This is a genomic window from Azospirillum doebereinerae (assembly GCF_003989665.1).
In the GTDB taxonomy this organism is placed as follows: Bacteria; Pseudomonadota; Alphaproteobacteria; order Azospirillales; family Azospirillaceae; genus Azospirillum; species Azospirillum doebereinerae.
This window is the reverse complement of record NZ_RZIJ01000003.1, coordinates 1-57671: the sequence shown is the minus strand read 5'-3', so window position 1 is coordinate 57671 and position 57671 is coordinate 1. Positions and strand designations below refer to the sequence as shown.

The window sequence follows — 57671 nt, the reverse complement described above, 5'->3', positions numbered from 1 at the left end:
ACGTGCGCCCGACGCCGCTCAGCAGCAGCGTCAGCAGCCCCTCGCCCACCACCTGCTCCTGCCCCTGCAGGGCGGTGGCGTGGCGCCAGGAGGTGAAGACGAACATGTGCTCGACGAAGTTCGCCACGGCGATGACGTTCTGTTCGTTGGGGCGCAGATCGAGCGCCAGCAGTCCCAGCGCCAACCCCAGCAGCACCGCCGCCGTCGCCGTCGCGGCGTGGGCGCGCGGCACCCGCCAGACCCAGGCGTGGACCGTCATGCCCAACAGCGCCCAGCCGGCGACCAGCCCCTGATAATGCCCGGACAGCCCACCGCCCACCGGCTTGTAGGGGTAGACCGCCCGGCCCCAGCCGGCGATGCCCTCGGCGATCAGCCCGGCCGCCGGGACCAGCGCCGCCAGCGCCAGCGCGCCCACCAGTACAGCCAGCGTCCAGGAGCCTGTGGAGTTGCCGGCCCCCTCGAAGCGCCGCCCGAACAGCAGCGCCACAACCGGGATGCCCAGCGCCAGGAACACCGCCTGCACCTTGGTGACCATCGCCAGCCCAACCAGAAGACCGGCCAGCCCGAGCAACAGCGCCGGCTTTCCCCCCGGCGGGCGCCGCACCGCGACCAGCACCAGCAGCAGCGCGGTGATGACGAAGCCGGCCGACAGCAGGTCGGTCCGCATCTGCCGCCCCTGCGCCGTCAGGCCGACGCCGAAGGCCACCAGGATTCCGGCGAGCAGAGCCACGCGCCGGTCGCCGACGAGGCTTTTCACCAGCGTGGCGTAGACAATGGCGAAGACGGCGGTCAGCAGGATCGACAGCGACCGACCGGCCTCGACCAAGCTCTGCCACGCCGCCGCCGTGGCCGCCGGATCGGCGGCGGGCGGCAAAGCGGACAGGGTCGCCACCGGCAGCAGCCCCAGCCCGTGCAACAGCCGGTACCAGCCGTCGATCACCAGGAAATAGCCGTAGCCGGGATGGTCGAAATACTCCTGCGGCAGCCCGTCGCCGAACAGCAGACCGTGATAGGCCAGCACCAGATCCTGGTCGGCGTGGACCCAATAGGGCAGCCGGAAGCCGACCAGCAGCACCGACAGCGCCATCGCCGCCGCGATGCCCAGGCACAGCGCCCACCAGGGCGCCCGCGACAGGCGTAGCAGGAGCGGCGCTTGGGTTGCGGGAACGGTCGTCGTGGGAAGGGGCATGGCGGAAGGGCTCGGTCCGGTCGTCATCGGCGCCGGGGTTGTGGCACGAGTCCGCCCCCCTTGGAAGCCGCGTCTTGGGAACCGTGTCCACAGGCGCGTTGTTGATAAGACGCCTGCCCGCCGGGGTGTCCGCCGGGTGGTAGCCCAAGGGAGCCCAGCCGACCCATGACCCTCTTTTCCGCGACCGATCCCGCAACGCCCGTGGCACGGGCGCTGGTCGTGACCCCGGTGTTCCACGGTGTGCCGGACGGCATGGCCGACGGCGACGCGCGGCTGGACGAGGCGGTCCGCCTGACGCGCGGCATCGGCGTGGCCGTGCCGCACGCGGAGACGGTCGCGCTGGCCGGAACCAAGGCCGATTCGCTGTTCGGCCGCCTGGGAGTCGAACGGCTGGGCGGCCTGATGGAGGCGTTCCACGCCGACCTCCTCGTCGTCGACCACCCCCTGACCCCGTTGCAGCAGCGCACGCTGGAGCGCGGCTGCCTCGGCAAGGTGGTGGACCGCTGCACCTTGATCCTGGAGGCGCTCGCCACCGAGGCCGCCGACACCGAAACCCGGATGCAGGCGGACCTCGCCGCCCTGCAGTTCCAGCGCGGGCGGTCGATCCGCTGCTGGAGCCATCTGGCGGACCGGCGCGAAGGGTTGGGCTTCCAGACCACGCTGGTCGGCATGCCGGGCGATACCCTGCTGGAAAGCCACCGCCGCCGCCTGACCGAGCGCATCGCCGGCCTCAAGCGCGCCTTGGCCGAGCTGCGCCGTGCCCGCACCCTCCAACGGGCGGACCGCAAGGCGGCCGGCATCCCGACCGTCGCCTTGGTCGGCTACGCCGGGGCCGGCGTCGCAAGCCTGCACGCCCGCCTGTCCAGCGGGATGGAAGCCCGCCTGCCGTCGGGCCGCATGATCGACCTCGCCGTCGGGCTGCCCGTCCTGGCCGACCTGCCGCACAGCGTGGTCACCGCCTTCGGCGTTACGCAGGACGCGGTGCGCGAGGCCGACCTCGTCCTGCACGTCCGGGATCTTTCGGACCCGAACGATGTGGCCCACACAATGGCGGTCGAGGCTTTGCTGGACCAACTCGGGATCGGTCCGGCCGATCCCCGGCGGCTGGAGGTCCGGACCAAGGCCGACCGCCTGGAGGCCACCGCTCGGGCTGCGGTGGCCCTGCGCATGGCCGACCGCGAGGACACGGCCGTTCTGGTCTCGGCGGAAACCGGCATGGGACTGGACGAGTTGGCCCAACGGATCGACCGGCACCTCCACTCTTGGCAGCCGGCCATGCCGTTGCGGGCGGACGGGCCGGCCTTGGCCTGACCTCTCGCCCGATCCCCCGTTCGGAGTGCCTCGCAGGAGTGGCTGTTCAACCTTGGCGCCAAGCTGTCAAAAAGCGATTCTGGTCGAGGAGCGAGAAACGATGAGCGACAAGGGCGATATTCAGGACCGCATCAGCCGCCGCGCCCACGAAATTTGGGAGCGCGAGGGCCATCCCCATGGCCGGCACGACGAGCATTGGGCGCAGGCCGAGGCGGAAATCCGCGCGGAGGACGGCGCCAAGCCCGCCGTCACCCCCCAGGGGCCGGCGACCGCGCGCAAGGCGGGCGCCAAGAGCACCCGCGCCGCCGCCGAGGATCTGTCGTCCGTCGAGTCCGCCGGCTCCACCCCCGCCGCGCCCAAGGCGACGGGCAAGGCGGCCTCCAAGCCGGGCAAGTCCGGTAGCGCCGCCAAACCCGCCGATGCGAAGCCGGCCGAGAAACAGGCCCGTGCCCGCAAAGACAACGGCAAGAGCGCCTCGACGCACTGACGCCGCCTCCCACTACTCCATTACCGCGGATTCATGCGCCGATCCGCCGGCCGCAGCCCCCGGCTTCGGACGGCGGAGCAGCAGCAGCATCGGGATCACCAGCAGCGCCACGTACATCATCAGCTTGAAATCGTCGAGGTAAGCGATCATCGCGGCCTGCCGCGTCACCTCGGCGTTGAGCATGCCCAACGCCTGCGGCGCGGCCTCCACCTGTTCGGTCAGCACCGACTTGAACGGGGTGAGATGCGCCGCGAGATTGGCGTGGTTGATCTGGGTGTTCTGCGACAGCAACGTCATCACCACCGAGATGCCGACACTGCTGCCCAGGTTGCGGACGAGGCTGAACAGGCTGGCCGCGTCGGTGCGCAGACGCGGCTCCAGCGTCGCGAAGGCGATGGTGCTGAGCGGCACGAAGACCAGACCCAGCCCAAGCCCCTGGACGATGCCACTGACGATGATCGGCGTGCGGTCCATGACGATGGTGAAACCGGTCATGTACCACAGCGACCAAGAGGTCAGCAGGATGCCGGCCAGGATCAGCAGCCGCGCGTCCACCGCCCGCACCAGCCGCCCGACCACCAGCATCGAGATCATCGTGCCGATCCCGCGCGGCGCCAGCACCAGCCCGGTCGTCACCGTTGGGTAGCCCAGCAGGTTCTGGAGCATCGGCGGCAGCAGCGCCATGGTCGCCAGCAGGATCACGCCGATGACGAAGATCAGGATCAGCCCGGTGACGAAGTTGCGGTCGCGCAGCAGATGCGGGTCGATGAAAGGCTCGCGCGCCGTGTTGCCGTGGGCGGTGGCGATGTGGACCGCGAACACCCAGAAGGCGCAGACGGCCAGCGCCGTCTCGACCAGGATCTCGGTGGACCCGAACCAGTCGAGTTGCTCGCCCCGGTCCAGCATCATCTGGAAGGCGCCGACCGCCAGCCCCAGCATGGCGAAGCCGAAGAGGTCGAAGCCGCGTGTCCGCCCCTTGGTCTCGTGCAGGAAGACCAGCATGCCGAAGAAGGCCAGAATTCCGACCGGCAGGTTGATGTAGAAGACCCAGCGCCAACTGAAGCTGTCGGTCAGCCAGCCGCCCAGCGTCGGCCCGGCGATGGGACCGACCATGATGCCGGCGCCCCACAGCGCCATCGCCTGCCCGTGGCGCTCCTTGGGGTTGATGTCGAGCAGCACCGATTGCGACAGCGGCACCAGCGCCGCGCCGAACACGCCCTGCACCAGCCGGAAAGCCACCATCTGGCTCAGGCTGCCGGCCAGCCCGCACAGCACCGAGGCGCTGGTGAAGCCGGCGACCGCGATGAGGAACAGCCGCTTGCGCCCGAACCGGTCGGCCAGCCAGCCGGTGGCCGGCGTCGCGATGGCCGCCGCCACGATGTAGGAGGTCAGGACCCAGGTGATGGTGTCCTGCGCCGCGCCCAGGCTTCCCTGCATGTTGGGCAGGGCGACGTTGGCGATGGTGGTGTCGAGCACCTGCATGACGGTGGCGAGCATGATCGACAGGGTGATCATGCCGCGATGCGGGGTCTCGTGGTGGTCGGCGGCCATGGCTGCGCTCGGTCTTGCGGAACGGGTTACGGAATCATCGCCAGCGCGCCGCGGATCGGGCCGGGAAGCGGCCGGGTGAAGTGGGTGTCGACGTCGACCTGGGCGCTGAGGCCGGTGCGCAGCGGCACCGCCGGCGCGTCGCGGTTGTCGGACGGGTCGATCCGCAGCCGCACCGGCACCCGCTGCACCACCTTCACCCAGTTTCCGGTGGCGTTCTGCGCCGGCAGCAGCGAGAACTCCGACCCCGTCCCGGCGCCGATGCTCTCGACCCGCGCGGTCAAGGTGCGGCCGGAATAGGCATCGATGACGACCGTCGCGGTCTGGCCGACCTCCATGTGGGTCAGGTCAGTCTCCTTGAAGTTGGCCTCGACCCAGCTCGACCCGTTCATCACGAGGCTGACCGCCGACAGCCCCACCGTCATGTATTGGCCGATCAGCAGCCGGTCGGTCTGGCTGACCACCCCGTCGGCCGGCGCCCGCACCACCGTGTGGTCGAGGTCACGCTGCGCCGTGGCGCGCTTGGCCATCGCCTCCAGCACCGAGGGGTGGCGGTCGGTCGGGATGGCCGGGTCGCCGCCCAGCGCCGCCCGCGCGCTGACGACCGCCTGCTGGGCGGTGTTCAACTCGCGCTCGGCGGCGGTCAGGTCGTGGCGCACGGAATCGTATTTGGCCCGCGCGGCGACGCCGGTGTTGAGAAGATCCTTCTGGCGCTGGAACTCGCCCTTCTGGAACTCGACGTTCTCGGCCGCCGTCGCTTGCTTGGCGATCTCCTCGCCCAGGTCGGCGCGCAGCTGCTCCACCTTCAGCCGGGCCGAGGCCAGCGCCGCGTCGGCCTGTTGCAGGGCCAGACGGTAGGGTTCGTCGTCGATGCGGAACAGGATCTGGCCGCGCGCCACCAGCTCGTTCTCGTGCACCGCCACCGCGACGACGCGGCCGGACACGTCCGGGCTGACCGTAACCTTGTCCTGCTGGATGTAGGCGTTGTCGGTGGAGACGTAGCGCTCGCCCACCACATACTCGTACCCTCCGCCGAGCGCGACGGCGACGGGCAGCGCGGCCATCAGGAGCCAGCGGCGCCAGCGTCGGCGGCGGACGGGCGTGGCGGAGGTGGATTTTTCGGCGGTGGGGGAATCGCGGTCGATCACGGCACTCATCGGAGTCAAGTCCCGGCAGGAAGGGATGGCGGTCTCAGGAAACGGTCGCGGACCGATCCGTGCCCTCGCTCTCGGCGGGGCGGCGGTCGGACAGATTGTTGCGCACCTGCGCCAGCAGCGCGCCCAGCTGCGCCTCGGCGTCCGGGGGCATGCCGGCCAGCGCCTCGGCGTAGACTTCGGCGGCAACGGCGCGGCCCTGCTCCAGGATGGCGTGGGCCTTCCCGGTCAGGCGCAGCAGACGGGCACGCCGGTCGTTCGGGTCGGGATGGCGCTCGACCCAGCCGGCCTCCTCCATCCGGTCGATCTGGCGGCACAGCGTAATCGGCTCGACCTCCAGCAGATCGGCGAGACCGGCTTGGTTGATCCCCTCGTTGCGGAACAACATGGCGATGACGTTCCACTGGGCACGGGTCAGGCCGAGATGGCGCGCGCGCTGGTCGAAGCGGCGACGCAACAGGCGAGCCGTGTCGTTCAGAAGCAGACCAAGAGTCGGAGCGGGAGATGGAGACGGGTGCGGCATGCGGGTGCAATCATAAGCTCGCTTATCACTCCATGGACAATGATAAGCTTGCTTATCATTGGCAACCGTTACGGCACGCATGGCAGGCCCACACCGGTGTCGCGGCTCTGGAATCGGCGACAGGAGATTGCTAAGGTGCCCTCCCGTTTCATCCATTCCTTTCGCCAATCCGCGAAACGCGCGACCAGTCGAGGAAACATCCATGCCGCACTACCGTTCCCGCACCTCCACCCACGGCCGCAACATGGCGGGCGCTCGCGGATTGTGGCGGGCCACCGGCATGAAGGACGGTGATTTCGGCAAGCCGATCATCGCCATTGCGAACTCCTTCACCCAGTTCGTCCCCGGCCACGTCCACCTGAAGGATCTGGGCCAGTTGGTCGCCCGCGAGATCGAGAAGGCCGGCGGCGTCGCCAAGGAGTTCAACACCATCGCGGTGGACGACGGCATCGCCATGGGCCACAGCGGCATGCTCTACAGCCTGCCGTCGCGCGAGCTGATCGCCGACGCCGTCGAATACATGGCGAACGCCCACTGCGCCGACGCGCTGGTCTGCATCTCCAACTGCGACAAGATCACGCCCGGCATGCTGATGGCCGCGATGCGCCTCAACATTCCGGCGATCTTCGTGTCCGGCGGTCCGATGGAAGCCGGCAAGGTCAACTGGCGCGGCAAGGTCAAGGCGGTCGACCTGATCGACGCCATGGTCGCCGCCGCCGACCCGACCGTGTCCGACGAGGAGGCGGCGGAGATGGAGCGCGGATCCTGCCCGACCTGCGGCTCGTGTTCCGGCATGTTCACCGCCAACTCGATGAACTGCCTGACCGAGGCGCTGGGCCTGTCGTTGCCCGGCAACGGCACCATCCTCGCCACCCACGCCGACCGCAAGGAGCTGTTCCTGGCCGCCGGCCGCATGGCGGTCGACCTCTGCCGCCGCTGGTACCAGGAGGAGGACGCCACGGCCCTGCCGCGCGGCATCGCCACCAAGGCGGCCTTCGAGAACGCGATGACGCTGGACATCGCCATGGGCGGCTCGACCAACACGGTGCTGCACATCCTGGCCGCCGCGCAGGAGGGCGAGGTCGACTTCACCATGGACGACATCGATCGGCTGTCGCGCCGCGTCCCCAACGTCTGCAAGGTGGCGCCCGCCGTCGCCAACGTCCACATCGAGGACGTGCACCGCGCCGGCGGCATCTTCGGCATCCTGGGCGAGCTGGACCGCGCCGGGCTGCTGAACCGCGCGGCGCCGACTGTCCACGCCCCGACGCTGGGCGACGCCATCGACCGCTGGGACGTGACCCGCACCCAGGACCCCGCCGTCCACACCCTCTACAAGGCGGCCCCCGGCGGCATCCCGACCGTGGTGCCCTTCAGCCAGGAGCGCCGCTGGCCGGAGCTGGACCTCGACCGCGAGGCCGGCGTCATCCGCAAGGCCGAGAAGGCGTTCAGCCAGGATGGCGGTCTGGCCGTGCTGGCCGGCAACATCGCCGAGAAGGGCTGCATCGTGAAGACGGCGGGGGTCGACGCCTCCAACCTCGTCTTCGCCGGCCCGGCCCGCGTGTTCGAAAGCCAGGACGACGCCGTCGCCGCCATCCTCGGCGACACGGTGAAGGCGGGCGACGTGGTCATCATCCGCTACGAGGGTCCGCGCGGCGGCCCCGGCATGCAGGAGATGCTGTACCCGACCAGCTACCTGAAGTCGAAGGGGCTGGGCAAGGCCTGCGCGCTGGTCACCGACGGGCGCTTTTCCGGCGGCACGTCCGGCCTGTCGATCGGCCACGTCTCGCCGGAAGCGGCGGGCGGCGGCGCCATCGGGCTGGTCGAGGAGGGCGACCGCATCGAGATCGACATCCCCAACCGCATCATCCGCCTCGCCGTCGCCGACGAGGAGTTGCAGCGCCGCCGAGACGCGATGAACGCCAAGGGAGCCGACGCCTGGAAGCCGGTCTCCCGCGACCGCGTCGTGTCACCGGCCCTACGCGCCTACGCCGCGCTGACCACCAGCGCCGACCGGGGCGCCGTGCGCGATGTGTCGCAGGTCGAAGGCATCGCCATCCGCCGGTAATGGCCGCGGTAAAAAAATTCTTGTAAGCCCCTGAGAAAGAAAGCGCCGCGTGCAGACACGGCGCTTTCTTTTTGAACGAAGCTCCGCATATTCCATTATGTATGGGTTAGCCAAACGCGAAAAAGAATCTCAAATGCGTCTCTTGGGTATCCACAAGCGACGAAATGCATGCTCTAATATGTCAACGCAACGACCGCCGGGGGGCGGCGAAGGCGGAGGCGGAGAGGATCATGGGAAGCATCGGGGGCGTTCCTCCTCCTGATTCCATGCGTCCGGCGCGTGCCAAGACGCCGGAACGCAAGGTGCTGACCATGATGTTCGTGGACATCGTGAGTTCGTCCGCGCTGGTCGCCGGCCGCGATCCCGAGGACGCCGACCAGATCCTGCTGCCCATTCTGCAAACCCTGGTCCAGGCGGTGCCGCGCTACGGCGGCATGGTCGCGCAACTTCTGGGCGACGGCTTCATGGCCGTGTTCGGCGCCCCCGACGCGAAGGAGGATCATGCCCTGCGCGCCTGTCTGGCCGCGCAGGACATTGTCCGGACCACCGTCGAGTCCGACCTTCCCGACTTCCAGATCCGCATCGGCATCAGTTCGGGCGAGGTCGTCGCCCATGTGGTGGAGAGTGGCTTCTGGGCCGATTACCGGATGGTCGGCGAATGCGTCCACGCCGCCGCGAAGCTCCAGCAGCGCGCCGACCCCAACACCGCACAGTTCAGCCGCGACACGCTCGACCTGATCCCGGTCGGGGTCGTCGCCCGCCCCGTCGGCAGCCTGACCCTCGCGAAGGGGGTCCCGCCGATCCCCGCCTTCACGCTGGAGGGCGCGCGCGCCGTGCGGCGAACCGCGACCGACCTGCTGCTGTCGGCCGACGCGCCCTTCGTCGGCCGCGTGGCGGAGGCCGCGACCTTGTTCGCCATGGCCGATCAGGCGGAAGCCGGCACGCCCTCGCTGCTGCTGCTGCGCGGCGAGGCCGGAATCGGCAAGTCGCGGCTGGTCGGCGAGTTCTTCCGCGACCCGCGCAGCCGGCGCTGGAACGTCCTGCCCTGGCCGCAGATGCCGATCCGCCGGCTGGGCGACCCCGACGATCTGGAGGCGGTGGCGCTCAGCCTCGCCGTCCAGCTGACCGGCTCGGCCGAGGGTGCCGGGCCGTCCCGGATCGCCGACGCGGCCGGGCGGCGGGCCGGCGCGCTGGCCGCCGACGCGGTGCGCGGCCTGTTCGGGCTGCCGGCTGTGGACCCGCTGTGGTCCGGCCTCGACCCGGCTCAGCGGCTCAGCCTGACCATCGACGGGCTGGTCGGCGCGGTGCTGGAGCTGGCCTCAAGCGGCGGCTTCGACGGGCGGCCCATGCTGGTCCTGGTGGAGGACGCCCATTGGGCGCGCCCCCTGATGGTCCGGCTGCTCGACGCGCTGGCCGCCGCCCTGCGCGGCAGCGGCGCGCGCCTTCTTCTGGTCGCCACCATGCGCCCCCCGGCGCTCCGCCTGGAATCGGCGCCGGAGGGGTGGAGCGGTCCCCAGGGCGCGCGCCGCATCGACCTCGACACGCTCGACACCGGGCAGGTCCAGAGCTTCCTGGATTACTGGCTGGGCTCCGACTGGTCGCTGGCCGAACTCAAGGCCCAGGTGACCGAGCGGAGCCAGGGCGTCCCGCTCTACCTCGAGGAGATCCTGCGCACCCTGGAGGGGAGCGGGGCCATCACCGGCGCGCCCGGCGCCTACCGCCTCGCCAACCCGGCGGCGCTGCCCCCTGTGCCGCGCTCACTGCACGGTCTGCTCGCCGCGCGCATCGACCTGCTGGAAGCCGAGCCGCGCCGGGTCCTGCTGCACGCCGCCGTGGTCGGGCCGACCTTCGACGTGGGGCTGCTGCGCGCTCTATCCTCCGCATCGGGCGACTCGCTGCCAGCGCAACTGGCCTATCTGGAGCGCGCCGGCTTCATCCTGCGCGCCCGCCTGCTGCCCAACCTGGAATACGGCTTTCACCACGCGCTGATCCGCGAGGTCGCCTACGCGACGCAGACCAAGGCCGACCGCAAGGGGCTGCACGGCCGGCTTCTGATGGCGCTGCGCCAGCGGCGCGACCATGATCTGCCGAACCGAATCGACCTGATGGCGCATCACGCCTTCATGGCCGAGAACTGGCCGGCGGCTTATGCCTGCGGGCGCAAAGCCGGCCGACGCGCCGAATCCCGCTCGAAGCTGGAAGACGCCACGCGCCACTACCGGAACTCCCTGCAATCGGTGCAGGCGACCGCCGCGTCCCGGCGGAACGCGTCGCGCCAAGTCGATCTTCTGATCGCGCTGCCCCGCACGCTGCTGCCGCGCGGCGGCACCGACGTGCATGATTTTCTCAATCTGGCGCGGAGCCTCGCCGAGGAATCCGGTGATTCCATCCGGTCGGCACGCGCCAGCTCGATGCTCGCGTCCTTCCGCTGGGCTTATGGCGAGTTGGACGAGGGCCTGGAGTTGTGCCTTCAGGGCTTGAACGCGCTGGAAGCGCTTGATAGCCGGGAAACCCGGGTCCAGCTTCTGTTTCGCCTGGGCGGCATCCTGGCCGACAAGGGCTATTTCAAACGGGCGCTCGACACGCTGGACTCCGGCAGCGCGCTGATCGACGCCACGCTCGCGCGCAGCCATTGCGGGTTGGCGACGTTGGCCACCGTGCATCCCTGGAGCGTCGGCGCTCGCAGCCTTGCCGAACTCGGCCGGGGAACCGAGGCGGTTGCGGCCGGAATCCGGGCGGTGGAGATCGCGGAGGAAAGCGGCCACGCCTTCTCCCGCATTTTCGCGAACGCCCATCTCGGCTGGACCTGCCTCATCCTCGGCGAGATCGACCGCGCGATTTCCCCTCTTCAGGAAGCCCTGTCACTGTGCGGCGCGGCGCGGGCGCCGCTCTGGCACCCCTTGATCGCGGCAGGACTCGGCTACGCGCGGGTCATGCAGAAACGCCACGCCGAAGGGTTCTCGCTGTTCGAGGACAGCTTCGCCACGTTCCGGCGGCAAGCCGGAAAAGATGGGCGTTTTCATCCACGCGTCAGCCTGCCGCCTGTTTTGCTCTGGCAAGCCAAAGCATTGGACTCAACAGGTCGGCACGGCGAGGCTCTCGACGCCGCCCGTCATGCCCTGGAAGCCTCGGTCGCCACCGGGCAGCGGGCCTACGAGGCGCATGCGGGCTTCTTTCTTGCCGACGCCACTCTTCGCCGTCCCGCCGCATCGGGGGCTGGCAGGACCGACGGGACGGAGCTTCTGAAGCGAGCGGAAACGCTCGCCCGTCAATTGTCCATGGCGCCACTGATCGACGCGTGCGGCCGGCGCCTCGCCACGGTCGCCTGATCGACCACCGCCGGACGCTCCGGCATGGTCAAGCGCGTTCGACCGCCCGGAAATAATCGAGAACATAGCTGCGGATCGCGCTGGACAGCGTGACGTTCGGCGGCCGGTCAGCGTCCAATGCGACGCAGAGTTCCTTCACAGGGCATCCCTCGCGTTCCGCGATGGCGTCCAGCCCCTCCCATACGGCGGTTTCCAGTCGAAGCCGCGTCTGCCGGTCGCGGAGCGGAACGGTGCGGGCGGCAACCAGAGGCCAAGCGACCAAAGGAGCGTGGTCGAGGACGGCCATGGACCGATCGGCGGCTCTCCCCAGCGACGGCATCTTTTCCGGCTGCATCTCGACGGTCCTTTCCCGAATGCTGCGTGGCGGCTGGCGGCTGGCGGCTGGCGGCTGCGAAGGCGATTCCTACGCTTCCACGTGGGGTCGCACTGTGAAGAATTTCACAGCGCGACCTCTCTTCGAAATCGAATGATCCGGCCGACAGAAACGAACAATCCCGTTCGCTCCCAACGTCGACAGCAAGGCCTCATCACGATGAACAACATCTCGCAGACTTCGATGGTTCGCGGCGCCGATGGCCGTCTCTACGCCGTGACCGGCCGTGGCGTGTCCGAGATCGCCGAGACCGGCGCCGCCGCCGCGCAAGCCAACGTCCGCGTCGGCAGCCGCAGCGGCTTCGACACCGCCGATTACGAAGCCGGCCGCATGAACATCACGCCGGGCGCCTGAGCGACCGGCACTGTCCGCTCAAGGATCGTGGCGGTCGGCGCCATCCATCGGCCGGCCGGCCACGAACCTCGGCGCGGCGAAACCTTGCCCGCTTCCTCCAACCGAACCCCGAGCGCCCCGCAATGCCCTTCGATCTGCTCGATGTCCGGACCGCCATCGCGGACGCGGTCAAGGCCCACACGGTCGGCACCCACCGGGTCATGGCGCCGGAACAGACCCTGGCGCGGGTCGCCCCGTTCCTGCCCATCATGGGCATCACGCGGGTCGCCAACGTGACCGGGCTCGACAGCGTCGGCATCCCCGTGGTGATGGTCACGCGGCCCAATTCCCGCTCCATCTCGGTGTCGCAGGGCAAGGGCGTGACGCTGGCCGCCGCCAAGGCGTCGGGCGTCATGGAATCGATCGAGAGCTACCACGCCGAACGCATCACGCTGCCGCTGAAATTCGCCAGCTTCGAGGAAATGCGCTGGACCCATCCGGTGGTCGACGTCGGCCGCCTGCCGCGTCTGGCGACCAGCGCCTACAGCCCGCACAGCCCCATCCTGTGGATCGAGGGCGAGGATCTGCTGAACGGCGGCCGCAAATGGGTGCCGTTCGAGACGGTCCACCTGAATTTCACCGTGGCGATGGCCCCCGGCCAGGGCTGCTTCCTGCCCAGTTCCAACGGGCTCGCCTCGGGCAACCACCGGACCGAGGCGATCAGCCACGCGCTGACCGAACTGATCGAGCGCGACGCGACCACCCTGTGGCGCCTCTTCGGGGCTTCCGCGCAGGAGGACACCCGCATCGACCTCGACAGCGTCGACGACCCCGTCTGCCGCTCGCTGATCGACCGCTTCGACGCGGCCGGCGTCGAGGTCGGCGTCTGGGAGATCACCAGCGACCTCGGCCTGCCCGCCTTCCTCTGCCGCATCGTCGAGCGCGAGGATCTGCCGCAGCAGTCGGTCCGCCCGGCCAGCGGCATGGGCTGCCATGTGGCGCGCGAGATCGCGCTGTCCCGCGCCCTGACCGAGGCGGCGCAGAGCCGCCTGACCTTCATCGCCGGCGCCCGCGACGACATGCCCCGCGCCGAATATGACCGCCACCTCGACCCGGCGCGCCACGCCCAATGGAAGGCGCGCATCACCGCCGGGGCAGGGCGGCGCAACTTCGCCGGCTGCCCGACCAGCTTCGCCCCGACCATCGAAGCCGATCTGGAGCACCAGTTGGCGCGCCTGCGCGCCTGCGGCATCGACGAGGCGGTCATGGTCGACCTGACCAAGCCCGAATTCGGCATCCCCGTGGTCCGCATGGTCGTGCCGGGGCTGGAAGGGCTGGACGAATCCCCCGATTACCTGCTGGGCGCCCGCGGACAGCGCGCGCTCGGCCCCACGATGGAGAAGGCCGCGTGAGCGAGGTTTTCGTTTTTCTCGGCCCCACCCTGCCCCGCGCCGAGGCCGCCCCGGAACTGGACGCCACCTTTCTGCCGCCGGTGGCGCAGGGCGACGTGATCCGGATCTGCGCCGAGAAGCCCAAGGCCATCGGCATCGTCGACGGCTTCTTCGAGAGCGTGCCGTCGGTCTGGCACAAGGAGATCCTCTTCGCCCTCCACGCCGGCATTCCGGTGTTCGGCGCGTCGAGCATGGGCGCGCTGCGCGCGGCGGAACTGCACCCCTTCGGGATGGTCGGCGTCGGCGCGATCTTCGAGGCCTACCGCGACGGCCGGCTGGAGGACGACGACGAGGTCGCCGTGGTCCACGGTCCGGCCGAACTCGGCTACCCCGCCCTGTCGGAGGCGATGGTCAACATCCGCCGCACCCTGGCCGACGCCGTGGCCGAGCGCGTGGTGTCGCGGGACACCGGTTTCCGGCTGGAATCCATCGCCAAGGAGCTGCCCTACCGCGACCGGGGCTACGGCCGCGCGCTGCGTCTGGCCGCCGACCTCGGCCTGCCGGCGGACGAACTGTCGGCGTTCAAGACTTGGCTGCCGACCGGGCGCTTCGACCAGAAGCGCGACGACGCCCGCCGGATGCTGCGGACGATGCGCCGCCACCTGGACCACGACGCGGCGGTGCCGGAAGCCCGTTTCCATTTCGAACGCACCGCCCTGTGGGACCGCGCCATGCGCGAGGCGACCCCACTCGCTATGTGAGAAGTTTCCCGCTACACTGATCGCGTCCCGCGTGGCAGGCGCCACCCGGAACGAGAGCGTGCTTGCGGGATGGGCTGATGAGCGTGCAGACGGACGTGACGGCGGTGCTGCGACGCAACCGTCTGCTGGGGGAACTGGATCCCGCCCAGATGGCGGAGTTGGTTGCCTTGGGCCACACGCTGCGGTTCGACGCCGAGCGGACGATCTTCGACAAGGGCGATCCGGGCGATTGCCTCTACGCCGTGCTGAAGGGGCAGATCGCCATCCGCACCTCGTCGGCCGACGGCAAGACGATGCTCCTGAACATCCTGGATTCGGGCGACGTCCTGGGCGAGATCGGGCTGCTCGACGGGCGGGAACGAACCGCCGCCGCCGTCGCCCTGCGCCCGACCGAGCTGTACCGGATCGACCGCGCCGACTTCATCCCCTTCCTGGAACGCCACCCCCGCCTGTGCACCCGCATGATGATCGTGCTGTGCGAACGGCTGCGCTGGGTGTCGGAGAACATCGAGGACGCGGTCTTCCACGACGTGCCGCGCCGTCTGGCCCGCCGCCTGTTGCTGCTGGCCGACAGCTACGGGCAGCCCTCGCCGTCCGGCCTGCGGATCGCGCAGCCCCTGTCGCAGGAGGCGCTGGCGAACATGCTGGGCGTCACCCGCGAGATGGTGAACAAGAGCCTGGGCGCCCTGCGCAAGACCGGAATCGTGACCTACGCCAAGGGCTTCATCGTCATCAACGACCTCGCCCTCCTCCGGGACATGGCGGGAGATCCCGAACGCGTGTCCTGACCCAAAGGTTACCTGCCGAAAGTTTTGTTCCCAAAACATCATTCAATCAGGCTATAGTGTGAAACAGCGCAAGGAAGACGTGCAGGTTTCAAGAAGGTTCATGGCCATGTCGAACGAAGGGCAGCGGGCGGGGCGCAACAATCAAACCCGGAGCGTGTCATCTTTGGTCGCACGTTCGTTGCACCCGGACGGCCACGCGGTCCAGGTCCGGCTTGAGCTGTCCTATTGGGAAGGCCTCGACGAGATTTGCCGCCGGGAGGATCTGACCCCGGACGAGTTGTGCGCCGACGTGCAGGAGCGCATGAACCAGCAGAGCCGCCGTGGCGCCCAGCCGGGCGTGTCGCTCGCCAACGCGTTGCGTGTGTTCGTCGTCGGCTATTTCCGTCAGGCCGCCACCGAGCGCGGCCACGCGCGCGCCGGCCATGGACAGGGGGATCCCTTCGTCAGCACCCCCTTCGACAGCCTGTCGGTCGCCAGCGATGCCTGAATGGGCGAACCGATCGGGATCAGGCGGTCTGGCGCTTCGCCAGAAGACCGCGCAGAAGCGTGGTCAGCGTTTCCGCCAGATGATACTGGTCGCTTGGCGGCAACCCCGCGATGATGCCGGCAAAATCGCTCAATGGATCGAGGCGCAGCAGTTCCAACGCCTTGGGAGTGGGGTGAAGCCGGGTGACGCGGCGGTCCTCCGGCACCGGCATGCGGACCAGCAGGTCCTTGCCGACCAGGACCTCGACCATCTGGGAGGCGGCCCCCCGCGTGGTGGCGTGGAAATCGGCGAAGGCTGACACGGTGCGCTGGCTGGGGTTGGCCCCGGCGAAATAGCGCAGCGCGGTCCATTGCGACGGTTTCAATCCCTGCGTGTAGCCCAGGCTGTCGGCGATGTGCCCGATGTGCATCATCACCTCGGCGATGGCTTGGGGCGACGCCGAGGCGGACGCTGCGACGGGCATGGACACCGGCGGGGCGGAATTCAAGGAAACCGCAAGATTGGTTCCGCTTCTGCGCAAAGTCGCCAGTTCCATGCAACGCCACCCGAATGTAAAAACGGTCAGACGGGCCGGGCCGTTGGCTCCATTGCCCTTTGAATTGGCCGCACTCTAATTGGGTTTCCTCACGAACGAAACACCCCGCGAGGCTTTCCGGCGGTTGCGAATTGTCGCACCTCGATTTCGCGCGACGCGCATCCCCACCCCCACCCTGCGGCATGGCCGCCATTCCGCCACGGGTTTTTGCTGGCGTTGCTCCCCCAAAGGACTGTATACGCGCGAGATGACCGCAACGTCCGTTTCAAAGTCCGCCCCAAAGGTCGGCATCGTCAGCCTCGGCTGCCCGAAGGCGCTCGTCGATTCCGAGCGCATCCTGACCCGTCTGCGCGCGGAGGGGTACGAGATTTCGGCCTCCTACGACGGTGCCGACGTGGTGCTCGTCAACACCTGCGGCTTCCTGGACAGCGCCAAGAAGGAGTCGCTGGACGCCATCGGCGAGGCGATCAAGGAGAACGGGCGGGTCATCGTCACCGGCTGCATGGGCGTGGAGCCGGACGTGATCCGGCAGACCCATCCGGGCGTGCTCGCCGTCACCGGTCCCCACCAGTACGAACAGGTGGTCACCGCCGTCCACGACGCGCTGCCGCCGCGCCACGACCCCTTCACCGATCTGGTGCCGCCCGAAGGGCTGCGCCTGACCCCGCGCCACTACGCCTATCTGAAGATTTCCGAGGGCTGCAACAACCGCTGCACCTTCTGCATCATCCCGTCGATCCGCGGCGATCTGGTCAGCCGCCCCATCACCTCGGTGCTGCGCGAGGCCGAGAAGCTGGCGGTCGCCGGCGTCAAGGAACTGCTGGTCATCTCGCAGGACACCAGCGCCTACGGCATCGACACCAAGTTCAAGGAAGAGATGTGGTACGACCGCACGGTCCGCACCCGCTTCTTCGACCTGTGCAAGGAACTGGCGAACTTCGACCTGTGGGTCCGCCTGCACTACGTCTACCCCTACCCGCACGTCGACGAGGTCATTCCGCTGATGGCGGAGGGCAAGATCCTGCCCTACCTCGACATCCCGTTCCAGCACGCCTCCCCCAAGGTGCTGAAGGCGATGCGCCGCCCGGCCGCCCAGGAAAAGCAGCTCGACCGCATCCGCAAGTGGCGTGACGAGTGCCCGCATCTGGTGCTGCGCTCCACCTTCATCACCGGCTTCCCCGGCGAGACGGAGGAGGACTTCCAGTTCATGCTGGACTGGCTGAAGGAGGCCCAGCTCGACCGCGTCGGCTGCTTCAAGTACGAGCCGGTCGAGGGCGCCGTCGCCAACGACATCCCCGGCGCCGTCCCCGAAGAGGTCAAGCAGGAGCGCTGGGAGCGCTTCATGGAGACCCAGAAAGCCATCAGCGCCGAACGGCTCCAGCAGAAGGTCGGCTACACGCTGGGCGTGCTGATCGACGAGGTCGACGAGGACGGGGCCATCGGCCGCTCCTACGCCGACGCGCCGGAGATCGACGGCAGCGTGTTCCTGAACGGCGAGACCGGCCTCAAGCCGGGCGACATGGTGGACGTCACCATCGAGCACGCCGACGAGTACGATCTGTGGGGCAGCGTCGAACGCGACGACGCCTGACCGGCCTTACATAAGGAGCGCCCGCCATGCCCGTCTCGCCGGACGACGCCACGCTGATGGACGTCCTGCAGGGCGGGCGCTGCTTCTACTGCGGCGAGGCGGTGGGCGCCAAGGCCACCTTCGACCACTTGATTCCGCAGGCTTATGGCGGCGTGGACGAACCGTCCAACGTCGTTCTGGCCCACCGCCGTTGCAACCAGCGCAAGGGCGACCGGTTGCCCGACGCGGAGGATCTTGACCGTTTCTTCGCCGAACGGCGCGGCAGCCGTCTCGGAATCTGGCCCCCCTTGCGCGCCCTGCGCGACGCCGAGGACGGGCAGGAATGGATCGCCGTGGCGCGCGCCATCGCCGCGACCTGACGCCGTTCGGCCGCCGCCGTCCAGCCGAACGTTCGACTGAAAACCATCCTCTTCCGGAAACCAACCTGATCCGAGGCCGTTGTCAGGGGGACCACCCCGTTTCAACGACGAAGGACATCCCCCATGGCCAAGCAGCCGCACACCGAAGAGAGCGTCGAGCACAGCGACGGCCAGCAGAACACCGGCAACCACAAGAAGCCGGACGCCCCCGACGCCAAGGGCGCCGACCGTTTCGGCGGCACCCGCGCCGGCGCGGAAAACGTCGAACCGGCCAAGAAGGCCCGCTGACCGGCGCGGCACCGCACCGCAAGAAGCGCTGGCGCCGATGCCCTCGTCCATGCGACATGCGGGGAAACCGGATCCCGCAAAGGACGCCCCGTGGCACCGTCGATCTTCAAGCGCTACAAGCTGCACTTCACCCGCCCCCTGCCCGGTCTGCGCCCCGGACGTCCGGAACGGGACGCCATGCAGGAGCGGGTGAAGCGCTTCGCCAGCGAGAACGGCATGGTCGGTGAGTTGCACTCCATCGCCCCCAACGCCGGCTTCGGCATCCTGGAAATCCGCTGCACCGACCGGCTCGCCCGCCGCCTGTCCGACCTGTCGGAGGTCGAGACGGTGCAGGAGGCCTGACCCCGGGGCGATTCCGGCGGCGCCTCCCCCATCCGGCGACTTGACACGTTCCTATGCTTGCCGCGCGGCGGTTCGGTCCCCATTTGCCGTTCCTTCGCGCTGGGGTGGCTACAAAACGGCCCTCCCGGCTGTTGTTCGGACTTTCAAGGGGATGCCCTGGGAATGTCGCCGAGGATCACCGCCATGACCCCCCACCTCCTCTCGGAGCTGCTGGAACCGTTGCTGTCGGCGGCGGACGAGGACGAGTCCTCCCTGCTGGACGCGGTCAACCTGACCGCCGAGGCGATGGCCGCGCTCGGCGCCACCGTTCTGGACCCCAAGGGCCAGCCGGCGCGCGGCGTCAGCGACGAACGCGCGGTGGTCGCCGCCCTGAACACCCACGCCCACCACCTGATGCGCGCGGGCCGGCTCGACGACGTGGTCGAGGCGCTGCAAGTGGCCGAACGCATAGGCCGCATCGCCCATCTGCCGCATCACCCCCGCACCGTCTGACATCTCTTTGGAGGAAGCGGCGCGATCCTTCGGCGAGATGTCTTCGCGAATGCGGGAGGAACCCCCGTTCGCGGTGTTGAGCGACACGCCGCTCACAGCGCTCAACTTCGGGGCGCTCAACACGGGAGATCACCCTTGCCGACCGCGCCGAATCCGAACGCCTTTTCCGGCCCGCTGGAGGGCGAACTGCTCTCGCGGCTTCAGGACGATCTGCTGCCCGCCCATCTGATGACCCGACGCTGGTACGCCGCCAAGGACGCCGGCCGCCCGGCCGTGCGCATCGTGGACGCGCTGCCCCTGCCGCTGGCGAACGGAGTGGCGCAGCTCTGCCTGCTGCGCGTGGAGCCGCCGGGGCGCGAGCCGCAGCTCTACCAGCTGCCGCTGCTTCTCGATCGGAACGGCGGCGTGGACGATGCGTCCACCATCGCCCGTCCGGGCGATCTGCCGGCGGCCGGGCTCTTGCGCGACGGCTACGCCGACGACGCGGTGGTGCGCGCCCTGCTGGGCGCCATCACCGGCGCCGCTCCGGCACCGTCCGGGCTGACCGCCGGCCTCACCAAGGCCGGCGAGGCGCTGGCCAAGCGGCTCGGCCCCGACGCGCCGCTGCACCGGATGACCGCCGAGCAGTCCAACACCTCGATCCGCGTCGGCAACGCCGCCATCATCAAGGGCCTGCGCAAGCTGGAACCCGGCGCCCACCCCGAGCTGGAGGTCAGCCGCTTCCTGACCGAGACCGCCGGCTTCGCCAACACGCCGGCCCTTCTGGGCTGGGTCGAGCGGTCCAACAGCTCCGGCTCCACAACGCTGTGCATCCTTCAGGCGCTGGTCCCTGACGCGGCGGACGGCTGGAGCCACGTCACCGGCCGGCTGAACGCGCGCGTCACCCGCTTCGACGCCGCCGACAAGGCCGACGACATCGAGGGCATGGCCTTCCTGCGCCGCCTCGGCCGTCGCACGGCGGAACTGCACCGCGCGCTCGCCACACCGGGCGGCGGCGACGCCTTCACGCCGGAGCCGGCGACGCCGGACACCCTGCAAAGCTGGGGCGAGGGCGTGCGCGGTCTCGCCGCGCGCATCCTCGACCGGCTGCGCGCGGCGGTGCCGACGCTGGACCCGGCCATCGCCCCCTTCGCGGCCTCGCTGGCCGAGAGCCGGACGGGCGTCCTGGCGCAGATCGACGCGCTGATACCCGAGACCGCCGACATCAGCGCCATGCGGCTGCACGGCGACTACCACCTGGGTCAGGTCCTGGTCTCCCACGGCGACGTGCAGATCGTGGATTTCGAGGGCGAGCCGATGCGCCCGCTGGCCGAGCGCCGGGCCAAGCACTGCATCCTGCGCGACGTGGCCGGAATGCTGCGCTCCATCGCCTACGCCGCCGCCATGGCGCGCGACGCCATCCCCGCCGATCTCGACGAGTCCGCGCGCGACGCGCGGGCCGCGTGGCTGTCCTGGTGGGAGGGCGAGGCGGCCTCGGCCTTCGTCGCCGGCTACCGCGAGGCCATCGGCGACTGCCCCGGCTTCCCGCGCGATCCGGTCGCCGCGACCGGCCTTCTCAAGCTCTTCCTGCTGGAGAAGGCGTTCTACGAGATCGGTTACGAGCTGGCCAACCGCCCCGCCTGGGTCGGCATCCCGCTGGCTGGCGCGATGGGCATCCTCCAGGCCGGGGCCGGACCGGAGGGCGCCGCGAAGGTTTCCCCACGGAACGAGCGGCGCCGCTCCCACGCCATGCCTTTCGGTGCCGAAGTGCAACCGGACGGCTCGGTCCGCTTCGCGCTGTGGGCGCCGTCGGTCGGCGCGGTCACGCTCCTGCTGGAGGAGACCGGCGACCGCCTACCGATGGCGGCGCAAGGCGACGGCTGGTTCACGGTGACGACGGCGCAGGCGCAGGCCGGCACGCGCTACCGCTTCGTTCTGCCCGACGGGCTGGCGGTGCCCGACCCGGCCTCGCGTCACCAGCCGGACGACATCCACGGCCCGTCCGAGGTCATCGACCCCGGCGTTCACGCCTGGACCGACGCCGGCTGGGCCGGCCGCCCTTGGCACGAGACCGTGCTGTACGAGCTGCACGTCGGCACCTTCACCGAGGAGGGGACGTTCCGCGCCGCCATCGACCGGCTCGACGATCTGGTGGAACTGGGCGTCACCGCCATCGAGCTGATGCCGGTCGCCGACTTCCCCGGCACGCGCAACTGGGGCTACGACGGCGTGCTGCCCTTCGCCCCCGACGCCGCCTACGGCCGCCCGGAGGATCTGAAGACCCTGGTGCAGGAAGCGCACGCGCGCGGCCTGATGATCTTCCTCGACGTGGTCTACAACCATTTCGGGCCGGAGGGGAACTACCTCCACGCCTTCGCCAAGACCTTCTTCACCGACCGCCACAAGACACCCTGGGGCGACGCCATCAACGTGGACGGCGCCGCCAGCGCCCCGGTGCGCGACTTCTTCATCGAGAACGCGCTCTACTGGCTGGAGGAGTTCCACCTAGACGGGCTGCGGCTCGACGCCGTCCACGCCATCCTCGATGACAGCCCCAAGCATGTGCTGGAGGAGCTGGCCGAGCGGATCCGCGCCCGCTTCCAGGACCACCGCCACGTCCATCTGGTGCTGGAGAACGACGCCAACCAAGCCCGCTTCCTGGCCCGTCACGGCGAGGGAGACCCGCGCTGGCACACCGCGCAGTGGAACGACGACCTGCACCACTGCCTGCACACCGCGGCGACCGGCGAGGACGGCGGCTATTACGCCGACTACGCCCACGACCCGGAAAAGCTGGCCCGCGCGCTGGCCGAGGGTTTCGCCTTCCAGGGCCACCCCTCGGCCTACCGCGACGGCGAGGCGCGCGGCGAACCTTCCGCCCATCTGCCGCCGACCGCCTTCGTCAATTTCATCCAGAACCACGACCAGATCGGCAACCGCGCCTTCGGCGAGCGCATCTCCGCCATCGCCAAGCCCGAGGCGCTACGCGCCGCGACCATCCTTTATCTGCTGGGGCCGGCGATCCCCATGCTGTTCATGGGCGAGGAGTGGGCCTCGGCCAAGCCCTTCCCCTTCTTCTGCGACTTCGGCGACGAGCTGGCCGAGGCGGTGCGCGACGGCCGGCGGGAGGAGTTCGCCAAGTTTCCCGAATTCCAGAATCCCGACTACCGCGACCGCATCCCCGACCCGACCGCGCCGGAGACGATGGACAAGGCCAAGCTGGACTGGGACGCGCGCGGCCAGCCCGAGCACGCGGCGTGGCTCGACTGGTACCGCCGCGCCCTGGCGGTGCGCCGGGACGTCCTTGTGCCGCGCCTCGGCAACGCGCCGGGCGGTGCCGCCACCCACGCGGTCGTCGGCGGGACGGGCATGCGGGTGTGTTGGCGGCTCGGCGACGGCAGCCGGCTGCACCTGATCGCCAACCTCGCCGACACGCCGGCCGCCGGTTTCGAGGAGCCCAAGGGCCGCGTGCTGTGGACCGAAGGGGCCGGCGTCGCCGGGGACGCGCTGGCGCCCTGGTCGGTGGTGTGGTCGCTGGAGGAGGCCACGGCGCTCGACCGGCTGGCCGACCGCATGGGGATCGAACGCAGCTACGGCAACGCAGCCGGCGAGACGGTGACCGCCGGGGAGGGCACGGTGCGCGCCCTGCTCGCCGCCATGGGCGTGGAGGCGCCCGACGAGACGGCGGCGGCCAAGCATCTCGACGCGCTCGACCGGGCGGAGTTGTCACGGCTCCTGCCGCCCGCCGTGGTTCTGCGCACCGGCGAGGGCAACGCCGCCCTGGCCGTCACCCTGCCCGAGGGAGCCGGCACCCTGCGCTGGATCCTGACCCAGGAGAGCGGCGCGGCCCATGAGGGCAGCGCCGAAACCGCGACCCTGCCGGTGGTCCGGACCGCGACGCTGGACGGGCATCCCGTTATCGTCCGCCGGCTGTCGCTGGGCGAGGCTCCACCCGCCGGTTACCACCGGCTGCGGGTGGAAGCGGGCGGAATGTCGGCCGAGACGACGCTGATCGCCGTTCCCGCGCAATGCCATCTGCCCACCCCCATCGCGATGGGCGAGCGGTTGTGGGGCCTGTCGGCGCAGCTCTACACCCTGCGCAGCGACCGCAACTGGGGCATCGGCGATTTCGGCGACCTGCGCAACCTCGCCGACTTCGCCGCCGCGCGCGGGGCGGCCGTGATCGGGCTGAACCCGCTGCACGCGCTGTTCCTCGACAACCCCGAACACGCCAGCCCCTACTCCCCGGCGAGCCGGCTGTTCCTGAATCCGCTCTACATCGACGCCACCGCCCTGCCCGAGTTCATGACCGACGAGGAGGTCCGTACACGGGTTGTTTCTCCCGAGTTCACGGACGCCCTCGCCAAGGCCCGCGCCGCCGACAACGTGGACTACACGGCGGTCGCCGCCCTGAAGCTGCCGGTGCTGGAGCGTCTGTTCGCCATCTTCCAGTCCACCGCCCCCGCCGACCGCAAGGCCGCCTTCACCGCCTTCCGCACGGCACACGGCGACGGGTTGGAGCGTTTCGCCACCTTCCAGTCCCTGCGCGAACGCTTCGCGGCCGAGGGCAAGCCGGCGTGGCAGAGCTGGCCGGAAGACCTGCGCAGCGCCGCCTCCCCCGCCGTCGCGGCCTTCGCCGAGGCCAACCGCGCGCGCGTCGATTTCTTCGCGTGGCTGCAATGGGTGGCCGACGAACAGCTTCGCGCCGCCGCCGAACGGGCCGCGTCGCTCGGCATGGACATCGGCTTCTACCGCGACCTCGCGGTCGGGGCGGACGGCGGCGGGGCGGAGACTTGGATGACGCCCGACGTGGTCGTCGGAACCGCCCGCGTCGGCGCGCCGCCCGACCTGTTCAACCCGGCCGGCCAGGATTGGGGCCTGCCGCCCTTCCACCCCCGCGCGCTGCGCGAAGCCGGCTACCGGCCCTTCATCGACCTGCTGCGCGCCAACATGCGCCACGCCGGCGCGTTGCGCATCGATCACGTCATGGCGCTTCAGCACGTCTACTGGGTCCCGGAGGGCCACCCGCCCACCGAAGGGGCCTACGTCGCCTACCCGATGGAGGATCTCGTCGGAATCCTGGCCCTGGAGAGTCAGCGCCAGCGTTGCCTCGTGGTGGGCGAGGATCTGGGGACCGTCCCCGACGGTTTCCGCGAGCGCATGACGGAGGCAGCCATCCTCAGCTACCGCGTGGTCTTCTTCGAATGGACCGAGGACGGCGGCTTCAAGGGGCCGGACGCCTACCCGGATCTCGCGCTGGCCACCGTCGGCAGCCACGACCTCGCCACCCTGCGCGGCTGGTGGGAGGAGGCCGACATCGCCCTGAAGGACGGCAAGGGCCTCTACCCGGAAGCCGACGAGGCCGGTAAGCAACGCGACCGCCGCCGCGCCGACAAGGCCGCCCTGCTCGACGCGCTGGCAACCGCCGAGATCCCGCTCCCCGCCGGCTTCGGCCTCGACAGCCCCTACGACGAGGCGCTGAGCCACGCCGTGCACGGCTTCCTCGCCAGAACCAAGTCCGCGCTGGCCGTGGTCCAGCTCGACGACCTCAGCGGCGAGCGCGCCCAGGTCAACCTGCCCGGCACGGTGGACCAGTACCCGAACTGGCGCCGTAAGCTGTCGATGTCGTTGGAGGATCTGTCCGAAGCCCCCGAATCCGCCGCCATCGCCACGATCCTCGGCGCCGCGCGTCCCAACATCCCCACCTCCCGCTGAGACGAACCCCGTGAAGGAGCACGCATCCATGCCCCCCGCCGCCGGCAAGCCGATTCCTCGCGCGACGTACCGGGTGCAACTGAACGCCGCTTTCGGTTTCGACCGGACGGCCGAGATCGCCGACTACATGGCCCGGCTGGGCGTCAGCCACCTCTACGCCTCCCCCTACATGAAGGCACGGCCGGGCAGCACGCACGGCTACGACATCGTCGATCACAACGCGCTGAACCCCGAGCTGGGCGACGACGCGTCCTTCCAGGGCATGGTCGCGGCGCTGCGCGACAACGGGCTGGGCCAGATCCTCGACTTTGTGCCCAACCACATGGGGGTGGGCGGGGCCGACAACGGCTGGTGGCTGGACGTGCTGGAATGGGGGGCGGACAGCCCCTACTCCGGGTATTTCGACATCGAATGGGACAGCGACTACCGCTACCTCCAGGGCAAGCTGCTGGTGCCGGTGCTGGGCGACCAGTACGGCGCGGTGCTGGCGTCGGGCGGGCTGGAATTGCGCTTCGACAAGGAGGTGGGGAGCTTCGCCGTCTGGGCCTACGGCAGCCACAAGCTGCCGATCCGGCCGCAGGATTACGGCACCATTCTCGGCACCGACCACCCGGAGCTGGAACGGCTCGGCGACCTCTTCGCCCATCTCGCCTACGCCCGCCCGCACCAGATCCGCCGCGCCGCCGATCACAAGGCGGATCTGGCGGCGCTGGCCGCCACGCGCGCGGACGTGGCCGACGCCATCGCCCAGCGCCTCACCGTCTTCCATGGCGATCCGGGCGAGCCCGACAGTTGGGGGCATCTCCACGCGCTGATCGCCGGACAGAACTGGCGCGTCGCCTATTTCAAGGTAGCGGCCGACGACATCAACTACCGCCGCTTCTTCAACATCAACGAACTGGCCGGCCTGCGCATGGACGAGCCGGAGCTGTTCGACGTCGCCCACCGTCTGGTGCTGAAGCTGGTCGAGGACGGCACGCTGGACGGCATCCGCATCGACCACATCGACGGGCTGATCGACCCCAAGGGCTATTGCCAGCGCCTGACCGCCGCGACCTCCAAGCCCTTCTACCTCGTGGTCGAGAAGATCCTGGCCCGCCACGAGCGGCTGCGCGAGGACTGGCCGATCGACGGCACCACCGGCTACGAGTTCGCCAACCTGATGGGCGGGCTGTTTGTCGATCCCAAGGGGGAGGCCGCCTTCGACCGCCTCTACGCCGGCTTCATCGGGCGGGCTGAGAAGTTCGAGGACGTCGTCCGCCTCGCCAAGATCCGCATCATGGAAAGCGAGATGGCGAGCGAGCTGAACGTTCTCGCCCGCAAGGCCTCGCGCATCGCCCGCTCCAACCCGGCGACCGCCGACTTCACCGCCAACATCCTGCATCAGGCGTTGAAGGAGACCATCGCCCGCTTCCCGGTCTACCGCACCTACGTGGACGGCGGCCCGGCCTCCGACCTCGACCGGCGGGACATCGACTGGGCGATCTCGCAGGCCCGCAAGGCCGAGCAGGGGCCGGACGGGTCGGTCTACGACTTCCTCCAGCGGCTGCTCACCGCCGATCTGGTGGCCAGCCCTCGCAGCGGCTACAGCCACCGGCAGGTGACGCGCTTCGCAATGCGGTTCCAGCAATACAGCGGCCCGGTGATGGCCAAGGGGCTGGAGGACACCGCCTTCTACCGCTACAACCGATTGGTCGCGCTGAACGAGGTCGGCGGCCATCCGGAGCATTTCGGCGTCAGCCCCGCCGCCTTCCACCGCGCCAACCAGGACCGCGCCCGCAATTGGGCCGGCAACATGCTGGCCAGCACCACCCACGACACCAAGCGCGGCGAGGACACCCGCGCCCGCCTCTACGCCCTCTCGGAAATGCCGGACGAGTGGGAGCACCAGATCCAGACCTGGAGCCGCCTGCTGCGCGCCCGGCGCGGCGACGTGGAGGGCACCGCCCCGCCCGACCGCAACGACGAATACCTGTTCTACCAGCTTCTTGTCGGCGCCTGGCCGGTCGAGTTGACGGGGGCGTCCGCCGACAGCCTGGATCCCGCCGCGATGACCGCCTTCGCCGAGCGCATCGTCGGCGCCATGACCAAGTCGATGCGCGAGGCCAAGGTCCATTCCACCTGGGCCGCCCCCAACGAGGCGTACGAGTCGGCGGTGACCGGCTTCATCCACGACGCGCTCGACGTGTCGCGCCGCAACGCCTTCCTAGAGAGCTTCCTGCCCTTCCAGGCCGCCGTCGCCAAGCGCGGTATGGTCAACGGCCTGTCGCAGACGCTGCTGAAGCTGACCAGCCCCGGCGTGCCCGACATCTACCAGGGCTGCGAGCTGTGGAACCTCAGCCTCGTCGATCCCGACAACCGGCTGCCGGTGGATTACGCCGTCCGCCGCCGCCTGCTGGAGGAGGTGGAGGGTGCGCTGGAGCGGGGAACGGTCCCGAGCCTGCTCGACCGTTGGACCGACGGCGCGGTGAAGCTGGCGGTGACGCGCGCCGCGCTGGCCCTGCGCGCCGAAAAGCCCGAACCCTTCGCGTCCGGCGATTGCCTTCCCCTGGAGGCCACCGGCGAGAAGGCGGAGCATGTGGTCGCTTTCGCCCGCAAAGCCGGCGACGACACGGTGCTGGTCGCCGTGCCGCGTCTGGTCGGCGGGTTGGGCGAGACCCCCGACTGGGGCAACACCGCGATCCCGCTGCCGCGCGGCGAACGCTGGCGCAACGCACTGACCGGAGAGACCATCGCGGGCGGCGACGCGGTGACTGCCGCGACCCTGTTCGAGCGCTTCCCGGTGGCCCTGCTGGTGCGCGAGGGTTGATTCGGGCAGGCTTGTGGAAGTCCAGCCACGCTTGCCGCCACTCTGCTTACGATCACCGCTTTCCATAAGAAAAAGGGCGCGCAATCGCTTGCGCGCCCTTTCCCTAAGAACCGGGTCTGGTTACTTGGCCGTGCCCCGGCCGCCATCGGAGCCGGAACCGCTGGTCGAGCGCGGCGTGTCGGCCATGCCCGGCGTGGTCTGGGCGCCGCCCGTGCCCGAGGGGGTGCCCATGCCGGACGAACCGCTGCCCGACATCCCGGTGCCCGTCGAGGACGACCCCGTACCGCTGTTCCAGCTCCCGCTGCCCGAGCTGCCCGAGGTCGCGTTGCTGCACCCGGCGTCGTTGGTGCCGGGCACGCAGGGCGGGTTCTTCACCGAGTTGCTCACGCCGGCGCTGGTCGCCGCCGGGCTGTCGGCGATGGAGCCGGAATCGGCGAGCGCCGGGCCGGCAAGCAGGGCGATGGCCGTGGCGGCTCCGATCATGAAGCGTTTCATGGTGCAATCCTTTCGCTGTTCTCTGGCCCAGCCGCGCGGGGGGGGAGCGGCAGGGCCTGTTGGATCGTCGGAAATCGCGGCGGGCGCCGTCACGCCTGCGTTCGTTTCCATTCGGGGCTACCAACAGGACAATCCGCGAAAGGTTGCGGTGCACTCCCCTGGCATCGGGGCGCATCGGAAGGCTCTCCTTCGACGCTCGCCCGAAGAGATGGAGATGATTCCTGCGCGCGATGAACCTTGGGAACCTTTTTCGTGTTGAGAGAACACCGCGTCGAACGGCGTGGCGAAAAAAGCATCAGGGAGACGGCGATGAACGGCTCGACACGCGTTTTGCCCGCGAACGACCCGTCGTGGAGCGGCCTGCGCCAATGGGTGGAACTGGACCCGACGAATGGTGGCTTCGGCGACGATCCGCTCGATGGCGATCCGGTCGGCGACACCCCGCCGGCAGCTTCCTTCGTTCCGCCCCCCCTGGAATCGGAAAGGCCCGCCGGTTGAGCGGGCCTCGTTGAACGGACGCGAACGGAACGATGAGTCAGGCGGTGCGGCGCGCGCGCAACGCCGTGACCGAAGCCACGAAGGTGGGAAACAACTCCAGCGCCGACGGAACCGCCGACGGGCGCAGGCCGCCCAGGATCTCGGCGACGGTGCCGACCGCGTCGACCAGCGCGTCGGGCATCACCGGCTTGCGCAGCAGGCCCATGGCGAAGCTCCGCGCCTCCTCGGCGTGGTGATCGAAACCGGTCATCAGCAACGAAGGCACGCCGTTGTCCTCCCACAGGCGGCGGGCGAGCGTCAGCCCGTTCTCACCCCCGGCGAGGTTCACGTCCACCAAGGCAAGATCGGGGTTTTCCCGCGCGCCCACGCGGGCGGCTTTGGTGGCGTCGCGCAACGGCCCAACGACGGTGTAGCCCGCGTTCTCAAGAACGGCCTTCACGGCCGGACCGATCAGCGGATCATCTTCGACGACGAGCAGTTTCAAGACTGGACGCTCCCCTCATGTTGCAGGCCGGGCTTATAAACGGTCGCGGCTGAAAACCGAAGCCTTTCGGCCCCACCGGACTGAACCGCCCATGTTTGTCGCGCGGGGATGCCATTCAAGAGGCCGAAGGGGCACCCTCTTCCGGTCAATCTTTGGTCCGGTATCGGAAGAATGACGGAACCAAAGACCGATCCGGAAACATACCACATTCTTGCGCGTTTCCATCGCATGCATACAGGATGGGCATCATGGCATTCGTTGAACTGACCGACACGACCGGAGCAACCGTTCTGGTGAACCCCGCCGCCGTGCTGTTCCTGCGCGATACCGAGGATGGCGAAACGGAGTTGCACCTGGGCGGGCGGCCCGACCCGCTGCGGGTGTCCGGCAAGCCGGCCGACATCGCGCGTGCGCTGGAAAACGCCGCCCCCACCTTGGCGGAGCCGACGTTGTCCCTGCTGGGGTAAGCGGGGGCGGCGCCCGGTTTCAGGGGGTCAGGGTCAGGCCGCCGGGGGACCGCGCCGCTTCGTCGGCCCGCCGGGCTTGCGGGGAGGTCCCTTGCCACGCCCGCCGCCGGGCTTTCCTCCGCCCGGCTTGGCGTGATGGAAATGCGCGTGGGCCGGCTTCTCGCCGGGGGCCGCCGCCACCGGAGCGGCGCCGCCGTTGTCCCGGCCCCGCCCGTCCGGACCGCGCCCGCCCCGGCCATGTCCACCCGGGGCACGTCCGTTCCCGCTCCCTCGCTCCTCCAGGCGGCTGCCGTAGCAGTTGTCGCAGACCCGGAAGCGATGGTTGGCCTTCAGCCGCGCGCCGCAGACCGGGCAGGCGCGGGCCAGCGAGCGTTCGGCCAGCGTCCGCTCGATGAAGGCGTTCAGATGCGCGCGGCGCTCCTGGCACAGATCCATCTCGGGATAGGCGTCGGGGAAGCGGTAGGCCAGCCACGCGTAGGCGGTCAGTTCCTTCACCGCGCGCTCGGCCTTCTCCAGTTCCACGTCGGTGCCGACGTTGTGACGGAAGCGTTCGGCGGCGTCGGGGGCGCCGTTGGGGACGCCGTTGCCCTGGTTCGTCGCCCAGCCGCCCAGCAGGCGCAAATTGTTCTGGTCGCGCGTGTCGATCGGGCAGCGGGCCAGGATGTCGCGCACCGCCAGCGGCAGCTTGGCCTTGTCCACCGCCGTCGCCGCCTGGATGCGCTGCTCCAGATCGGTCATGCGGAAGGTCTGGTTGGCGCGCAGCAGCTCCTGCCCCGCCGTGCGCAGCACCTTGGCGAGGCTGTCGGTGTCGAGTTCGCGGGCGATGGCCTCGACATGGCTGAGGTTGGGGGAAATCCACGAGCGCGGATCCTCCGGCGGCACCGGCGGCGAGGTCAGCGCCCGGCGCACCGGGTTGATGGTCTCCCCCTCCAGCACCGCGACGCGGCCCTCCTCGTGCATGCCGTAGCGCCCGGCGCGCCCGCCGATCTGGCGGATTTCCGAGGCGTTGAGGTCGCGCTCCTCGCGTCCGTCGTATTTGCGGGTGGCCGACAGCACGACGCGGGCGACCGGCAGGTTCAGCCCCATGCCGATGGCGTCGGTCGCCACCAGCACATCCGCCGTGCCGTCGCGGAACCGCCGGGCCTCGGCCCGCCGCACCTCCGGCGACAGGGCACCGTAGATCACCGCCACCGTGTGGCCGCGCGCCAGCAGGTCGTGGCGCAACCCCATCACCTCCTTGCGCGAGAAGGCGATCACCGCGTCGCTGCGGCGCACCTCGGCCAGAGGAACCTTCTCCTCCTGCACGCGCAGCGGCGATTTGCGGGTGAACTCGATGACCTCCAGATCCTCGCCCATGGCGTCGGCGAGACGCTTCACATAGGGAATGGCGTCGGCCGAGCCGGTCATCAGGATTTCCGGCGCGGCGACCCCGGCCACCGCCTGGGTCCAGGCCCAGCCACGATCCGCGTCGCCGATCATCTGGATCTCGTCGATGACGCAGGCGCCCCAGATCTTGGACGTGTTCACCATCTCGATGGTCGAGGAGGTGAAGGACGCCCCCGGCCGCACGTCGCGCTCCTCGCCGGTGACGAGGCTGCACGGACGGCCGCGCGTCTCCAGCGCCTCCTGCCCCTCCAGGGCCAACAGGCGCAGCGGCGCCAGATAACAGCCGCTCTCCGCCTCGGCCAGCCGGTCCATCGCCGCGTGGGTCTTGCCCGAATTGGTCGGGCCGACGTAGAGCCGCAGCTTGCGGATCATCGCGCGCGCGGTGGTGAAGCTGTCGAGGTACACGCCCATGCCGGACGCGTCCTCCAGCTTCTCGCGCCGCACCTTCAGGCCGACGCGGGCGGCGGCGGTCGAGAAGGCCTCCTCCAGCGCGTCGAGCAGGGTCTGCAAGCGCGGAATGCGGCCGCCGAAGCCGATGACGCGGCCAAGCTCCTCGGCGAAGCCCTTGGGGCGCCACGCGTCACCGAAGCCGGCGGCGCGCTGGGCCATCGAGGCGAACCAGGAATCCACCCGCCCCTTGGCCTTCTCGATGGCCGAGGAGGACAGGCAGGCGGCCTTGACCCGCTTGCCCAGCGTCTTGGCCTGGGCGCGGCCGAAGCCCTCCTCCGCCGTCAGCAGCCCCCAGAGTTCGGCCTCGATCTCCGGCAGCGGCCCGAGCGCGATCTTGAAGCGCAGCTTCAGGCTGCGGTCGGTGCCGGGAATGGCGACGGGGTGGACCACGGCGATGGTCCAGCGGGCGGGGGTGCTGTCCGAATCCACCTCGATGCCGTCGCCGCGCACGACGGCGGCGATGGCGCGCAAGGCGTCGCGGCGGTCGTACTCGTCGGCGGTTCCCGGGGTCTTGCCCGGCGGGGGAGCGGAGGTGTCGTCGGTCATCGGTGTCGGTGTCTTTGCTGTCGAACTTGGAGAAAGGCCCGGCGGAACGCATGGGGGCGTGCCGATGCGGCGCGGAAGAACGCGGTTTCGTCCGGGGATTCCCTATATGGGCTGAACCGCATGCCCCGGCAAGCCGATTCCACCCCCTTTGGCGAGGCCGGGCTAATTCGAATCCGCTCCCGCCTCACCGATCTCGCCCGTGCGAAAAGGGGGGAGGACTGGCCACATAGAGCCACGAGCGGTTCTCGGGCGGCGCTCCAACGGGGTATCCGCCGCCCCGCTCCAGCATCATCGACCGGTCGGGACGGCCAACGCCCCGTTCCGCCTTACTTCTGCAGGAGATGCGCATGCCGAATCCTCGTGACGTCCTGGAGCTGATCGAGCGAATGCGGTGCGTTTCAAGCGACGCCGAACGCCGCGCTCTGCTGGCGTCCCTTGGCGCGGTGGAACGGCCGACCGTCCTTTCCTTCCTGAACGCGCATGGCGTGAACGTCTGCATGGGGTCCGCCCCGGCGCTGGCCGCCTTCCGCAGCTCCGACATCCTCCTGCGCGACGGGGTCGGCCTTCAGGTCGCCTTGCCCGCCCTGGGCCTCCCGACCGGCCTCAACATGAACGGCACCGATTTCATCCCGCTGCTGCTGCGCACGCTGTCGGCGCGCAAGGTCGCCATCTACGGCACCGCGACGCCCTGGCTGGACCGCGCCCGCGCCGTGCTGGAGACGAACACGCCGCACAACTACGCCGACCTCCAGCACGGCTTCCACCCGGTCGAGCATTACGTCGAGCAGGCGAAAGCCTCGCGCCCCGACGTGATCCTGCTCGCCATGGGAATGCCCCGGCAGGAGGAGGTCGCGACGCTGCTCAAGCGCTCGCTCGATTACCCGGTCCTGATCGTCAACGGCGGGGCCATCGTCGATTTCCTGGCGGGCCGCTTCAAGCGCGCCCCCGAAGCGGTGCAGCGGAGCGGCCTGGAATGGGCCTTCCGCCTGGCGCAGGAGCCCAAGCGCCTGTTCCACCGCTACTGCACCGGGGCCTTCGGTTTCGCCCGCACGATCTTCCTTCTGCGCCGTGCCTCCTCCCTCCGTTCCGCCCCTATCCGTTCCACCGGGTCCGCCTCGGCAGCGTCCCGCACGCCCATGCACAAGGAGCTTTGAGACGTGGAAAACCTTCCCCAGATCAATCGCGGCGGCCCGCCGGCTCCGGCTTGGCCCACCCACGTCGGTCACCCCGCGCCGCGCGCCGAGTTCGAGGGACAGGCCCCGGCCATGGGTCCCGACTTCCGCTTCATCCTGCGCGTGCTCGCCGCCCATAAGATGCTGATCCTGTTCATCGTGGTCCTGCTGACCGCGGTGACCGCCTTCGGCGTCTCGCTGCTGAAGGACCAGTACACGTCCGAAGCCCTGCTGCTGGTCGACAACCGGCAGGTCCGCGTCGTGCGGGCGGAAGACCAGGCGCTGGGCTCCATCCCGGCCGAGGACGCCGCCATCCTTTCCGAGATCGAGATCCTGAAGTCCACCGCCGTGCTCGCCCGCGCGGTCGAGGACCTCAAGCTCGCGACCAACCCGGAATTCAACCCGCCGATCCAGGCCGACGAGACCAAGCCGCTGGTGGAGCGGACCACCGCCTTCCTGCGTGACAAGGCTCATGTGATCTGGGGCGAGGAGCTGCCCGGCCCGGTCACCGCCATCCTTGCCCACGGCGACGGCATGACCAAGGACACCCTGGCCCGCGAGGCCCACGCCTCGGCCGGCATCGACGGCGTGCTCGACCGCCTGCGCCGCAAGCTCGACGTCGCCATCGTCGGCCGGTCGCGCGTCATCCAGGTCCGCTACACCGGCAAGGATCCCGAGCTGTCGCGCGACATCGTGGCCACCATCGTGCGCCGCTACATGGAAACCCGCCAGCAGATGGACCGCGACCTGTCGACCAGCGCCGTGGCGTGGTTGCAGGACCGCATCGGCACCCTGCGCAAGGAGGTCGCCGAGGCCGACCAGCGCGTCGAGGCCATCCGCTTCAAGGCCGGTCTGGTCAAGGGCGGCAACGGCCTGATGGCCACCGGTGAACTCGAGGCCGCCCGCCTGCGCTTGGCCGAAGCCTCCGCCAACCGTGCCCGCATGGTCGCCCAGGCCGAGACGCTGGAGCGTCGCGGCGGTCAGGCCGGCAGCATCGCCTCCCCGGTCGTGGCCCAGCTTCGCGCCACGGTCGCCGCGATCTCCACCGAGATGGCCCAGCTGTCGCGCCAGTACGGTCCCAAGCACCCGCGCATCCTCGAGCTCCAGGCCCGTCTGTCCGAGGCCAACTCCTCGATGCAGATGGAAATGCGCCGCGAGATCAACGGTGTCCGCGAGGCGGCCAACGTCGCCGTCGAGCAGGAGAACGCCCTGAAGGCGATGATCACCAAGCTGGAAGCCGGCTACCAGACGATGGCGGGTGAGGCCGTGCCGCTGCGCACGCTGGAATCCGAAGCCACCGCCAAGCGCACCCTGCTCGACAGCCTGATGGCCCGTCTGGAAGAGGTCTCCGCCCAGCAGGACAACCGCGCCTTCCCGACCGCCGTCAAGCTGGTGTCGGAGCCGCAGGTCCCGCATGAGCCGTCGGGTCCGTTCCGCATCCTCCTGCTGATCGCCGGCCTCGCCGCCTCCGTCTTCATCGCCGTCTTCACCGTCTTCGGCATCGAACTGCTCCAGCGCCGCATCCGCACCCCGGAAACCGTCCGCCGCATCCTGGGCGTCGGCAACGTCCACATCGTGCCCCACCACTCGACCCGCGGCGCCCGCGGCCGTCTCTACCAGATCTTCCAGAACCACCCGTTCTCGCTGTTCAGCGAATCGCTGCGCGCCCTGTTCCGCAACCACCTGTCCGATCTGGGTCCGGTCGGCTCCATCGCCGTCACCTCGGCCCGCCCGCAGGATGGCAAGACCTCGATGAGCCTCGCCGTGGCGCAGGTCGCAGCCCAGGCCGGCCGCCGCGTGGTGGTCGTGGACACCGACTTCCGCCGCTCGCGCATCGACGGCCTGTTCAACCTGTCGGCCAAGAAGGGCCTGTCCGACTGGATCGCCGGCACCGCCACGCTCGATGAGATCGTCCACAGCAGCGACGACGTGCCCTTCGCCATGATCCCGGCGGGTCACCTGATGCCGGAGACGCTCGACCGCTTCAACGTGGACGGCCTCGTCCATCTGATGGCCGGCCTGTCGCCGCACTTCGATCTGGTGGTGTTCGACACCGCCCCGGCGCTGGCCGTGTCGGACGCCCGCATCGTCTGCGGCGCCGCCTCCAAGGTTCTCTTCGTCAGCCGCTGGGGCCACACCACGGCCAGCGACCTTCAGGCGGTTGCCGACCTCGGCCCGATCGATCACGACAAGTTCGTCGCCGTGATGACCGACGTGAACCTCAAGAAGGCCGCCTCGCGCGGGTATGAAGGGCCGTACAACAGCTACATGGCGACCCGGAAGTACTACGGCGACAGCACCATGCGCGCCACGCCGTAACCCTCTGCTCCGCCGCATCTCCTGCGAACGCCCGGCCCTCCCGCTCCCGAAAGACGCTCTCCCCTCCGGGGGAGGGTTCGGGGGCGGGGGGGCCGCGCCGCAACCGGGGTCCGGCAGACGTATCCCACTCACCCCGCCCCTTCCCCGAACGGGAAGGGACATGGAGCGCGGAGACGCCTTATGATCAAGCCTCCCCTTCCCCACCGCCGCGACGTGCTGCGCGCGGCGGCCTGCGCCGCCGTCCTGGCCAGTTGCCGGGCGGCCACCGACCCGACCACCGCCATAGCCGCAGCGGCCCGGCCGAACGAACCGGCCGTCACCCTGCGCGACGCCTGCCGCGCCGCGCGGATCCGGCACGGCGCCGCGCGCGATCACTTCATCGACCCCGAGGATCCGATGCTCGACCGGCTGATGGCGCGCGAATGCGACGTCGTCACCCCCGAGAACGGCGGGAAATGGGCGATCTTCCAGCCGCAGGAAGGCCGCTTCGACTGGCGCCGCCTGGACGCCAGCGTCGAGCTCGCCCGCTCCATCGGGGCGGCGCCGAACTGGCACACGATCATCTGGCAGCACATGGGCATGCCGCCCTACATGAAACTGCCGGTGGAACGGCAGGCGGAACTTGGCATTCCCGAGAACGCCTATTTCTCAGCCGAGGGCACGCTCGGCCCCGACACGGTCCAGCCCCGCTTCGCCGACACGGTCGCCCAGGTGAAGGAACGCTACGGAGACGTCTTCTACCGGATCGACGTCGCCAACGAGGTCTTCTTCTGGGAGACCGCCGACAGCCACCCGCAGGAGCAGGACCGCTACGGCTTCCGGCGCGGCATGTGGTGGGTGGCCGCCGGCGGGGCGGAAAGGGGGCCGGAATGGCTCGATCCCTTCTTCCACCAGACCCGCGCCGCCTTCCCCAACGCCAAGCTGGTCATCAACGAGTTCGGCATCGAGCTCAACGAGGGCTGGCAGCAGCGCAAGCGCGCCTATCTGCTGGACTGGCTGAGCGGCGCCGTGAAGCGCGGCGTTCCCATCGACGGCGTCGGCCTTCAGAGCCACCTGATCGCCGGCAAGCCCTACGACCGCGAGGGCATGCGCAAGTTCCTGCGCGCGGTGGACCGGCTGGGGTTGGCCGTCCACATCACCGAAATGGATGTGGACGAGACGCGCCTGCCACGCTCCTGGTCGCGGGAGGAGAAGGACCGCACGCTGGCCCTGCTCGCCGGGCAGTATCTGGCCGACGTGGTGAACCACTCCCGGCTGGAGGAGCTGGTCTGGTGGCACCTGCGCTCCGACCTGAACTTCATCGCGCGCGAGCACGCCGACCTCGATCCGCAGCCCTCGCCCTACGACCGGAACTCCCGCCCGCTTCCCATGTACGAGGCGGCGGTCCAGGCGGTGCGCAACAAGACGCGCGCCGGCTGAGCCCCGCGCGGGCGGGGTAATCCCGCCCGCCACTCCGCCCCGCCCGTTCGCTCGCCCGACCCGCCCGTCCGCTCCACGCCGCCAGGACTTCGAGTGCCTACAATAAAGGGGTGTTGCGGTTCACCGAAAGGGGTCGATCTTGAATCAGCCAACCACCACCCTGGATGCTCAAGACCTCATCGCCCGCTACAAGAGAAAATTCCACCTCGCGCCCAGCTACCCCTTGAGCGAGGCGATGGTGCGGCAGCATTGGGATCTGGAGCGCCGTCTCGCCCGCGAACTGCTGGACTCGCGCCGCGAGGACCGCTGGGATGTGTTCGAGCGCGCCTACACCGCGCTCTACAAGGGCTGCCCCTGGCTGAACGACGCCGAGGACGACGCCGCCACCCGCAACGACGATCTCGACTTCAAGCATTTCCTGACGCTGCTGGGCGGCCCGCAGGACGTCTACGAGGTCGGGTCGGGCAAGGCGCGGCTGCTGCGCTACCTCGCCAAGCGCGGCTACCGCTGCGTCGCCACCGAGGTGACGCGCGAGCGCGGCGAGCGTTGGATCGAGCACGATCCCAACATCACCTGGCGCTGCTGCGACGGCGTCAACCTCGCGCGGTTCGAGCCGGCCAACCGCTACGATTCAGTGATCTCCACCCACGTCATCGAGCATTTCCACCCGGATGACGTGTCCATCCACATGGAGAACGTCCGCACCATCCTGAAGCCGGGCGGGCGTTACGTCCTTAACATGCCGCACAAGTTCGCCGGCCCGATGGACCTGTCGGAGGTGTTCGGGCTGGACGAGCCGATCTGCATGCACCTGCGCGAATACACCTGGAACGAAACGGCCAACCTGCTGCACCGCGCCGGCTTCGACCGGTTGGAAGCCGTCTACGTCGCGCCCATGGCGCTGCGCCGCAAGCTGAACCTCCACTTCGCCGGGGCGAGCTATCTGGCTTACGTGAAAGCGGTTGAGGCATTTTTGGGACGCCTTTCGTTAACCCTAAATCGCAAGCTCGGAAGGGTGGGCCAGCTTTATCTGTTCCGCCCGGAGGTGTTCATGGTCGCCAGAAAGCCCGATTGAGGCTTTACCAACCCCAAGGCTTCCAGAAAATACCCTTTTAAAACAGCTTTCTAGAGACGCGAATACCCCTTTGTTGCGGCCACGCATCACGAAAGGGTTATTTTCGCGTCTCTTTCTTTTCACAGCCATACGTGGCTTTCAGGCCGCATTTCGCTAAAATTCGAAATACGTCGTTAATCTTTTCCGGCCAATCTGTGGTCAAGCGAAACACGGAAAAGAGGTTACTTCCAATGGCAACGAACCCCGTCGATACGACCTTCATCGTCAACGCTTCGGGTGTGGCTGCCGGAGGAGTCTGGCCGCATTTCAAGTTCCTCGTCGACGGCGTCAGCGTCGGCCAGGCCACGGTCAATTCCACCAACGCCGGGCGTTACACCTTCACCACCAAGGTCGCCCCGGACGCCGCGCACAAAATTCAGATCGTCTATGACAACGATTGGTTGTCGACCGACAAGGCGGGCATGTACCGCGATCTCATCGTGAAGTCGGTTGAAGTGAACGGGAAGGCCATCGCCTCCACCAGTTCGCTCGCCTCCTACGTGGCCGACGGCCAGGGCACCCTGCCCGGCCAGGAAGGCCTGTGGTGGAGCGGCTCGCTGAACTTCAACGCCACGAAGGACTATTTCGGCGGCACGACCACGACGCCGACGACGCCGACCACCCCCACCGTCCCGACCACCCCGACCGCCGGCGCGACGGCGATCACCGTCAACGCCCACGGCATCGCGGCGGGCGGCGTCAACGCCCACTTCAAGCTGCTGGTCGACGGCAAGCAGATCGGCGAGGCCACGGTCGGCACGGGCGCCAAGGACTACACCTTCAACGCCAACGTCACCGCCGACCAGGCCCACAAGGTCCAGATCCAGTACGACAACGACGCGTTCGTCAACGGCGTCGACCGTAACCTGATGGTCAACAAGATCACCATCGGCGGCAAGGCCGTCGCCCCGACCGACAGCATCGTCAGCTTCGACAAGGGCGCGCTGGACGGCAAGGACGTCGTCGCCGGCCAGTCGGGCATGTGGTGGAACGGCACCCTGGTCGTGGACGCCGACAAGTCCTTCTTCTCGAAGGGCACGACCACCCCGACCACTCCTACCAATCCGACGAACCCCACCAACCCGGTCACGCCGAGCCTGTCGGTCAACGACGTGACGGTGACCGAGCCGAAGGGCGGCACCAGCACGGGGTCCAAGGGCATCGCCGACGGCTTCCTGCACACCGAAGGCGGCCAGATCGTCGACAGCGCCGGCAACAGCGTCAAGCTGACGGGCGTCAACTGGTTCGGCGCCGAGGGCTACGCCTTCGCTCCCCAGGGCCTGTGGGTGGACAGCTACCAGAACCACATGGACAAGATGCAGGAGCTTGGCTTCAACGTCATCCGCCTGCCCTTCTCCGACGCCATGCTCGACAGCGGCCGCATGCCGACCGGCATCGACTACGCGAAGAACCCGGACCTGCGGGGCCTGACCTCGCTCCAGGTCTTCGACAAGATCATCGCCTACGCCGAAAAGACCGGCATGAAGATCATCCTCGACCACCACCGCTCGGGTGACGGCGCGTCGGCGAACGAGAACGGCCTCTGGTACACCGACCAGTATCCGGAAGCCAAGATGATCGCCAACTGGAAGATGCTGGCCCAGCGCTACGCCGGCAACGACGCGGTCATCGGCGCCGACCTGCACAACGAGCCGCACGGCGCGGCGAGCTGGGGCGACGGCAACACCTCCACCGACTGGGCGCGCGCCGCCGAGCGGATCGGCAACGCCATCCAGTCCGTGAACAAGGATTGGCTGATGATCGTCGAGGGTGTCGAGATCGTCAACAACAACTGGTACTGGTGGGGCGGCAACCTGCTCGGCCAGAAGAACTACGACGTCAAATTCAACGTCGACAACAAGCTGGTCTACTCGGTCCATGACTACGGCCCGTCGCTGCACATGATGGACTGGTTCAAGGACACCAACTTCCCGAACAACATGCCGGCGAAGTGGGACCAGATGTGGGGCAACCTGATCAAGAACGATCAGCACCCGGTCTTCGTCGGCGAGTTCGGCAGCCGCATGGAAACCGCCATCGACAAGGCCTGGATGCCCAAGCTGATCCAGTACATGAACGGCGACTTCGACGGCAACGGCAGCGTCGACCTGGCCAAGGGCGACCAGGGTGCGAGCTGGACCTACTGGGCCTGGAGCCCCGGTTCGGGCGACACCGGCGGCATCATGAACGACAACTGGCAGGTGGACTACACCAAGTACAACGCCATCAAGGCCGGCCTGTTCAGCGGCTCGACCGGCGGCGCGACCACCACGACGGCCGACGCGACCTTCACGGTGAAGCTCTCGCAGGCCGCCACCCACGCGGTGACGGTGGACTACGCCACGGTGGACGGCACGGCCAAGGCCGGGTCCGACTACACGGCGACCAGCGGCAAGCTGACCTTCGCCGCCGGTGAGATCAGCAAGACCGTCACGGTCAAGGTGCTGAGCGATAGCGTCACCGAAGGCAACGAGACCTTCAGCCTGAAGCTGTCCAACTCGTCGCAGGCCACGATCGCCGACGCCACCGGCACCGGCACCATCCTGGACGTCGCCGCCAAGGCCGCCGCCGCCGCCGCTCCGGCCGCCGAGGCCGCCGCCGCGACGAACGTGTACAACGCGGTCGCCACCCAGGCGACCACCGCCGACGCGATGCTGACCGCCATGGGCGTGGACCCGCTTCACGCCACCCAGTCGGAAATCTACTCGGCCGAGGGGATGGCCCACTGGTACGACACGATGCAGCACGACCTGCTGCAGCACGCGGCCTGATCGCCCGCGTCGGATCGTCGAGAGCAAGGAAAGGGCCGGCAGCGCACGCTGCCGGCCCTTTCCCCATGTCCTTTTCTCAAGCCGCACGCCCCCGTTCAGGGGGTCGAGGCGGCCCGCCGTTGCAGACGCGGCAGCATCTTCATCATCACCCCGCGCCCCACCGGACCGATGCCGGGACCGAACAGGGTCACGCCCAGGAAGGCCAGGGTCAGCAGCACCTTCTGCGCCGTCACGGCCGGGTCGACCGCGTCGCCGAACAGATAAGCCCCGGCGGCGTAGGCCGCCATGGCGGGCGCCACGATCCAGCCGACCCGCACCGCGTTCAGCGGCACGTCGTCCCGGCACAGCCGGCGGCGGACGGTCTCGGTCACGACGATCTGGAACACCTCCCGCCCGAGGTTGGCGAGCGCGGCCCCCAGCACCCCCCAGCGCCAGACCATCACCACCGCCAGCCCCGTGCCGACCGCGAGGCTCGCCGCCGAGATCCAGGGCAGCACCCCAACGCGGCGCGCCTTCAGGATGGCGACCTCCGGGTTCATCCGAACGCCGTGCAGGACGAAGGCCAGCACCAGGAAGGGCATGCAGGGCAGCACCGGCGCGTAGGCGTCCGACGCGATGAGCCAGAGGATTTCCGGCGAGACCAGCGCCATCCCAAGCGCCGCCGTGGTCAGCACCGTCACGAACAGGTGGAAGACGAAATCGGCCTGGGCGCTGTCGGTCTCACGCCCTGATTCCAGCCGGCTGACCGACCAGATCTGCAGGAAGGACGCCGTGAGGAACATGTAGAGGATCTGGGCCAGCCGCATGCCGAAGGCGAAGATGCCGACGGCGGCGGTGGTCAGCAGCACGTTCAGCAGCCAGCGCGCCACGAAGTTGTTGGCGATGTCGAGCAGTGATTGCGGCATGTAGGGCAGCCCGAGCGTCCCCACCCTTTTCAGCACCGGCCAGGAGAAGCCGACGCCGTTCTCCCGCAGGATCACCGCCATCAGCCCCAGCCCCAGCACCGCGAAGGAACCGGCGTTGGCCAGGAAGATGCCCTCGACTCCCAGCTTCATCGCCCACAGGAACACGACGTTGAAGCCGAGCAGCGCCACCACCTTGCCCAGCGACACCGCCAGACAGAGGCCCGAGCGCCGCCGCACCCGGTAATAGGCCAGCGCCAACTCGAACAAGGTGGTCAGCGCGACGCCGAACAGCGCCAGCGCCATCACCGTGGCGTGCTCGCCCGATCCGAACATCGCCCAGCTTCCCGCCAGCCCGGCCGGGTAGGACAGGCCGATCATCGCGACCGACACGCCGAACAGGGCCAGCAGGCAGGTGGAGACCACGCGCCGCCGCTCCGGCCCCTCCTCGTGCTCGAAGTAGACGGCGGTGAAGGCGTTGCTCATGCCGATCATCAGCATGACGGCCAGCAGGTCGCTGACCACGACCACCAAGGCATAGACCCCGAACTCCGGCGGCGTCAGCACCTTGGTGTAGAGCGGCAGAAGAAGCAGGCCGGCGGCCCGGTTGACCACATTGGCCACCATGAACAGCCAGCCGTGCTTGATGATGTTTCCAGCTTCCGAAGCCATCCGGTCTCCCCGCGCCGACACTTGCGCACGGCGGCGTTTCCCGCGACCGCGCAGACAAGGACAAGATCGGTCCACATGATTGGAAGCGATCGACCGTCCGTCAATTCGACCTTGAAGCGAGCGGGATACTCTTCGGAGCTATTCTCTTCCGTTTCGAACAAGGGTGTAGGACCAAGCATTAGGCCTGGATTAGGCCGGGTTGGGCCGTTTCGATTAGGCGTTCCGTCGTGGCCAAATCTCGCGCCCGGCAACCGAACCGCGCAAGGGTGCTTTCGCGCCGGGACCTCGTCCGGAATTGCCGGGAAACCCCGTTCGGAACCACCCGCCCCCACCTCTTCGGCGGGTCGGCTGCGCGCAATCTTTTCGCGACTGCAGCGAATCGACCGGTCGGATAGGGACAAGCCACCCTCTACCCACAATTCGCGGCGAAAAAACACACCGGTCGGGATGACGCGCCCTACCCCCTTTATCCATTCCGCTATCCCGACCGGGATCAACACCTCCAAAGCATCCTCTTTAATATTTCGAATTCCGGACCTTTCGAAGTCCTGGGGTTATCGCCGACGCGAAAGCAAAACCCCTATGATCTGTTGCTGAACGGCGTTTCTCATCCTAATTCGTCCTACAACAAAGACGCGGCTCAGCGCTCCAACGCGAACAACGGACGTTCTTTACACAAATGCGCCGGTGACGGACCCCGGTCCGTCCTGTTCGTGACACCGGAGACGATGAAGCCGGTCGAACGGCTGATGACAAGCGACCATCCGCGCGGCGGGCGTGCGGATTGGCTGGCATTCCCTTCAAACTCACGGGACCTGCGATGAGCAAATTGGACCCTGAAGTGGTCATCGATCTGACCCCGGCGAAGAAGGCGGCCATTCCGCCGATCGCGCCCGGACTTCTTCTGGCCCTTTCGGACGGTTTCGTGCTGGCCCTCGTCGGATGGGCGCTCAACCGTCTCTTCGCCCCGGACGCCCTGCCCGCCGAGGCCGAGGCGTGGCAGCGCTCGCTGGTCACCGGCCTGATGCTGGTGCCGCTGGTCAAATCCGTCTTCGGGATCTACACGCTGGGCCGCTTCGATTACATGGAGCGGACGCGCCGGACCTTCCAGGCGGCCTTCCTGTGCTGCGCGGTGCTGGCGGTTCCCTTCATCGTGATGGACGGCTTCCGCTCCTTCTTCGTCGAGGCGCTGTCGATCGCGCTGCTCGGCTTCGCCACCACCTACGTCGCCGACCTGCTGCTGATCCAGGGCCTGCTCTCGAGCGCGCTGGACTGGCGGACGCCGGTCGTCATCGTCGGCGCCGGCCCCCAGGGCGCCGCCATCGCCGAGAAGCTCCAGCGGCTGCCCTGGCTCGGCATGCGCCCGATCGGCTTCGTCGACAACGACGACAGCCTCTGGCAGACCCGCGTCGCCGGGCTGACGGTGATGGGACCGGTCGACATGCTGGCGAAGTCCCCGGCCATGGCCCGACAGGCCCAGGCCGCCATCGTCGCCGACATGAGCCGCCACGGCCGCGAGCTGACCGATCTGGTGCGCAACCTGCCCTTCAAGCAAGTCTACTGCGTGCTCGGCGAAGGCAACGTCAGCGCCGTCGACGCCACCTACCACAACCTGCACGGCTCGCTGGCCCTGCGCGTCAGCGTCCGCCCGCCCACCGGCTACCTGCGCATCCGCCGCGCCATGGACATCGTGCTGTCCAGCATCCTGCTGGTCCTGGTCGCCCCGCTGATGCTGGGCCTGGCCGTGGCGATCCGGCTCGACAGCCCCGGCCCGGTCATGTTCCGGCAGAAGCGCTGGGCCGGCGGCAAGCAGACCTTCGACCTGCTGAAGTTCCGCTCCATGCACATCAACGCCGAGGAGCATCTCCAGCAGCTTCTGGAAAACGATCCGGTCGCCCGCGAAGAGTACATGACCTACCACAAGCTGACCGTCGATCCGCGCATCACCCCGCTGGGCCGCTTCCTGCGCAAGACCTCGCTCGACGAGCTGCCGCAGCTGTGGAACATCCTGATGGGCGACATGAGCCTGATCGGTCCGCGCGCCTACATGCCCAAGGAACTGCCGGAGGTCGGCGCCTCGGCCGACGTGATCGGCACGGTCCGCCCCGGACTGACGGGCTACTGGCAGGTCTCGGGCCGCCACCGCACCACCTTCCAGGAGCGCGTATCGATGGACGTCTTCTACGTCCGCAACTGCGGCCTGCTCTTCGACTTCTTCATCCTGTGCAAGACGGCCGTCATGGTCCTGAAGGGGGACGGGTCGTAAGGCCAGGGGCTTTTCCGACCGGTTTCGAGGCCCTTGGCGCCCCCGCAGGCGCCAAGGGCCTCGAAACGTTTTTGCTGGTCTGCCCAACAGAGCGCCGGAAAAGGAGGGGGCGCGGCGGATCCGGGTACTCCGGATGGGGAAAACCTCCTTCGGTCTAACGCCTCCGCTTGTCTACGCGGATGCGGCATCGGTGAGCATCTTCTGTGTTGCACAGCCAAAAGCGGGAACGGCAGCCCATGAAAATCCTGGAATTTCTGGAAAAATTCATCGCCGTGGTGTGCATCATGGCGTTCGGCGGCACAGTCCTGCCGGTGCTGCTGACCGGCGGCAGCGTCGTCGCCGCCGATCAGGAATCGTCGGGCGCCATGATGTTCTTCGCCGGGATCTACGTGCTGATCCTGGCCCTGATCGCGATGCGCCCCAGCCTGGCCTTCCGCATCCCGCTCGCCAGTCCGGCGGTGACCTTCCTGCTGGTGTTCGCCTTCGTGTCGTCGCTGTGGTCGCTGTTCCCCGACGTGACGCTGCGGCGCTCGCTGGCCTTCCTGTTCACCACGGTGTTCGGGATTTATCTGGCGCTGCGCTTCACCTTCCCGGAAATCATGCGGCTGTTGGTCACCGGCCTGTCGGCGCTGATGTTCCTGTCCTTCGCCTCGGTCGTCGCCATGCCGGCCGTGGGCCTCGACAGCGCCCAGCACGTCGGCGCCTGGAAAGGCATCTTCTTCCAGAAGAACGTGACCGGCCGCATGATGGTCTGGCTGGTGCTGTGCCTGCTGTGGCTCGACTGGCAGCGCGAGGCCAAGCGCTGGGTCACCCGCTCGCTGCTGGCGCTGGCGCTGCTGCTGATCGTCATGTCGCGGTCGGGCACCGGCCTCGTCACCTCGGTGCTGGTCGCGGCGGCGCTGCTCGCCACCGGTCTGGTGCGCGGCAACATCCGCAGCTTCGCGCCGACCATGGCGATCATGCTGGTCGTCCTGATCCTCGCCGGCACCGCCATCGCCTCCTTCTGGTACGACGCGCTCTACGCGCTGGGCCGCGATCCGACGCTGACCGGCCGCACCGTGCTGTGGGACCACATCCTGGGCTCGATCTCCGAGCGCTCGCTGCTCGGCTACGGCTACGCCGCCTACTGGTACGGCGCCTACGGGCCGGGCAGCGCCTTCATCGAGAGCTGGGGCATCAACTCCGCCCACAACGGCTGGCTGGAGGCGACGCTCGACCTCGGCATCCCCGGCGTCCTCGTGCTGCTCGGCATCCTCGGCCGCCTCATCTTCCAGGGTTTCTTCGCATCGCGCTACGGCGCCAGCCGGGCCGAGCCGGCCTGGGCCTTCGCGGTGGGCTGCGCCCTGGTCGCCATCTCGATCTCCGAGAGCGTCTTCCTCGAACGGCATTCGATGAACTGGATCGTCCTGGTGATCGGCGTGGTCCGGCTGATGGAACTCGGACGCCGAAGCCGCTACCAGCAGGCGCTGGCGCAATCCAACGCCCGCCATCAGCAGCAAGCCTACGCCAACGCACCGGCCTACGCCGGCCCCGGCCGCCAATTCTGAGGCCCCCTTCCCATTCTCCTTCGACCGAAGGCACAATCATGAAGTCCTCGAAAGAGCTGGTAACCGTCGTCATACCGACCCGCAACCGCCCCGACATGGTGATGCGGGCCGTCCAGAGCGCGCTGGCGCAGACCCACAAGGCGCTGGAGGTGATCGTCGTCATCGACGGTCCCGACCCGGCCACCGCGTCGCACCTCGCCACCGTCGCCGACCCGCGCCTGACTGTCCTGGAACTGGAGAAGAACCAGGGCGCGGCGGAGGCCCGGAACATCGGCGTGCGCACGGGCAAGGGCAACTGGATCGCCTTCCTCGACGACGACGACCACTGGATGCCGGAGAAGCTGGCCCTCCAGATGGCGGCCCGCCCCCCCGGCGTGCGCTACCCCATCATCAGCTGCCGCTGCCAGGTGGTGACCGCGCGCGGCAACTTCGCGTGGCCGCGCCGGCTGGCGACGCAGCGGGACGCCATCGGCGACTACCTGTTCGTCCGCCGCGGCCTGTTCAAGGGCGAGACCTTCGCACCCACCACCACGCTGCTGGCGCCCAAGGCCCTGCTGGAGCAGGTTCCGATCCCGGAATCGCGCTTCGACGACTGGGAGTGGCTGATCACCTGCGGCAAGCTGGACGGGGTGGCGCTGATCCACATCCCGCAGGTGATGGCGGTCCACTACACCGAGAACAACCGCATCACGCTGTCGACCTGCCGCAACATCGACCTCGCCATCGAATGGGCGGAATCGATGCGCGACAAGCTTTCGCCGCGCGCCTACGCCAGCCTGCTGCTCCAGGCCACCGGCGGCGAGCAGGCGGCGCGGACCGCCGGGGTGCGCTGGCGGCTGCTGAACTCCGCGCTGCGCGACGGTCAGCCGACGCCGATGGCGCTCGCCACCTTCACCATGCATTCGCTGATGCCGGTCGGCTTGCGGCGGCGTCTGCGCCAAGCCCTGTTCTCCGCGCCCGGCGCGGCCTGAAGTGACGTCGGAAGGACCGGACTCCATGCAGAAATCCCGCAACTCCCGCTCCCCGGCCAGCCGCGGAGCCGTGGTCTTCGCCACGCCGGGCGCGCTCGACGGCGGCGGCGGCATCGGCCGCATGACCGGCTACATCGTCGACCAGTTCGCCGAATCGCCCGGCGCGCCGGACACCGTCGTGCTCGACACGCGCGGCACCGGCAGCGTCGCCCTGTCGCCCTTCTACCTCGCCGGCACGCTGGCCCGGCTCTCCTGGCTGCTGGCCCGGCGACGGGCCTCGGTGGTCCACATCAACGTGTCCGAGAAGGGCAGCTTCCTGCGCAAGGCGGCGGTCCAGGCGGTGGCGGGCCTCTTCTCCTGCCCGACCGTGGTGCATCTGCACGGGGCCTCCTTCGTCGAGTATTTCGAGAGCGGCGCCTTCCCCCGCGCGATCAGCCGCTGGCTGTTCGACCGTTGCGGCCGGGCCGTGGTGCTGGGCGACAACTGGCGCGACTATCTGGTGCAGTCGGTCGGCACCGACCCGCACAAGATCCGCGTGCTCTACAACGCCGTCCCCGACATCGGCGCCGATCTGCCGGCGCGCGAGGCTCCTCCGCACGGCGCCGAGTTGTCCCTGCTGGTTCTGGCGAACCTGTCGGAGCGCAAGGGCATCGGCACGCTGCTGCGCGCTTGCCAGCGTCTGAAGGAGCGGGGCCAGCGTTTCCACGTCACCATCGGCGGCGGCGGCGACATCGACGGCTACCGCGCGATGGCGGCCTCGCTGGGGGTGGCGGAGGAATGCCGCTTCCTGGGCTGGGTGTCGCGGGAGGACGCGCACGCCCACATCAAGTCCCACGACGTGCTGCTGCTGCCCTCGACCCACGAGGGCTTGCCGATGGTGATCCTGGAGGCGCTGTCGGCGCAGTTGCCGGTCATCACCACCCCGGTCGGCTCGATCCCGGAGGTGCTGACCGACGGCCAGACCGCCCGCATCATCCCGGTGAACGACCCGGCCGCGCTGGCCGACGCCATCGCCGGGCTGGGCTCCGACCCGGACCTGTACCGCAAGCTGGCGGAGAACGGGCGGCGGCTGTTCCTGAAGCAGTTCGTCATCGACGCCTACGCCAAATCGCTGCAGGCCGTCTACCAGGAGATGGACCGGCCGGCGGCCGAACTCGGCACGGGCATGGATCCGCTGGCGGAAACGGCGTCGGCATCGGCCAAGGCGTCCGTACCGCGCATGGGCGGGCACTGAACCGATGGGGTAATCATCTCGGCGTATCGGCGGTTCCGGTTGCTCCAAAATAGGACAGTCGGGCAGGGTCCAATCAAAGGCGCCTAACACGCTCGGACCATTGCTGCCTCATTGTTCGCAAAGGTATTTTCAAATACCTGACTTGGAAATAATCAACGCCGGTATTTCTTTGGAACTTCGCCGAGAAGGATGGATCGACACTCCCGGCCGGAAGGGCAAAAGCCCCCCGGAACATGGGAGGAAGCCAGCGGGCAAAAGGACCAGGAGCGGACATGATCTACATTGTCTCCCCCGGCGGCACCGAGGAAAAGGGCGGCATGGGACGAGTGGTCGACAACTTCACCAGCGACCTGCGGCAGAATTGCCCGGACGTGCGGTTCGAGGTGGTGGACAGCTACGGCCCCGGCAAATTCCGGCTGATGCCCTATTATTTCGCCCGCGCGACAATGCACCTGACCGGCTGCTTCGCGTCGGGCAAGGCGCAGTTGGTGCACATCCACATGGCTGAATACGGCAGCGTGCTGCGCAAGGGCATCCTGGTTGGGTTGGCCCGCACCTTCGGCGTGCCGGTGGTGCTGCACCTGCACGGGGGCCGTTTCCCCAAGCACTACAAGGACGCCAACCCGGTGATGCGCTGGGCGATCCGCCGGATGATGGCGATGACCAGCGAGATCGTCGTGCTGGGCGAGTTCTGGCGCGATTGGGTTGCCGAGTCCTTCGGGCCGGAGGCGCGCGCCCGCACCACCCTGCTGCACAACGCCGTGCCCGGCCCGGCCGTGCCGCCGTTGCGCGACGACACCCTGACGGAGAACACCCGGCCGGTGCGCCTGCTGTTCCTCGGCCGGCTGATCAAGCTGAAGGGCATCGACGTGCTGCTGAACGCGCTGGCCTCCCCGGTCTGCCGGGACAAGCCGTGGGAGGTGACCATCGCCGGCGACGGCGACCTGGAGACCTACCGCGCGCTCGCCGCCGACCTCGGCATCGCCGACCGGGTGCGGTTCACCGGCTGGCTCGACCAGAAGGGTTGCCGACGCGAGTTGGCCGCCTCCGACGTGCTGGTCCAGCCGTCGATGTTCGAAGGACTGCCGATGTCGGTGCTGGAGGCCATGGCGGAGGGGCTGACCATCGTCGCCACCCCGGTCGGCAGCGTCCCCGACGCCATCGCCGACGGCGAGACCGGCCTGCTGGTGCCGCCCGGCGATACCGCCGCCCTGGCCGACGCGCTGGCCCGCGTCATCGATTGTCCGACCCTGCGCCGCAACCTGGGCATCGGCGCCCGGTCGCGCTGGGAGCGACAGTTCGACATCGCGGTGTACCGGGAACGCATCCTCGACATCTACCGCCGCAACGCGCGGGTCTGGGCAACCGCGACGCCGCCCGCCACGCACGGCACCGCCGAACGGACGGGGTGAGGACGCATAAAGCCCTTCTCCCCCTGAGGAAGAGGGGCTTCAAGCCGAGGAAAGCACCACAGCAGAAGGAGTGGAGAACACCATGAAGCAAGCCATTGCCGGCATGGTGCGCTGGACGGGATTCGGCGCCTTGCTGCGCTTCCTGAAAGCGCGCCGGGGCGTGACCATCGTGGTCTACCACGATCCCAAGCCCGAGGTGCTGCGCGAACACCTCGCGTGGTACAAGAAGCACTACACCTTCACCACGCTGGACGCCGTCGCCTCGGCGATGGAGACCGGCCGCTGGGGCGACCTGCCGCCCTACCCGCTGGTGGTGACCTTCGACGACGGGCATCGCAACAACACGGCGCTGGCCCCTCTGTTCCGCCAATACGATCTGCGCCCCACCGTCTACCTGTGCAGCCGCGTCGTCGGCACCGCGCGCCCCTATTGGTGGAAGACCGAGGCCGCCGGCAAGATCGGCGTGGAGACCCTGAAGCGGGTGCCCGACGCCGAACGACGCCGCCTGTTGGCCGAGGCCGGCGACGATCCCGACCAGGACGCCGCCGAGATCCACGCCATGAGCTGGGACGAGGTCGCGCGCATGACCGATGTGTCCGATTTCGGCGCCCACACCCGCACCCACCCGATCCTGCTGCAATGCGACGACCGGCTCTGCGCCGAGGAGATCGGCCTGTCCCGTGTGGAGCTGGAGGACGCGCTGGGCCGCCCCTGCCGCCATTTCGCCTTCCCCAACGGCGATTTCAGCGAGCGCGAGGTGGCGGAAATCCGCAACGCCGGTTACCGCACCGCCCGCACCATCGATCCCGGCTGGAACGACGCCAAGACCGATCCCCTGCGGCTGAAGGCCTTCCCCCTGTCCGACGACGCCTCGGTCGACTGGCTGACCGTGCAGTTGACCGGCATCCCGGCTTGGCTGCGCAAATGGAAGACGCCGGCCCCGCCCGCGCGTCCCGACACCGAGACCCGGAACGGAAGCGGCCTTCGACCGGATTCCGCCCCCCAGTCGGCAGGCGTATGACCGCCTATGCTCTGCCTCCGGGCCAATGAAGACGTCTACGACCATAACCGCCAAAGGATACGACCGTCCTGTCAAGAACTACACCGGCAAAACAGAGTGACTAACCATAGTCTTCGATCCGCCTCTATCCTTTGCCCCCTCGCAAACCCGTGACTTTTAAACAATAAAAGTACTGTAACACGCGGATGCGAAATGCGGCGGCCGACCCGCCGGGAACCCTGACCAGACCGACCACCGCCTTACGCACGAACCCACGAGGAGTTTTCAGCGACATGCGGACCGCCATCCTGACCGAAACCACCCTGAACGCTCCCGCCCTCCCGGAGATCCGCGCCTTCATCGTGGAGAACTTCCTGCTCGGCAAGGACTCCGGCTTCGACAACGGCGAATCCCTGCTGGAATCCGGGGTGATCGACTCCACGGGCATCATGCACGTGGTCGCCTTCCTGGAGGAGCGCTTCGGCATCACCGTCGACGACGAGGACATGATCGCCGACAACCTGGAATCCGTGAACCGCATCGCCTCCTTCGTGGAGCGCAAGCAGACCCTGCGCACGGCGGCCTGACCGTCGGTTCGGAACGCGGGGCAGGGCCACACGAAAAGCCGCCGAACAGAGCTTTGGATCGAAGGACGGGGACGATCATGGCCCATCTGCTGCACCAGTTCCTGACCGACACCGCCACCCGCGACCCGGCGCGCACCGCGCTGATCGCGGGGGAGGCCCGCCGCTCCTTCGCCGAGCTGGACCGCGACAGCGACGCCGTCGCCTGCGCGCTCCAGTCGGCCGGGATCGGGCGCGGCGACCGCGTCGCGGTCATGCTGGAGAACTCCGTCGAGTATGTCGCCGGTCTGTTCGGCGCGCTGAAGGCCGGCGCCGTCTTCGTCCCCGTCAACCCCTCCACCAAATCCGACAAGCTGGCCTATCTGCTGGCCGATTGCGGCGTCCGCGCCCTGATCGCCCCCGCCGCCCTGGCCCGCCAAGTACTGCCGGCCCTGTCGGAGACTCCGGTCCCGCCCACGATCCTGTGGGTCGGCCCCGCCATCCCCGCCGAAGCCGACGGCCTGCTCTACGCCGACGCGTTGGCGGCCCCGCACCGGCTTCCCGCCGACCCCGGCCTGATCGACCAGGACCTCGCGGCGATCATGTACACCTCGGGCACCACCGGACGGCCCAAGGGTGTCATGCTGACCCACGCCAACTTCGTCAACACGAGCTGGGCCATCTCCACCTACCTGAACAACACACCCGACGACGTGGTGATGTGCGTCCTGCCGCTGACCTTCGGTTACGGCCTGTCGCAGATCCTCACCGGCGCCCGGATCGGCTTCACCGTGGTGTTGGAGCGCTCCTTCGCCTTCCCGATGGAAACGCTCAAGCGCATGGTCCAGCACCGCATCACCGGGCTTCCCGGCGTGCCGACCTTCTTCTCGACGCTGCTGAACCTGGAGGCGCTGAAGACCGCAGACCTGTCGTCGCTGCGTTACATCACCAACGCGGCCGCCCCGCTGCCCGCCGCCCATCTGCGCCGCGTCCATGAGCTGTTCCCCCAGGCCGCCTTCCATTCCATGTACGGCATGACGGAGTGCTGCACACGCATCTGCACGCTCGACCCGGCCGACCTCGACGTGAAACCGGCCTCGGTCGGCCGCGCCATCCCCAACTGCGAGACCTTCATCGCCGACGAGGACGGCAACCGCCTGCCCCCCGGCACGGTGGGCGAGCTGGTGGTGCGCGGCGCCAACGTGATGCGTGGCTACTGGAACCGCCCGGAGGACACCGCCAAGCGCCTGCGCTCCGGCCCGCTCGGCGAAACCCTGCTCTTCACCGGCGACCTCTTCACCCAGGACGCGGACGGCCACCTGTATTTCGTCAGCCGCAAGGACGACGTGTTCAAGTGCCGCGGCGAGAAGGTCAGCCCCAAGGAGGTCGAGAACGTCCTCTACGAGCTGGAGGCCATCGCCGAAGCCTGCGTCGTCGGCGTTCCCGACACGGCGGACGGCCTCGCGGTAAAGGCCTATCTGGTACCGCGCGACGACGCCACCCTGTCGGAGCCGGCGATCCGCCAGCACTGCCGGGGCCGCCTGGAAAGCCATCTGGTCCCGAAATTCATCGAGGTCCGCGACGCGCTGCCCAAGACCGAGACCGGCAAGATCAAGCGCACCGACCTCGCCCAAACCGCCTGATCCGTTCCCCCTCCGCCCCGCCCTCCCCTCCGCAAAGAGAGAGCAATCCCATGTGTGGTGTCGCCGGAGTTCTCGCCGGTCCTCGCGCCGAACCGCCCGATCTGGACGAGCTGAAGCGGATGATCGCCATGCTGGGCCATCGCGGCCCGGACGGCTACGGCTTCTATCGCGACGAGCGGATCGGGCTGGCCCACGCCCGGCTCAGCATCGTCGGCCTCGCCGGTGGTTTCCAACCGATCCACAACGAGGATCGTTCCCTGTGGATCAGCTTCAACGGCGAAATCTTCAACCACGTCGAGCTGCGGCGTGACCTGGAGGCGCGCGGCCACCGCTTCTACACCCAGACCGACACCGAGGTGATCGTCCACGGCTTCGAGGAGTACGGTCCGGCCGTGTGGTCCAAGCTGAACGGCCAGTTCGCCGTCGCCCTGTGGGACACGCGCCGCCGCGACCTGTGGCTGGTCCGCGACCGCCTGGGCATCCTGCCGCTGTTCTACGCCCGCCAGGGCGACCACCTCGCCTTCGCGTCGGAGGCCAAGGCCCTCTTCGGCGGCGGCCGCATCGCTCCGGAATTCGACCCCGCCCGCCTGTCCCAGGTCTTCACCCACTGGAGCGCCGCGCCGCATGGCAGCGTCTTCAAAGGCGTGGAGAGCGTGCCGGCGGCGACCGCCATCCGCTTCGACGCCAACCTCGTGCCGCACGTCGACCGCTACTGGCAGCCCGACCTGTCCGGCGACTCCTCTCTCGCGAACATTTCGCTCGACGAGGCCGCCGACCGGCTGGAGGAGAAGCTGCTCGACGCCATCCGGCTGCGCCTGCGCGCCGACGTTCCGGTCGGCGTCTACATCAGCGGCGGGCTGGACAGCTCGGTGATCGCGGCGCTGGCGCGCAAGCTCGACACCACCCACATGCACAGCTTCGGGGTGCGCTTCACCGACGCCGGCTTCGACGAGACCCCGCAGCAGCGCCTCGTCGCCGCCCATGTCGGCACCGAGCACCACGACATCCTGTGCGGCCCCCAGGACATTCAGGCGGCCCTGCCCGACGTGGTCTGGCACGGTGAGGCCCCGCTGGTCCGCACCGCCCCGGCGCCGCTCTTCCTGCTCTCCCGCCTCGTGCGCGACAGCGGCATCCGCGTCGTGCTCTCCGGCGAGGGCGCCGACGAGTGGCTGGCCGGCTACGACATCTTCAAGGAGGACAAGGTCCGCCGCTTCTGGGCGCGCCAGCCGGAGTCCAAGGCGCGTCCGAAGCTGCTCGGCCGCGTCCATCCCTTCGCCGCCGTCAACGGCCAGAAGGACAGCCCGCTGTGGCAGGCCTTCTTCAAGCGCGGGATGATGGACACCGACCAGTCCTTCTACGCCCACCGCACCCGCTGGCAGAACACCGCTTGGTCGCAGCGCCTGCTGACGGCCGACGTGCAGGCCACCGCCGACGCCGCCGCCTTCGAAGCGCATGTCGCGGCGCATCTGCCGGACGGCTGGTCGCGCTGGTCGCCGCTTGCCCGCACGCAATGGACGGAGATCGCCACCTTCATGACACCCTATCTGCTGGCCAGCCAAGGCGACCGCGTCGCCATGGCCAACAGCATCGAGGTGCGCTACCCCTTCCTCGACCCCGAGGTGGATGACCTCTGCGCCGCCCTGCCCGACCGGGTCAAGATGCTGGGCCTGCGCGACAAGCTGGCCCTGCGCCGTGTCGCCGCCCGTCATCTGCCGGCCGAGATCGGCCACCGCCCCAAACGCCCCTACCGCGCGCCGATGACCAGCGCGCTGTTCGGCGCCGGCGCTCCGTCCTACGTCCACGACCTGCTGTCGCCCGACGCGCTGGCCCGCTACGGCCTTGCCGACCCGACCGCCGTCGCGGCCTTGGCCGAGAAGGCGCACCGCCAGGACGGCCGGATGAGCGGCGAGCGCGAGGAGATGGCGCTGGTCGGCGTGCTGACTCTGCAGATGCTCGCCCACAACGTTTTCGACGAGTTTCCCCAGCGCGTCCGCCAGCAGCGCGACGCCTTGGAGCGTGCCGAGATCCACGTCCTCGAGGATTGTCTCGACACCGCCCGTTCCACGGCGGCGGCCTGACCGCCACCGTCCCACCTTCCACGACGATGCTTCAACCGCGAACCGGGAAATCTGACGCCATGCTGAACGCCCTTCATTCGTTCGACTCCAAGGCCCTCGATCTGGACTACGAGGCCGCGGCGCGTGAGATCGAGCAAGCCATCCAACGCATCGTCGCCCAGGATCTGCGTCGCCAGGGCATCGTGCTCGGCGTGTCCGGGGGCATCGACAGCTCGGTCTGCGCAGCGCTCGCCGTCCGCGCCCTGGGTCCGGAGCGCGTCTGCGCCATCCTGATGCCGGAGAAGGAGAACTCGCCGAAGAGCACCCGCCTCGGCACCCTGCTCTGCGAGCATCTCGGCGTCACGCCGATCATGGAGAACATCACGGCGCCGCTGACCGCGCTCGGCTGCTACGAGCGGCGCGACAACGCCATCCGCCGCCTGTTCCCGGAATTCACCACGGGCTGGAAGCAGAAGATCGGCCTTGCCGCCGGCCTGCTCGACGCCGACCGCGTCAACTACTTCACCCTGACCGTCGAATCGCCGGACGGCGAGCGCCAGAGCAGCCGCATGCCAGTGGACGTCTATCTCGACGTGGTCGCCGCGACCAACCTGAAGCAGCGCATCCGCAAGACGGTCGAATACACCCACGCCGATCGCCTGAACTACGCCGTGCTCGGCACGCCGAACCGGCTGGAATACGAGCTGGGCTTCTTCGTGCGCGGCGGCGACGGCTTGGCCGACCTCAAGCCGATCGCCCATCTCTACAAGTCGCAGGTCTACGGCATGGCGGCCCATCTAGGCCTGCCCGCCGAGATCCAGGGCCAGTCGCCCAGCACCGACACCTACACCCTGCCGCAGTCGCAGGAGGAGTTTTACTACGCCCTGCCCTACGACCAGCTCGACCTCGCGCTCTGCGCCTACGGTCGCGGCGCGTCGGAGGAGGAAGCCGCCGCCGCCCTGGGCATCCCGGTCGAGCAGGTCCACCGCGTCTACAAGGACATCACCTCCAAGCGCCGCACCTCGGCCCGCATCCTGCGCCACGCCGCGCTGGTGCAGCCGGTCGACATCGGGAGTGATGCATGAGCGTCATCGACTGGAAGCAGCGCGGGGTCGCCCGGTACGAACCGGGTGACCGCCCCCTTCTGGAAACCTTCCAACGGGAGAACTTCGGCGCCGACGCCATGCAGCTGGCACCCGACCACTTCCACTGGCTGTTCGAGGAGCCCCCGGAGCGCGAGGCCGAGGGCGTCCAGCTCTGGGTGTGCAAGCGCAACGGCGCCATCGTCGGCCAGCAGGGCGGGATTCCCTTCGCCCTGAAGGTCGGCGAGAAGACCCGCAAGGCGTCCTGGGCCATCGACCTGATGGTCGCGGCCGAATGGCGCCTGCGCGGGGTTGGCCCCGCCCTATCGGAAACGCACATGGCGGCCAGCGACCTGTCCGTCTCGCTGTCGATGACCGACGCCGCCTACAAATCCTACAAGCGCGCGGGCTGGGCCGACCTCGGGAGCATTCCGACCTACCTGCGCGTTCTCGACCCCCAGCGCTGCCTGCGCGTCAGCCCCTATGGCGGCGGGCTGGCGAAGCTGGTGGCGCGGATCGGCAAACCGGCTCTGACCACCGCGTCCTTCGGCTACGCCGGCGCGGCGCGGGCTCTGGGGGCGAAGCTGGTCGAGATCGGCAGCTTCGACTACCGGGTCGACGAGCTGTGGGAGGCGGCGGCGCCCCAGCACGCGGTGATCGCGCGCCGGGACTGGGCCTTCCTGAACTGGCGGTTCGACGCCAACCCCAGGGCCGACCGGCATCGGCGCTTCTACGTCATGCGCGGGGAAAAGATCCTCGCCTACGTCGTGCTGCGTGTCGATCACTGGAAGGGCGAACCGGTCGGCGTCGTCTGCGACTATCTGGCCCGGCCGGGCTGGCTGATGTCGACCTTCGCCTTGGTGACCGAGACCGCACGCCGCGAGGGGATGGCCGCGTTGATGTGCCGGACCCTGAACGCCCACGCCGCGCGGCCGCTGTCGATGATGGGCTTCCTGTGCCTGAAGAACGGGTTGCGGGCGCCGACCCGGATGATGGTGCGGCCGGCGCTGGACCAGCCGGAGTTGACGCCGCTGGTCGGCGATCCCAAGAGCTGGTTCGTCACCACGGCCGACAGCGACATGGGGTTCAAGGGGCTCGGGGAATAGAGCCTGCACGAACCCACAAATCGAACAGCGAAAAGGGCGCCTTCCACAAGAAGGCGCCCTTTTCGATGAGGATCGCGATAAAGTCGAGTTTTCGTGACGGTCTTATTTCAGAGAATGCGTCTCATTTCGTCCATGAGCGGCTTACCGCTGTGCATGGCGCCCGGATGAGATCAAGCCGATCGAGCGATTAGTAAGGCTTAGCTTCAGGCGTTGCCGCCCTTCCACACGCCTCCTATCGACGTG

Annotated in this window: 44 protein-coding genes (1 of these 44 running past the window's edge); 34 read left to right on the top strand and 10 right to left on the bottom strand. The window is 68.8% G+C overall.

What is annotated here, in order from left to right; all coding sequences use genetic code 11:
* Positions 1-1189, bottom strand: the 5' portion of a protein-coding gene (locus EJ913_RS05355) for a glycosyltransferase family 39 protein (protein ID WP_126995563.1). It extends 431 nt beyond the left edge of the window; 1189 of the gene's 1620 nt are visible here — the first part of the coding sequence; the start codon lies at positions 1187-1189; its stop codon lies beyond the left edge, outside the window.
* Between the two features lie 165 nt (positions 1190-1354).
* Here EJ913_RS05355 and EJ913_RS05350 point away from each other — a divergent pair, with 165 nt between their 5' ends.
* Both EJ913_RS05350 and EJ913_RS05345 read left to right on the top strand, forming a co-directional pair.
* Positions 1355-2500 (top strand): HflX-like GTP-binding protein, encoded by a 1146-nt coding sequence (locus tag EJ913_RS05350; protein ID WP_126995561.1) that lies wholly within the window; start codon positions 1355-1357, stop codon positions 2498-2500.
* A gap of 100 nt (positions 2501-2600) precedes the next feature.
* Entirely contained in the window at positions 2601-2987 is a 387-nt protein-coding gene (locus EJ913_RS05345; protein ID WP_126995559.1) for a DUF2934 domain-containing protein, read from the top strand.
* 12 nt (positions 2988-2999) lie between these two features.
* Here EJ913_RS05345 and EJ913_RS05340 read toward each other — a convergent pair whose 3' ends face one another.
* The 3 genes from EJ913_RS05340 to EJ913_RS05330 are packed head-to-tail and all read right to left on the bottom strand — an operon-like array spanning position 3000 to position 6146.
* Positions 3000-4538 (bottom strand): DHA2 family efflux MFS transporter permease subunit, encoded by a 1539-nt coding sequence (locus EJ913_RS05340; RefSeq protein WP_126995557.1) that lies wholly within the window; start codon positions 4536-4538, stop codon positions 3000-3002.
* A 26-nt stretch (positions 4539-4564) separates the two neighbouring features.
* Complete coding sequence (locus EJ913_RS05335) at positions 4565-5692, bottom strand: HlyD family secretion protein (protein WP_126995555.1); 1128 nt, start codon at positions 5690-5692, stop codon at positions 4565-4567.
* Positions 5693-5726: 34 nt separating this feature from the next.
* Positions 5727-6146 carry a MarR family winged helix-turn-helix transcriptional regulator gene (locus tag EJ913_RS05330; RefSeq protein ID WP_244939252.1) on the bottom strand — a complete coding sequence of 140 codons (420 nt, stop codon included), beginning with the start codon at positions 6144-6146 and terminating at the stop codon, positions 5727-5729.
* 268 nt (positions 6147-6414) lie between these two features.
* On the opposite strand from EJ913_RS05330, the gene ilvD reads away from it, so the two are divergent.
* Positions 6415-8280, top strand: a complete 1866-nt coding sequence (ilvD, locus tag EJ913_RS05325; protein WP_126995551.1) for a dihydroxy-acid dehydratase — start codon at positions 6415-6417, stop codon at positions 8278-8280.
* Positions 8281-8510: 230 nt separating this feature from the next.
* Positions 8511-11609, top strand: a complete 3099-nt coding sequence (locus EJ913_RS05320) for an ATP-binding protein (protein WP_126995549.1) — start codon at positions 8511-8513, stop codon at positions 11607-11609.
* A gap of 28 nt (positions 11610-11637) precedes the next feature.
* On the opposite strand, the gene EJ913_RS05315 is transcribed toward EJ913_RS05320, so the two are convergent.
* Positions 11638-11943, bottom strand: a complete 306-nt coding sequence (locus EJ913_RS05315) for a ribbon-helix-helix domain-containing protein (protein WP_238520813.1) — start codon at positions 11941-11943, stop codon at positions 11638-11640.
* A gap of 198 nt (positions 11944-12141) precedes the next feature.
* On the opposite strand from EJ913_RS05315, the gene EJ913_RS05310 reads away from it, so the two are divergent.
* The 5 genes from EJ913_RS05310 (at position 12142) to EJ913_RS05290 (ending at position 15742) form a co-directional block, all read left to right on the top strand.
* Positions 12142-12336, top strand: a complete 195-nt coding sequence (locus EJ913_RS05310) for a hypothetical protein (protein ID WP_126995547.1) — start codon at positions 12142-12144, stop codon at positions 12334-12336.
* A 122-nt stretch (positions 12337-12458) separates the two neighbouring features.
* Positions 12459-13727, top strand: a complete 1269-nt coding sequence (locus EJ913_RS05305; RefSeq protein WP_126995545.1) for a YcaO-like family protein — start codon at positions 12459-12461, stop codon at positions 13725-13727.
* Positions 13724-14467 carry a TfuA-like protein gene (locus EJ913_RS05300; RefSeq protein WP_126995543.1) on the top strand — a complete coding sequence of 248 codons (744 nt, stop codon included), beginning with the start codon at positions 13724-13726 and terminating at the stop codon, positions 14465-14467. Before EJ913_RS05305 ends, EJ913_RS05300 begins: the two co-directional genes overlap by 4 nt.
* A 77-nt stretch (positions 14468-14544) precedes the next feature.
* Positions 14545-15255 carry a Crp/Fnr family transcriptional regulator gene (locus EJ913_RS05295; RefSeq protein WP_126995541.1) on the top strand — a complete coding sequence of 237 codons (711 nt, stop codon included), beginning with the start codon at positions 14545-14547 and terminating at the stop codon, positions 15253-15255.
* Between the two features lie 163 nt (positions 15256-15418).
* A complete protein-coding gene (locus EJ913_RS05290) occupies positions 15419-15742 on the top strand; it encodes a ribbon-helix-helix domain-containing protein (protein ID WP_238520816.1) in 324 nt (107 codons plus the stop codon).
* Positions 15743-15761: 19 nt separating this feature from the next.
* Here the strand turns inward: EJ913_RS05290 and EJ913_RS05285 are convergent, their stop codons facing one another.
* Positions 15762-16205 (bottom strand): MarR family winged helix-turn-helix transcriptional regulator, encoded by a 444-nt coding sequence (locus EJ913_RS05285; protein ID WP_126995537.1) that lies wholly within the window; start codon positions 16203-16205, stop codon positions 15762-15764.
* A 319-nt stretch (positions 16206-16524) separates the two neighbouring features.
* Between EJ913_RS05285 and rimO the strand changes: the two genes are divergently transcribed.
* From rimO to treY, 7 genes are all read left to right on the top strand, one after another.
* Positions 16525-17868 (top strand): 30S ribosomal protein S12 methylthiotransferase RimO, encoded by a 1344-nt coding sequence (gene rimO, locus EJ913_RS05280; protein WP_126995535.1) that lies wholly within the window; start codon positions 16525-16527, stop codon positions 17866-17868.
* Positions 17869-17894: 26 nt separating this feature from the next.
* On the top strand, positions 17895-18227 hold the full coding sequence (locus tag EJ913_RS05275; RefSeq protein ID WP_126995533.1) for an HNH endonuclease: 333 nt from the start codon (positions 17895-17897) through the stop codon (positions 18225-18227).
* A gap of 123 nt (positions 18228-18350) precedes the next feature.
* The gene (locus EJ913_RS31535) at positions 18351-18515 is read left to right on the top strand and encodes a hypothetical protein (protein WP_185909691.1); all 165 of its coding nucleotides are present in this window, start codon (positions 18351-18353) and stop codon (positions 18513-18515) included.
* 90 nt (positions 18516-18605) lie between these two features.
* A complete protein-coding gene (locus EJ913_RS05270) occupies positions 18606-18857 on the top strand; it encodes a hypothetical protein (RefSeq protein ID WP_126995531.1) in 252 nt (83 codons plus the stop codon).
* A gap of 183 nt (positions 18858-19040) precedes the next feature.
* Positions 19041-19349 (top strand): hypothetical protein, encoded by a 309-nt coding sequence (locus EJ913_RS05265; RefSeq protein WP_126995529.1) that lies wholly within the window; start codon positions 19041-19043, stop codon positions 19347-19349.
* Between the two features lie 135 nt (positions 19350-19484).
* Positions 19485-25043 (top strand): malto-oligosyltrehalose trehalohydrolase, encoded by a 5559-nt coding sequence (treZ, locus tag EJ913_RS05260; protein WP_126995527.1) that lies wholly within the window; start codon positions 19485-19487, stop codon positions 25041-25043.
* 28 nt (positions 25044-25071) lie between these two features.
* Complete coding sequence (gene treY / locus EJ913_RS05255; RefSeq protein ID WP_126995525.1) at positions 25072-27852, top strand: malto-oligosyltrehalose synthase; 2781 nt, start codon at positions 25072-25074, stop codon at positions 27850-27852.
* 120 nt (positions 27853-27972) lie between these two features.
* Here treY and EJ913_RS05250 read toward each other — a convergent pair whose 3' ends face one another.
* Positions 27973-28347 carry a hypothetical protein gene (locus EJ913_RS05250; protein WP_126995523.1) on the bottom strand — a complete coding sequence of 125 codons (375 nt, stop codon included), beginning with the start codon at positions 28345-28347 and terminating at the stop codon, positions 27973-27975.
* Positions 28348-28656: 309 nt separating this feature from the next.
* Between EJ913_RS05250 and EJ913_RS05245 the strand changes: the two genes are divergently transcribed.
* Positions 28657-28845, top strand: coding sequence for a hypothetical protein (locus tag EJ913_RS05245; protein ID WP_126995521.1), 189 nt, complete (start codon positions 28657-28659; stop codon positions 28843-28845).
* Between the two features lie 37 nt (positions 28846-28882).
* On the opposite strand, the gene EJ913_RS05240 is transcribed toward EJ913_RS05245, so the two are convergent.
* On the bottom strand, positions 28883-29329 hold the full coding sequence (locus EJ913_RS05240) for a response regulator (protein WP_126995519.1): 447 nt from the start codon (positions 29327-29329) through the stop codon (positions 28883-28885).
* Between the two features lie 248 nt (positions 29330-29577).
* On the opposite strand from EJ913_RS05240, the gene EJ913_RS05235 reads away from it, so the two are divergent.
* Positions 29578-29796: a hypothetical protein gene (locus EJ913_RS05235; protein ID WP_126995517.1), complete on the top strand. Its 219-nt coding sequence runs from the start codon at positions 29578-29580 to the stop codon at positions 29794-29796.
* Positions 29797-29829: 33 nt separating this feature from the next.
* On the opposite strand, the gene EJ913_RS05230 is transcribed toward EJ913_RS05235, so the two are convergent.
* A complete protein-coding gene (locus EJ913_RS05230) occupies positions 29830-32178 on the bottom strand; it encodes a helicase-related protein (protein ID WP_126995515.1) in 2349 nt (782 codons plus the stop codon).
* Between the two features lie 347 nt (positions 32179-32525).
* Here EJ913_RS05230 and EJ913_RS05225 point away from each other — a divergent pair, with 347 nt between their 5' ends.
* From EJ913_RS05225 to EJ913_RS05205, 5 genes are all read left to right on the top strand, one after another.
* Positions 32526-33332, top strand: a complete 807-nt coding sequence (locus EJ913_RS05225) for a WecB/TagA/CpsF family glycosyltransferase (RefSeq protein WP_185909690.1) — start codon at positions 32526-32528, stop codon at positions 33330-33332.
* A 3-nt stretch (positions 33333-33335) separates the two neighbouring features.
* Positions 33336-35669, top strand: coding sequence for a GumC family protein (locus tag EJ913_RS05220; RefSeq protein ID WP_211098880.1), 2334 nt, complete (start codon positions 33336-33338; stop codon positions 35667-35669).
* A gap of 180 nt (positions 35670-35849) precedes the next feature.
* Complete coding sequence (locus EJ913_RS05215; protein ID WP_126995511.1) at positions 35850-37088, top strand: endo-1,4-beta-xylanase; 1239 nt, start codon at positions 35850-35852, stop codon at positions 37086-37088.
* Positions 37089-37227: 139 nt separating this feature from the next.
* On the top strand, positions 37228-38163 hold the full coding sequence (locus EJ913_RS05210; RefSeq protein WP_244939251.1) for a class I SAM-dependent methyltransferase: 936 nt from the start codon (positions 37228-37230) through the stop codon (positions 38161-38163).
* Positions 38164-38393: 230 nt separating this feature from the next.
* Positions 38394-40973: a cellulase family glycosylhydrolase gene (locus EJ913_RS05205; protein WP_126995509.1), complete on the top strand. Its 2580-nt coding sequence runs from the start codon at positions 38394-38396 to the stop codon at positions 40971-40973.
* A gap of 95 nt (positions 40974-41068) precedes the next feature.
* On the opposite strand, the gene EJ913_RS05200 is transcribed toward EJ913_RS05205, so the two are convergent.
* Complete coding sequence (locus EJ913_RS05200) at positions 41069-42547, bottom strand: lipopolysaccharide biosynthesis protein (RefSeq protein WP_126995507.1); 1479 nt, start codon at positions 42545-42547, stop codon at positions 41069-41071.
* Between the two features lie 820 nt (positions 42548-43367).
* Here EJ913_RS05200 and EJ913_RS05195 point away from each other — a divergent pair.
* The 11 genes from EJ913_RS05195 (at position 43368) to EJ913_RS05145 (ending at position 57428) form a co-directional block, all read left to right on the top strand.
* On the top strand, positions 43368-44813 hold the full coding sequence (locus EJ913_RS05195) for an exopolysaccharide biosynthesis polyprenyl glycosylphosphotransferase (RefSeq protein ID WP_126995505.1): 1446 nt from the start codon (positions 43368-43370) through the stop codon (positions 44811-44813).
* A gap of 236 nt (positions 44814-45049) precedes the next feature.
* On the top strand, positions 45050-46360 hold the full coding sequence (locus EJ913_RS05190) for an O-antigen ligase family protein (RefSeq protein WP_126995503.1): 1311 nt from the start codon (positions 45050-45052) through the stop codon (positions 46358-46360).
* 38 nt (positions 46361-46398) lie between these two features.
* Positions 46399-47331 (top strand): glycosyltransferase family 2 protein, encoded by a 933-nt coding sequence (locus EJ913_RS05185; protein WP_126995501.1) that lies wholly within the window; start codon positions 46399-46401, stop codon positions 47329-47331.
* Between the two features lie 25 nt (positions 47332-47356).
* Positions 47357-48565: a glycosyltransferase family 4 protein gene (locus tag EJ913_RS05180; protein WP_126995500.1), complete on the top strand. Its 1209-nt coding sequence runs from the start codon at positions 47357-47359 to the stop codon at positions 48563-48565.
* A 272-nt stretch (positions 48566-48837) separates the two neighbouring features.
* Positions 48838-49977, top strand: a complete 1140-nt coding sequence (locus EJ913_RS05175; RefSeq protein ID WP_238520826.1) for a glycosyltransferase family 4 protein — start codon at positions 48838-48840, stop codon at positions 49975-49977.
* A gap of 82 nt (positions 49978-50059) precedes the next feature.
* Entirely contained in the window at positions 50060-50998 is a 939-nt protein-coding gene (locus tag EJ913_RS05170) for a polysaccharide deacetylase family protein (RefSeq protein ID WP_126995498.1), read from the top strand.
* A gap of 272 nt (positions 50999-51270) precedes the next feature.
* Complete coding sequence (locus tag EJ913_RS05165; RefSeq protein WP_126995496.1) at positions 51271-51564, top strand: acyl carrier protein; 294 nt, start codon at positions 51271-51273, stop codon at positions 51562-51564.
* Between the two features lie 77 nt (positions 51565-51641).
* Positions 51642-53183 (top strand): class I adenylate-forming enzyme family protein, encoded by a 1542-nt coding sequence (locus tag EJ913_RS05160; protein ID WP_126995494.1) that lies wholly within the window; start codon positions 51642-51644, stop codon positions 53181-53183.
* 50 nt (positions 53184-53233) lie between these two features.
* Positions 53234-55261, top strand: coding sequence for an asparagine synthase (glutamine-hydrolyzing) (gene asnB, locus EJ913_RS05155; RefSeq protein ID WP_126995492.1), 2028 nt, complete (start codon positions 53234-53236; stop codon positions 55259-55261).
* A 59-nt stretch (positions 55262-55320) separates the two neighbouring features.
* Positions 55321-56325, top strand: a complete 1005-nt coding sequence (gene nadE / locus EJ913_RS05150; protein ID WP_126995490.1) for an NAD(+) synthase — start codon at positions 55321-55323, stop codon at positions 56323-56325.
* Positions 56322-57428: a GNAT family N-acetyltransferase gene (locus EJ913_RS05145; protein WP_126995488.1), complete on the top strand. Its 1107-nt coding sequence runs from the start codon at positions 56322-56324 to the stop codon at positions 57426-57428. The genes nadE and EJ913_RS05145 overlap by 4 nt, the downstream gene beginning before the upstream one ends.
* Positions 57429-57671: the final 243 nt, after the last annotated feature.

Excerpts from the sequence above, each read along its gene's own strand:
- ilvD (WP_126995551.1), top strand. The coding sequence starts at position 6,415 with ATGCCGCACTACCGTTCCCGCACCTCCACCCACGGCCGCAACATGGCG.
- EJ913_RS05230 (WP_126995515.1), bottom strand. The coding sequence starts at position 32,178 with ATGACCGACGACACCTCCGCTCCCCCGCCGGGCAAGACCCCGGGAACC.
- EJ913_RS31535 (WP_185909691.1), top strand. The coding sequence starts at position 18,351 with ATGGCCAAGCAGCCGCACACCGAAGAGAGCGTCGAGCACAGCGACGGC.
- EJ913_RS05190 (WP_126995503.1), top strand. The coding sequence starts at position 45,050 with ATGAAAATCCTGGAATTTCTGGAAAAATTCATCGCCGTGGTGTGCATC.
- EJ913_RS05295 (WP_126995541.1), top strand. The coding sequence starts at position 14,545 with ATGAGCGTGCAGACGGACGTGACGGCGGTGCTGCGACGCAACCGTCTG.
- EJ913_RS05265 (WP_126995529.1), top strand. The coding sequence starts at position 19,041 with ATGACCCCCCACCTCCTCTCGGAGCTGCTGGAACCGTTGCTGTCGGCG.
- EJ913_RS05165 (WP_126995496.1), top strand. The coding sequence starts at position 51,271 with ATGCGGACCGCCATCCTGACCGAAACCACCCTGAACGCTCCCGCCCTC.
- treY (WP_126995525.1), top strand. The coding sequence starts at position 25,072 with ATGCCCCCCGCCGCCGGCAAGCCGATTCCTCGCGCGACGTACCGGGTG.
- EJ913_RS05185 (WP_126995501.1), top strand. The coding sequence starts at position 46,399 with ATGAAGTCCTCGAAAGAGCTGGTAACCGTCGTCATACCGACCCGCAAC.
- EJ913_RS05315 (WP_238520813.1), bottom strand. The coding sequence starts at position 11,943 with ATGCAGCCGGAAAAGATGCCGTCGCTGGGGAGAGCCGCCGATCGGTCC.
- EJ913_RS05235 (WP_126995517.1), top strand. The coding sequence starts at position 29,578 with ATGGCATTCGTTGAACTGACCGACACGACCGGAGCAACCGTTCTGGTG.
- EJ913_RS05350 (WP_126995561.1), top strand. The coding sequence starts at position 1,355 with ATGACCCTCTTTTCCGCGACCGATCCCGCAACGCCCGTGGCACGGGCG.
- EJ913_RS05160 (WP_126995494.1), top strand. The coding sequence starts at position 51,642 with ATGGCCCATCTGCTGCACCAGTTCCTGACCGACACCGCCACCCGCGAC.
- rimO (WP_126995535.1), top strand. The coding sequence starts at position 16,525 with ATGACCGCAACGTCCGTTTCAAAGTCCGCCCCAAAGGTCGGCATCGTC.
- EJ913_RS05340 (WP_126995557.1), bottom strand. The coding sequence starts at position 4,538 with ATGGCCGCCGACCACCACGAGACCCCGCATCGCGGCATGATCACCCTG.
- EJ913_RS05335 (WP_126995555.1), bottom strand. The coding sequence starts at position 5,692 with ATGAGTGCCGTGATCGACCGCGATTCCCCCACCGCCGAAAAATCCACC.
- EJ913_RS05180 (WP_126995500.1), top strand. The coding sequence starts at position 47,357 with ATGCAGAAATCCCGCAACTCCCGCTCCCCGGCCAGCCGCGGAGCCGTG.
- EJ913_RS05310 (WP_126995547.1), top strand. The coding sequence starts at position 12,142 with ATGAACAACATCTCGCAGACTTCGATGGTTCGCGGCGCCGATGGCCGT.
- EJ913_RS05175 (WP_238520826.1), top strand. The coding sequence starts at position 48,838 with ATGATCTACATTGTCTCCCCCGGCGGCACCGAGGAAAAGGGCGGCATG.
- EJ913_RS05250 (WP_126995523.1), bottom strand. The coding sequence starts at position 28,347 with ATGAAACGCTTCATGATCGGAGCCGCCACGGCCATCGCCCTGCTTGCC.
- EJ913_RS05195 (WP_126995505.1), top strand. The coding sequence starts at position 43,368 with ATGAGCAAATTGGACCCTGAAGTGGTCATCGATCTGACCCCGGCGAAG.
- EJ913_RS05245 (WP_126995521.1), top strand. The coding sequence starts at position 28,657 with ATGAACGGCTCGACACGCGTTTTGCCCGCGAACGACCCGTCGTGGAGC.
- EJ913_RS05305 (WP_126995545.1), top strand. The coding sequence starts at position 12,459 with ATGCCCTTCGATCTGCTCGATGTCCGGACCGCCATCGCGGACGCGGTC.
- EJ913_RS05200 (WP_126995507.1), bottom strand. The coding sequence starts at position 42,547 with ATGGCTTCGGAAGCTGGAAACATCATCAAGCACGGCTGGCTGTTCATG.
- EJ913_RS05275 (WP_126995533.1), top strand. The coding sequence starts at position 17,895 with ATGCCCGTCTCGCCGGACGACGCCACGCTGATGGACGTCCTGCAGGGC.
- asnB (WP_126995492.1), top strand. The coding sequence starts at position 53,234 with ATGTGTGGTGTCGCCGGAGTTCTCGCCGGTCCTCGCGCCGAACCGCCC.
- EJ913_RS05205 (WP_126995509.1), top strand. The coding sequence starts at position 38,394 with ATGGCAACGAACCCCGTCGATACGACCTTCATCGTCAACGCTTCGGGT.
- EJ913_RS05215 (WP_126995511.1), top strand. The coding sequence starts at position 35,850 with ATGATCAAGCCTCCCCTTCCCCACCGCCGCGACGTGCTGCGCGCGGCG.
- EJ913_RS05285 (WP_126995537.1), bottom strand. The coding sequence starts at position 16,205 with ATGCCCGTCGCAGCGTCCGCCTCGGCGTCGCCCCAAGCCATCGCCGAG.
- EJ913_RS05345 (WP_126995559.1), top strand. The coding sequence starts at position 2,601 with ATGAGCGACAAGGGCGATATTCAGGACCGCATCAGCCGCCGCGCCCAC.
- EJ913_RS05145 (WP_126995488.1), top strand. The coding sequence starts at position 56,322 with ATGAGCGTCATCGACTGGAAGCAGCGCGGGGTCGCCCGGTACGAACCG.
- EJ913_RS05225 (WP_185909690.1), top strand. The coding sequence starts at position 32,526 with ATGCCGAATCCTCGTGACGTCCTGGAGCTGATCGAGCGAATGCGGTGC.
- EJ913_RS05320 (WP_126995549.1), top strand. The coding sequence starts at position 8,511 with ATGGGAAGCATCGGGGGCGTTCCTCCTCCTGATTCCATGCGTCCGGCG.
- nadE (WP_126995490.1), top strand. The coding sequence starts at position 55,321 with ATGCTGAACGCCCTTCATTCGTTCGACTCCAAGGCCCTCGATCTGGAC.
- EJ913_RS05170 (WP_126995498.1), top strand. The coding sequence starts at position 50,060 with ATGAAGCAAGCCATTGCCGGCATGGTGCGCTGGACGGGATTCGGCGCC.